This is a genomic window from Porphyromonas canoris (assembly GCF_000769115.1).
In the GTDB taxonomy this organism is placed as follows: domain Bacteria; phylum Bacteroidota; class Bacteroidia; order Bacteroidales; family Porphyromonadaceae; genus Porphyromonas_A; species Porphyromonas_A canoris.
The window spans coordinates 1-57,671 of sequence record NZ_JQZV01000008.1 but is presented as its reverse complement, the minus strand read 5'-3'; the positions used below and the strand labels follow the sequence as shown (position 1 = coordinate 57,671).

Annotated in this window: 56 protein-coding genes, 3 tRNA genes and 2 pseudogenes (1 of these 61 running past the window's edge); 50 read left to right on the top strand and 11 right to left on the bottom strand. The window is 46.1% G+C overall.

Annotated elements, in window-relative coordinates:
- Positions 1–2,019, bottom strand: the 5' portion of a protein-coding gene (locus HQ43_RS04005) for a gluzincin family metallopeptidase (protein ID WP_036790023.1). It extends 48 nt beyond the left edge of the window; only the first 2,019 of its 2,067 coding nucleotides appear in the window; its start codon is at positions 2,017–2,019; the stop codon falls past the left edge of the window.
- Between the two features lie 911 nt (positions 2,020–2,930).
- Here HQ43_RS04005 and HQ43_RS03995 point away from each other — a divergent pair.
- The 6 genes from HQ43_RS03995 (at position 2,931) to HQ43_RS03970 (ending at position 9,239) form a co-directional block, all read left to right on the top strand.
- Complete coding sequence (locus HQ43_RS03995; RefSeq protein ID WP_036790017.1) at positions 2,931–4,307, top strand: tryptophanase; 1,377 nt, start codon at positions 2,931–2,933, stop codon at positions 4,305–4,307.
- Between the two features lie 251 nt (positions 4,308–4,558).
- Positions 4,559–4,966 carry a methylmalonyl-CoA epimerase gene (gene mce / locus HQ43_RS03990; protein ID WP_036790014.1) on the top strand — a complete coding sequence of 136 codons (408 nt, stop codon included), beginning with the start codon at positions 4,559–4,561 and terminating at the stop codon, positions 4,964–4,966.
- A gap of 63 nt (positions 4,967–5,029) precedes the next feature.
- Entirely contained in the window at positions 5,030–6,583 is a 1,554-nt protein-coding gene (locus HQ43_RS03985; RefSeq protein ID WP_036790011.1) for an acyl-CoA carboxylase subunit beta, read from the top strand.
- Between the two features lie 33 nt (positions 6,584–6,616).
- On the top strand, positions 6,617–7,510 hold the full coding sequence (locus tag HQ43_RS03980) for an OadG family transporter subunit (protein WP_036790190.1): 894 nt from the start codon (positions 6,617–6,619) through the stop codon (positions 7,508–7,510).
- Between the two features lie 85 nt (positions 7,511–7,595).
- Positions 7,596–8,066, top strand: coding sequence for an acetyl-CoA carboxylase biotin carboxyl carrier protein subunit (locus HQ43_RS03975; protein ID WP_036790008.1), 471 nt, complete (start codon positions 7,596–7,598; stop codon positions 8,064–8,066).
- 9 nt (positions 8,067–8,075) lie between these two features.
- Entirely contained in the window at positions 8,076–9,239 is a 1,164-nt protein-coding gene (locus HQ43_RS03970; RefSeq protein WP_036790005.1) for a sodium ion-translocating decarboxylase subunit beta, read from the top strand.
- Between the two features lie 156 nt (positions 9,240–9,395).
- Here the strand turns inward: HQ43_RS03970 and HQ43_RS03965 are convergent, their stop codons facing one another.
- The gene (locus HQ43_RS03965) at positions 9,396–10,169 is read right to left on the bottom strand and encodes an ion transporter (protein ID WP_052089953.1); all 774 of its coding nucleotides are present in this window, start codon (positions 10,167–10,169) and stop codon (positions 9,396–9,398) included.
- 227 nt (positions 10,170–10,396) lie between these two features.
- Here HQ43_RS03965 and HQ43_RS03960 point away from each other — a divergent pair, with 227 nt between their 5' ends.
- The 10 genes from HQ43_RS03960 (at position 10,397) to HQ43_RS03910 (ending at position 24,170) form a co-directional block, all read left to right on the top strand.
- Positions 10,397–11,113 (top strand): hypothetical protein, encoded by a 717-nt coding sequence (locus tag HQ43_RS03960; RefSeq protein ID WP_036790001.1) that lies wholly within the window; start codon positions 10,397–10,399, stop codon positions 11,111–11,113.
- A gap of 13 nt (positions 11,114–11,126) precedes the next feature.
- Positions 11,127–11,723, top strand: coding sequence for a LuxR C-terminal-related transcriptional regulator (locus HQ43_RS03955; protein ID WP_036789998.1), 597 nt, complete (start codon positions 11,127–11,129; stop codon positions 11,721–11,723).
- A 51-nt stretch (positions 11,724–11,774) separates the two neighbouring features.
- Positions 11,775–12,395, top strand: coding sequence for an outer membrane beta-barrel protein (locus tag HQ43_RS03950; RefSeq protein WP_036789995.1), 621 nt, complete (start codon positions 11,775–11,777; stop codon positions 12,393–12,395).
- Positions 12,396–12,903: 508 nt separating this feature from the next.
- Complete coding sequence (locus tag HQ43_RS03945) at positions 12,904–15,558, top strand: dipeptidyl-peptidase 3 family protein (protein ID WP_052103062.1); 2,655 nt, start codon at positions 12,904–12,906, stop codon at positions 15,556–15,558.
- Between the two features lie 39 nt (positions 15,559–15,597).
- The gene (locus HQ43_RS03940; RefSeq protein ID WP_036789992.1) at positions 15,598–16,881 is read left to right on the top strand and encodes an adenylosuccinate synthase; all 1,284 of its coding nucleotides are present in this window, start codon (positions 15,598–15,600) and stop codon (positions 16,879–16,881) included.
- A 110-nt stretch (positions 16,882–16,991) separates the two neighbouring features.
- Positions 16,992–17,693: an energy transducer TonB gene (locus HQ43_RS03935; protein ID WP_036789989.1), complete on the top strand. Its 702-nt coding sequence runs from the start codon at positions 16,992–16,994 to the stop codon at positions 17,691–17,693.
- Positions 17,694–17,964: 271 nt separating this feature from the next.
- Positions 17,965–18,387, top strand: coding sequence for a large-conductance mechanosensitive channel protein MscL (gene mscL / locus HQ43_RS03930; RefSeq protein ID WP_036789986.1), 423 nt, complete (start codon positions 17,965–17,967; stop codon positions 18,385–18,387).
- 648 nt (positions 18,388–19,035) lie between these two features.
- Positions 19,036–22,047 (top strand): protein translocase subunit SecDF, encoded by a 3,012-nt coding sequence (secDF, locus tag HQ43_RS03920; protein WP_036789981.1) that lies wholly within the window; start codon positions 19,036–19,038, stop codon positions 22,045–22,047.
- Between the two features lie 272 nt (positions 22,048–22,319).
- Positions 22,320–23,729: a signal peptidase I gene (lepB, locus tag HQ43_RS03915; protein WP_394358417.1), complete on the top strand. Its 1,410-nt coding sequence runs from the start codon at positions 22,320–22,322 to the stop codon at positions 23,727–23,729.
- Between the two features lie 15 nt (positions 23,730–23,744).
- Entirely contained in the window at positions 23,745–24,170 is a 426-nt protein-coding gene (locus tag HQ43_RS03910) for a hypothetical protein (protein ID WP_036789974.1), read from the top strand.
- A 67-nt stretch (positions 24,171–24,237) separates the two neighbouring features.
- On the opposite strand, the gene HQ43_RS03905 is transcribed toward HQ43_RS03910, so the two are convergent.
- Both HQ43_RS03905 and HQ43_RS03900 read right to left on the bottom strand, forming a co-directional pair.
- Positions 24,238–24,954, bottom strand: a complete 717-nt coding sequence (locus tag HQ43_RS03905; RefSeq protein ID WP_036789972.1) for a DUF3307 domain-containing protein — start codon at positions 24,952–24,954, stop codon at positions 24,238–24,240.
- A complete protein-coding gene (locus HQ43_RS03900) occupies positions 24,951–25,595 on the bottom strand; it encodes a hypothetical protein (protein WP_036789969.1) in 645 nt (214 codons plus the stop codon). The genes HQ43_RS03905 and HQ43_RS03900 overlap by 4 nt, the downstream gene beginning before the upstream one ends.
- A 930-nt stretch (positions 25,596–26,525) precedes the next feature.
- Between HQ43_RS03900 and HQ43_RS09440 the strand changes: the two genes are divergently transcribed.
- The 8 genes from HQ43_RS09440 to HQ43_RS03860 are packed head-to-tail and all read left to right on the top strand — an operon-like array spanning position 26,526 to position 35,629.
- On the top strand, positions 26,526–27,638 hold the full coding sequence (locus HQ43_RS09440; protein ID WP_052103061.1) for a DUF4837 family protein: 1,113 nt from the start codon (positions 26,526–26,528) through the stop codon (positions 27,636–27,638).
- Positions 27,639–27,669: 31 nt separating this feature from the next.
- Positions 27,670–28,791, top strand: a complete 1,122-nt coding sequence (gene pdxA / locus HQ43_RS03890; protein WP_036789962.1) for a 4-hydroxythreonine-4-phosphate dehydrogenase PdxA — start codon at positions 27,670–27,672, stop codon at positions 28,789–28,791.
- A gap of 52 nt (positions 28,792–28,843) precedes the next feature.
- On the top strand, positions 28,844–29,302 hold the full coding sequence (locus HQ43_RS03885; RefSeq protein ID WP_036789959.1) for an adenylyltransferase/cytidyltransferase family protein: 459 nt from the start codon (positions 28,844–28,846) through the stop codon (positions 29,300–29,302).
- A 12-nt stretch (positions 29,303–29,314) separates the two neighbouring features.
- The gene (locus HQ43_RS03880; protein WP_036789956.1) at positions 29,315–30,046 is read left to right on the top strand and encodes an SDR family NAD(P)-dependent oxidoreductase; all 732 of its coding nucleotides are present in this window, start codon (positions 29,315–29,317) and stop codon (positions 30,044–30,046) included.
- 15 nt (positions 30,047–30,061) lie between these two features.
- On the top strand, positions 30,062–31,021 hold the full coding sequence (locus HQ43_RS03875) for a CDP-alcohol phosphatidyltransferase family protein (RefSeq protein ID WP_052103060.1): 960 nt from the start codon (positions 30,062–30,064) through the stop codon (positions 31,019–31,021).
- Complete coding sequence (locus HQ43_RS03870) at positions 31,008–31,856, top strand: 1-acyl-sn-glycerol-3-phosphate acyltransferase (protein ID WP_036789954.1); 849 nt, start codon at positions 31,008–31,010, stop codon at positions 31,854–31,856. Before HQ43_RS03875 ends, HQ43_RS03870 begins: the two co-directional genes overlap by 14 nt.
- 20 nt (positions 31,857–31,876) lie before the next feature.
- A complete protein-coding gene (locus HQ43_RS03865) occupies positions 31,877–34,096 on the top strand; it encodes a cation:proton antiporter (protein ID WP_052103059.1) in 2,220 nt (739 codons plus the stop codon).
- Between the two features lie 6 nt (positions 34,097–34,102).
- Entirely contained in the window at positions 34,103–35,629 is a 1,527-nt protein-coding gene (locus tag HQ43_RS03860) for an NAD(P)H-hydrate dehydratase (protein ID WP_036789951.1), read from the top strand.
- 552 nt (positions 35,630–36,181) lie between these two features.
- Here the strand turns inward: HQ43_RS03860 and HQ43_RS03855 are convergent.
- Both HQ43_RS03855 and HQ43_RS03850 read right to left on the bottom strand, forming a co-directional pair.
- A complete protein-coding gene (locus tag HQ43_RS03855; protein ID WP_036789949.1) occupies positions 36,182–36,841 on the bottom strand; it encodes a GNAT family N-acetyltransferase in 660 nt (219 codons plus the stop codon).
- Positions 36,834–37,739 carry a DUF2156 domain-containing protein gene (locus tag HQ43_RS03850; RefSeq protein ID WP_036789947.1) on the bottom strand — a complete coding sequence of 302 codons (906 nt, stop codon included), beginning with the start codon at positions 37,737–37,739 and terminating at the stop codon, positions 36,834–36,836. Before HQ43_RS03850 ends, HQ43_RS03855 begins: the two co-directional genes overlap by 8 nt.
- 244 nt (positions 37,740–37,983) lie before the next feature.
- Between HQ43_RS03850 and rpmB the strand changes: the two genes are divergently transcribed.
- The 13 genes from rpmB to HQ43_RS03790 all read left to right on the top strand — a co-directional run bounded on the left by rpmB (position 37,984) and on the right by HQ43_RS03790 (position 43,402).
- Entirely contained in the window at positions 37,984–38,235 is a 252-nt protein-coding gene (gene rpmB / locus HQ43_RS03845; protein ID WP_036789944.1) for a 50S ribosomal protein L28, read from the top strand.
- A gap of 38 nt (positions 38,236–38,273) precedes the next feature.
- Positions 38,274–38,462 carry a 50S ribosomal protein L33 gene (gene rpmG / locus HQ43_RS03840; protein WP_036789941.1) on the top strand — a complete coding sequence of 63 codons (189 nt, stop codon included), beginning with the start codon at positions 38,274–38,276 and terminating at the stop codon, positions 38,460–38,462.
- Positions 38,463–38,479: 17 nt separating this feature from the next.
- Positions 38,480–38,635, top strand: coding sequence for a DUF4295 domain-containing protein (locus HQ43_RS09650; protein ID WP_081964535.1), 156 nt, complete (start codon positions 38,480–38,482; stop codon positions 38,633–38,635).
- 173 nt (positions 38,636–38,808) lie between these two features.
- Positions 38,809–39,078, top strand: coding sequence for a 30S ribosomal protein S15 (gene rpsO / locus HQ43_RS03835; RefSeq protein WP_036790177.1), 270 nt, complete (start codon positions 38,809–38,811; stop codon positions 39,076–39,078).
- Positions 39,079–39,224: 146 nt separating this feature from the next.
- Positions 39,225–39,770 carry a DUF2721 domain-containing protein gene (locus HQ43_RS03830; RefSeq protein WP_052103058.1) on the top strand — a complete coding sequence of 182 codons (546 nt, stop codon included), beginning with the start codon at positions 39,225–39,227 and terminating at the stop codon, positions 39,768–39,770.
- A 74-nt stretch (positions 39,771–39,844) separates the two neighbouring features.
- Positions 39,845–39,916 (top strand) — tRNA-Glu (locus HQ43_RS03825).
- Between the two features lie 44 nt (positions 39,917–39,960).
- Positions 39,961–40,212 carry a 30S ribosomal protein S20 gene (gene rpsT / locus HQ43_RS03820; RefSeq protein WP_036789939.1) on the top strand — a complete coding sequence of 84 codons (252 nt, stop codon included), beginning with the start codon at positions 39,961–39,963 and terminating at the stop codon, positions 40,210–40,212.
- A 28-nt stretch (positions 40,213–40,240) separates the two neighbouring features.
- Positions 40,241–40,312 (top strand) — tRNA-Glu (locus HQ43_RS03815).
- Between the two features lie 112 nt (positions 40,313–40,424).
- Positions 40,425–40,982: a chromate transporter gene (locus HQ43_RS03810; RefSeq protein WP_036790172.1), complete on the top strand. Its 558-nt coding sequence runs from the start codon at positions 40,425–40,427 to the stop codon at positions 40,980–40,982.
- Positions 40,983–40,987: 5 nt separating this feature from the next.
- Positions 40,988–41,518, top strand: coding sequence for a chromate transporter (locus HQ43_RS03805; RefSeq protein WP_036789936.1), 531 nt, complete (start codon positions 40,988–40,990; stop codon positions 41,516–41,518).
- Positions 41,519–41,673: 155 nt separating this feature from the next.
- Positions 41,674–41,934 (top strand): hypothetical protein, encoded by a 261-nt coding sequence (locus HQ43_RS03800; RefSeq protein ID WP_036789934.1) that lies wholly within the window; start codon positions 41,674–41,676, stop codon positions 41,932–41,934.
- 100 nt (positions 41,935–42,034) lie between these two features.
- Complete coding sequence (locus HQ43_RS03795; RefSeq protein WP_036789931.1) at positions 42,035–42,748, top strand: hypothetical protein; 714 nt, start codon at positions 42,035–42,037, stop codon at positions 42,746–42,748.
- Positions 42,749–42,760: 12 nt separating this feature from the next.
- Positions 42,761–43,402 carry a hypothetical protein gene (locus HQ43_RS03790; protein WP_036789928.1) on the top strand — a complete coding sequence of 214 codons (642 nt, stop codon included), beginning with the start codon at positions 42,761–42,763 and terminating at the stop codon, positions 43,400–43,402.
- 311 nt (positions 43,403–43,713) lie between these two features.
- Here HQ43_RS03790 and groL read toward each other — a convergent pair whose 3' ends face one another.
- From groL to HQ43_RS03770, 4 genes are all read right to left on the bottom strand, one after another.
- Positions 43,714–45,342, bottom strand: a complete 1,629-nt coding sequence (groL, locus tag HQ43_RS03785; protein ID WP_036789926.1) for a chaperonin GroEL — start codon at positions 45,340–45,342, stop codon at positions 43,714–43,716.
- 33 nt (positions 45,343–45,375) lie between these two features.
- Entirely contained in the window at positions 45,376–45,651 is a 276-nt protein-coding gene (locus tag HQ43_RS03780; RefSeq protein WP_036789922.1) for a co-chaperone GroES, read from the bottom strand.
- A gap of 81 nt (positions 45,652–45,732) precedes the next feature.
- Positions 45,733–46,758, bottom strand: a complete 1,026-nt coding sequence (locus HQ43_RS03775) for a type I phosphomannose isomerase catalytic subunit (RefSeq protein WP_036789918.1) — start codon at positions 46,756–46,758, stop codon at positions 45,733–45,735.
- Positions 46,748–47,524 carry an acyl-[acyl-carrier-protein] thioesterase gene (locus HQ43_RS03770; RefSeq protein WP_052103057.1) on the bottom strand — a complete coding sequence of 259 codons (777 nt, stop codon included), beginning with the start codon at positions 47,522–47,524 and terminating at the stop codon, positions 46,748–46,750. Before HQ43_RS03770 ends, HQ43_RS03775 begins: the two co-directional genes overlap by 11 nt.
- A gap of 552 nt (positions 47,525–48,076) precedes the next feature.
- Here HQ43_RS03770 and pncB point away from each other — a divergent pair.
- The 7 genes and pseudogenes from pncB (at position 48,077) to HQ43_RS09640 (ending at position 55,108) form a co-directional block, all read left to right on the top strand.
- On the top strand, positions 48,077–49,264 hold the full coding sequence (pncB, locus tag HQ43_RS03765; RefSeq protein ID WP_036789915.1) for a nicotinate phosphoribosyltransferase: 1,188 nt from the start codon (positions 48,077–48,079) through the stop codon (positions 49,262–49,264).
- A 75-nt stretch (positions 49,265–49,339) separates the two neighbouring features.
- Entirely contained in the window at positions 49,340–51,358 is a 2,019-nt protein-coding gene (locus HQ43_RS03760; RefSeq protein ID WP_036789912.1) for an OPT family oligopeptide transporter, read from the top strand.
- Positions 51,359–51,412: 54 nt separating this feature from the next.
- Positions 51,413–51,913, top strand: a complete 501-nt coding sequence (locus HQ43_RS03755; RefSeq protein ID WP_036789908.1) for a hypothetical protein — start codon at positions 51,413–51,415, stop codon at positions 51,911–51,913.
- A gap of 122 nt (positions 51,914–52,035) precedes the next feature.
- Positions 52,036–52,123: transfer RNA gene (locus HQ43_RS03750), tRNA-Ser, on the top strand.
- Between the two features lie 508 nt (positions 52,124–52,631).
- Positions 52,632–53,934 (top strand): annotated as a pseudogene (locus HQ43_RS09645) (site-specific integrase); the annotation flags it as partial.
- Between the two features lie 157 nt (positions 53,935–54,091).
- Entirely contained in the window at positions 54,092–54,562 is a 471-nt protein-coding gene (locus HQ43_RS03735; protein WP_036789903.1) for a DUF1896 family protein, read from the top strand.
- A gap of 168 nt (positions 54,563–54,730) precedes the next feature.
- Positions 54,731–55,108, top strand: coding sequence for a hypothetical protein (locus HQ43_RS09640; protein ID WP_235305940.1), 378 nt, complete (start codon positions 54,731–54,733; stop codon positions 55,106–55,108).
- Here the strand turns inward: HQ43_RS09640 and HQ43_RS03725 are convergent.
- On the bottom strand, positions 55,091–55,315 hold the full coding sequence (locus tag HQ43_RS03725; RefSeq protein WP_036789898.1) for a hypothetical protein: 225 nt from the start codon (positions 55,313–55,315) through the stop codon (positions 55,091–55,093). The two genes, HQ43_RS09640 and HQ43_RS03725, sit on opposite strands and share 18 nt — an antisense overlap.
- Positions 55,316–55,454: 139 nt before the next feature.
- Between HQ43_RS03725 and HQ43_RS03720 the strand changes: the two genes are divergently transcribed.
- The 6 genes and pseudogenes from HQ43_RS03720 to HQ43_RS03700 form a co-directional block, all read left to right on the top strand.
- Positions 55,455–55,886, top strand: a complete 432-nt coding sequence (locus HQ43_RS03720) for a hypothetical protein (protein WP_036789896.1) — start codon at positions 55,455–55,457, stop codon at positions 55,884–55,886.
- 7 nt (positions 55,887–55,893) lie between these two features.
- Positions 55,894–56,184: a hypothetical protein gene (locus HQ43_RS03715; protein ID WP_036789894.1), complete on the top strand. Its 291-nt coding sequence runs from the start codon at positions 55,894–55,896 to the stop codon at positions 56,182–56,184.
- A 7-nt stretch (positions 56,185–56,191) separates the two neighbouring features.
- Positions 56,192–56,491 carry a hypothetical protein gene (locus HQ43_RS03710; protein ID WP_036789893.1) on the top strand — a complete coding sequence of 100 codons (300 nt, stop codon included), beginning with the start codon at positions 56,192–56,194 and terminating at the stop codon, positions 56,489–56,491.
- A 21-nt stretch (positions 56,492–56,512) separates the two neighbouring features.
- The gene (locus HQ43_RS10020; protein ID WP_162531386.1) at positions 56,513–56,650 is read left to right on the top strand and encodes a Cas9 inhibitor AcrIIA9 family protein; all 138 of its coding nucleotides are present in this window, start codon (positions 56,513–56,515) and stop codon (positions 56,648–56,650) included.
- The gene (locus tag HQ43_RS03705) at positions 56,613–57,035 is read left to right on the top strand and encodes a PcfK-like family protein (RefSeq protein ID WP_036789890.1); all 423 of its coding nucleotides are present in this window, start codon (positions 56,613–56,615) and stop codon (positions 57,033–57,035) included. Before HQ43_RS10020 ends, HQ43_RS03705 begins: the two co-directional genes overlap by 38 nt.
- A 4-nt stretch (positions 57,036–57,039) precedes the next feature.
- Positions 57,040–57,671: pseudogene (locus tag HQ43_RS03700) on the top strand (PcfJ domain-containing protein); the annotation flags it as partial.

Sequence of the window (57,671 nt, the reverse complement as noted above, 5' to 3'; positions counted from 1 at the left end):
TTCGGTAGATATGGGAGCACCCACGGCATGCTTCATCCAATGGTTCGGAAGTATTCGTCCCACAGAGAACATCCGCTGTACCTCTTTTGCCAAGTTCTTATCTCCCATGTATTTCTCTATCTGGAAGTTGATAAGATGCCCTACGGAATAGTTCGGCAAATAGAGCGGATAGACCAACATGTGAGAATAAATTCCCAGCAGGGTCTCGTCTTTTCCTCCGAGTATGTCGGCATAGTAGCTGTTCCAAACCTCTTTGGAGATCCTCAAGAAAGCCTCTTTGAGTTCTGCCGGAGAGGCTTCGGGGTTGGCATACATCCACTCCCACACGGCGATGTCCACGAGCGACACACCCATGATCTCGTAACAGCTCCAAAACTTATCGAGAGCCATATAGTACATATCCTCTTCCGAAATGGTCTGCAATCCGAGCAGCTGAAGATCTTTCAGCTGAAACAAGAAAGCAAGAGCCTCTGTAAAGCCGGTATTGGGAACGCCGTTGAGCATATAATAGTCGACATCGTTCATCGAAATGGTCTGTTCGACGTTGTGTCCGAACTCGTGTACGGCAATATTGTACCCTTTGTAGTCCATCCCTTTCTCCCCTATTCTTGTACGCAGTCGGGCTACATCGCCTCTCATCATAGAGCCCATGGCGTGTCCGGCACCTCTCGAAGGATCCACCACAATCAGTGACGTGATGCGTTCAGCCTCTTCCGGTGTCCAGCCGAGCTTTACAAGGATATGAGGCAGATCTGCTTTGAGAGCATCCGGATTGGGATAGAGCTTGGAAGTGATCTTTGTAAGCTCATCTTCGGACATGGTTCCGCGAGGTTTGAATCCGTCGTACCAAATATCGAAAGGCTCCAACGGACGACCGAGTCGCTCTGCAATGAAGGATGCCACCTCTCTCACCTGGGGCGATGTAAGCAGACTGATGAAGAGCGATTTGACCTCAGCCAGCGGAATCTCCATATCCCGATCTATGGCTCTGTCTATCTGGGTGGGATAGTGAGGGAAGTAAGGGTCCAGAGCTTTTGAGGAAAGAAAATTGTTGAGCAGTGCCACATAACGCCTGTCTTCCGAACTTTTCGCCGCCACATCGGCTCCGGAAGCATCCACGATCTTATTGCTGTAAGGCTCCCAAAGCAGCTCTTCATTGCCCACAACGTTTTCAGGCAGGGTCTGATCTATTATTCGCTTCATCACTTGGTAGATCATCCGCTGTTTGGTGAGACCTTGCTCTTTGTTCGCGTAGTTGGATTTAAGCTCGTCTCTCAACCCCCAATGGGATATGAGCTTCATATCTTCGGGGAAGAGTCTCTGCCCGTTTTCGTCCACAAGGTTGCCCATTACGATATTGTATTCGGCTATATAGGTGTCGTTCTCGGTAAGAACCTTGGACTGCCCTTGCTTTATGGATGCCGGCACGCGAGAGATAAAGCGGTCTCCCATCCGTGCATAAGCCCACTCTCTCCTGCTCCAGCTCTCTCCCAGACGGCTCTTCTCTTCGAGCGTATAGAATGGGAAGTTGAGTGCCGTAACGAATGCCACCTTCCCGGAGAACATATCGTCATCCAGGTGTGAGTACACATCGTAGTAGCCAAAGAGCATATCCACCTCCGTTGTGGCAGGTCCCGATACGTGCAAAGGGCGTTTCAGGTGAGAGTCTATCTTATGAAAGTGTCCGATCATAACTTCAAAGTTGCGCTCCAGAGTATCGTACAGCTTGGAGAGTTCTGCCTCATTCGCCACAAACATTTTGCGGCAAAAAGCCTCGAACTCTTCGGCTGTGCCATCTTCGGCACGCCACAAAGCTGCCACTTGAGAGACTCCACGCTCTATTCTGAACAAGGAGGACTTCCCATGCAACATCTTTAGGGTGTCTGTCGTTTTCTGTATCTGTTCCATAGTGATAGAGGTTGCCGCCTCCGACTTATCCGTGCCACACTTATTCTGTCCGGCACAAGCAGAAAGCAGTAAAGCGAAAGTCGCAAGCAAGATTGCATTTAATCGTCTCATAGGTCCTTAACTAAATTGGTTCTACTATTTCTTTGGAGATCTCTTTCGCTAAAAAGAGATTAAAATATCCATGTAAATATAAAACGTTTTAGGGGAACGAACAAAGCGAATACTATTAAGAAGAAAAAAGGGCATAAGGGAAAGATGCTCCGGCAAAGTGCACTTTTATATAAAAACAGGGAGATGAAGCCATTTTTTCCGACCGGGGCATCTTCTCCTCAAATTGCGCCCACGCCTTAAGAAAAGAGATAAAAACCTATAAACCAACAGATTCACGAATTTATTGAATTTGAGAACTTTTCTCCCTTTGGTCGCTTTCAGGTGCCATTTTCGCGTTAACAAACTTCAAAATATGAAGGATTGAGTGTGAATGGATCTTAATGCAAAAATCACCCCAAAAACCGACATTAAAGGGCAAAAACCATTAAAACACTAATTATCAACAGAGTAAGCAAAAATTCTAAACACGTTAATCGAATCCGGTAAACGTGTTTAATGAAATCACTAAACATGTTCATTGAAAAATTAAACACGTTAAGCCGACAAAATATGCTCGTTTAGCGTTTTGGCTTAGCAGGTATCGGAATTTGTGTTAATAAAATGAGGTGATTTTAACTATTCCCCTACCCTCTAAAAATGAGGTGTCGGATCAAAATAGAGAGAGGGAAAAAGAGAAGCGTTTTCGGTATAGAATATATAAAAATGAAAGGGTCGGCGAATTTTGATTTTTCAACAAAATTTCAGAGTTTGCATGACAAAAAAATAATCCCTAAATTTATCCCGATTTTTGGAAACGGATCTCTCCGATTTGGTAAAAACCACAACCCAAACCGGAGAAAACAGAGAGCTTCCCGAAATGGAATCGAATACTGAATTATGTACCATATTTAACGATATAACACAAGAAAGTTATGGAAATACCATTTGCAGAATCTTACCGCATCAAAATGGTTGAGCCGATCCACAGATCGACTCGTGAAGAGCGTGAACAATGGATCAAGGAGGCGAAGTATAACCTCTTCAAGCTAAGCAGCAAACACGTTTTTATCGACCTCCTGACAGACTCCGGCACCGGAGCAATGAGCAACCGCCAATGGTCTGCCATGATGATGGGAGACGAAAGCTATGCCGGAGCAGAAAGCTATTTCGAGCTGAAAGAAGCTATCGAAAAGATCCTCGGATTCCCTTACTTCTTACCTACTCACCAGGGACGCGCAGCAGAGAACGTGCTTTTCTCTACAATCGTAAAAGAGGGCGACTATCTTCCGGGCAACTCTCACTTTGACACCACAAAAGGTCATATAGAATACCGCAAGGCTCATGCCGTAGACTGTACCATCTCAGCGGCTGCACAGACAGAGCTTGAGCTTCCGTTCAAGGGAGAAGTAGACTTGGAAAAGCTGGAAAAGGTGTTGGCAAACAACCCTAAAGAGAAGATCCCTTGCGTGGTACTTACGGTAACCAACAACACGGCAGGCGGTCAGCCCGTATCTATGAAGAATATACGCGACGTACACAACCTCTGCCGCAAGTATGATATTCCATTGCTGTTGGACTCTGCACGCTTTGCAGAAAATGCTTACTTCATCAAGACAAGAGAAGAGGGCTATGCGGACAAGAGCATCAAAGAGATCGTGCGCGAAATGTTCTCTTATGCAGACATGATGACCATGTCCAGCAAAAAAGACGCTATCGTAAACATGGGCGGTTTCGTGGCTTTCAAGAACGAAGAGCTATGGAAAAGATGCCAGATGTTCTGTATTATGAACGAAGGATATATCACCTACGGTGGTATGAGTGGACGAGATATGGCTGCCTTGGCAGTAGGCTTGGACGAAGGCACTCAATTCGATACATTGGACACCAGAATACGTCAGGTGCAATATCTTGCGGCAAAACTCGATGAGTATGGCATACCTTATCAACGTCCGGCAGGCGGACACGCCATCTTCCTCGATGCCAAAAAGATCCTTCCTCAACTGCCTCGCGAAGAGTTCGTAGCCCAAACATTGGGAGTGGAACTCTATCTGGAAGCCGGAATACGCGGTGTGGAGATCGGTGCCATCCTTGCAGACCGGGATCCTGAAACCAAAGAGAACAGATACCCGGAGCTTGAACTGCTTCGTCTTGCAATACCTCGCCGTACATATACAAACAACCACATGGATGTGATTGCCGCAGCAGTGAAAAATGTATATGACCGCAGAGAAAGCATCACAAAAGGATATGCGATAACTTTTGAACAACCCGTGATGCGTCACTTCACAGTAGAACTTAAAAAGCTATAACGTGAAGCTGCTCATCAAACACTTATAAGCGGAAAGAAATATTCGGCGAGTCTCACCTGATAAACTGTGTGAGGCTCGCCGAATGACTTTTATTCCCCCGAACGGAGAGCAGCGAAGAAGACTTGAAAGTGATACATTTGCCAATAAAATCGGACTCTCTTAAAAAATTGTCCTAATAAAGATAATGTTCTATATTTGCATAATAGAATAATGTAAGCAAGATTTATACACAAACACTTATACATTTCATTATGAATATTTCTCACATTGAGCACTTGGGTATTGCCGTTAAGAGCATCGAAGATTCTCTTCCATACTACGAGGGAGTCTTGGGTCTAAAGTGCTACAACATCGAAGTAGTAGAAGACCAAAAAGTAAAAACCGCTTTCTTCAAGGTAGGACAAACCAAGATAGAGCTTCTTGAACCAACCTCAGAAGACAGTACTATTGCGAAGTTCATAGAGAAAAAAGGAGAAGGTATCCACCACATTGCATTCTCTGTAGCCGATGTGAATGCAGAGCTGCCACTTTTGGAAGAAAAAGGTGTTCAGCTTATCGACAAGAAAGCCCGTAAAGGAGCAGAAGGTCTAAACATCGCATTCCTTCACCCGAAAAGTACAAGAGGCGTACTTACGGAGCTTTGCTGCTCTTGCGAATAACACTCCGCGAAGAGCCAAGACTTTTAGATCAGAAAGACAAACAAAATAAACACGAAATTTAGAATGAGTACTCAGTTAGACAAGATAAGAGAGCTTATCGAGAAAAGAAATACAGCTCGCCTGGGCGGCGGTGAAAAACGTATCGAAAGCCAGCATGCTCGTGGAAAATATACTGCTCGCGAACGTATAGCACTCCTTTTGGATGAAGGAAGCTTCGAGGAGTTCGATATGTTCGTACAGCACAGATGCTCGAACTTTGGTATAGATAAAACAAAGTTTCTCGGTGATGGTGTAGTGGTAGGCTCCGGTACAATAGACGGCAGACTGGTTTACATCTTTGCTCAAGACTTTACCGTATTTGGCGGTGCACTCTCTGAAATGCTTGCCGCTAAGATCTGTAAGGTGATGGATATGGCTATGAAGATGGGTGCTCCCGTTATCGGTCTTAACGACTCAGGCGGTGCACGTATCCAAGAAGGCGTAAACGCTCTTGCAGGATATGCAGAGATATTCCAACGCAATATCCTTGCTTCCGGTGTGGTACCTCAAATATCTGCCATCTTCGGTCCTTGTGCCGGTGGTGCGGTTTACTCTCCGGCTCTTACCGACTTCAATATCATGTGCCGTGGAACAAGCTATATGTTCCTTACCGGTCCTAAAGTGGTTAAGACCGTAACGTATGAAGATGTAACACAAGAAGAGCTTGGTGGAGCAGATGTTCACACAACCAAGTCGGGCGTGGCACACTTCGCAGTGGATACAGAAGAGGAAGGACTAAATCTTATCCGCCATCTTCTCAGCTTCATGCCGCAAAACAACATGGAGGATGCTCCGGCCATCGAATGCACCGACCCTGTAAACAGAATGGAAGATGCGTTGAATCACATCATTCCAGACTCTCCTAACCGTGCATACGATATGTATGACGTGATCGGTGCTATCGTGGATAATGGTGAGTTTCTTGAAGTACACAGAGACTACGCACAGAATATCATCGTTGGTTTTGCTCGCTTCGGCGGTCAGAGTGTAGGTATCATTGCCAACCAACCAAAGGTGATGGCGGGTAGTTTGGACTGTAACGCGTCTCGCAAGGGTGCTCGTTTCGTTCGCTTCTGCGATGCTTTCAATATTCCTCTTGTTACGCTTGTGGACGTTCCTGGATTCCTTCCGGGTACCGGTCAAGAGTACAACGGCGTCATCACTCACGGGGCAAAGATTCTTTATGCTTACGGAGAAGCTACCGTGCCTAAGATTACAATCATTCTTCGCAAAGCGTATGGTGGTGCTTATATCGTAATGAGTTCTAAACACTTGCGCGGTGACATCAACTACGCTTGGCCTTCTGCAGAAATTGCCGTAATGGGTCCATCGGGAGCTGTTGAAGTGATCTTTGCGAAAGAAGTTGCTGCTGCAAGCGATCCGGCATTGGCTGCACAAGAAAAAGAAGCAGAGTATCGCAATGCATTTGCAAACCCATACAATGCTGCATCTTACGGTTACATCGACGATGTTATCGAGCCTGCAAATACTCGCTTCCGCATCGTAAGAGCATTGAAGCAGCTTCAAACAAAGAAAGTGTACAACCCGGCGAAGAAACACGACAACATTCCGCTATAATGTACTCTATCTTCAGACATGAATTCTTGCAAGATGAATAAACTTTTCATCAGGAGTACGCTCCTTCTCCTATGTTTTATCTTTCCTTTGACTATATCGGCTCAGAGCGTGAAAGCTCTGCGTCTGAATGAAGTGCTGGTAGTTAATGAAACAAACTTTATTGACGGTTACGGCAACAGGAGTGCTTGGATAGAAATATACAACAACTCCGCAGGAACGGTAAACATAGGAGGTTGCTTTCTGACTGATGATCAAAGCAATCCTAAGAAATATCCTATTCCGAGAGGAGACGTAAAAACAAAGATCGCTCCATTTCAGCACACTCTTTTCTGGGCTGATAACTCTCCGGAAAAAGGGACATTTCATGTTAATTTTACGTTAAAAACAGATCAACCGAACTATCTTGCCCTCTATGACGCCGATGGCAAAACTCTTATAGACGAAATAATGATACCTGCCGGACAAAAAGCGGATATCAGTTACGGAAGAACGGTAGACGGCAAGCCCGGATGGTCTGAACTTAAAAAAACAACTCCGGACACCAATAACGTCACTTTGGACACCAATACTAAAGTGGAAAACTTAAAGGTCAATGACCCTTACGGTGTCGCAATAATAGTAATATCTATGTTAGTAGTATTTTTAGCACTTATAGTCTTCTTCCTTGTGTTTAAGCCTGTGGGGAAATCTTTTACTCGCAATCAGGAAGGAAGAAGAAATGTCAAAGACATGTCGGATGCGGGCATCAAGCCAACGCCTTGTAAGGGAAAAGCGGACGACGCTGTCTATGCAGCTATTGCGATGGCTATGTATGAACACTTCGAGTCAGGCTATGAAAAAGACGGTCGGATCACTATCTCTCCGGCTAAGAAAGCCTATTCTCCGTGGAGTTCTAAAATACAAACCATGAGACAGTACCCAAGATAATAGAACGCTTGGAAGAGTCCGTCTATCTGCCCGTACAGATAGAGGAAAGACCTATAATAAATTTACACTCAAAGAATACAGAACAATGCAAACTTACAAATACACTATCAATGGTAAGGAATACGAAGTAACCATTGGAGAGACTAAAGGTAACGAAGTAGCCGTTAGTGTAAATGGCACACCATATACCGTAACTAAGGAAGGCAAGCAAGCAGCAGCGCCTGTACCTCAACCGGCTTCCGCTCCGGCTCCAACACCTAAAGCAGCTCCGGCTCCCGTTGCAGCACCTGCACCTCAACCGGCTCCTGCTCCTGCGGCTCCTGCTCCTGCAGCGTCAGGCTCAGGTCATGCCGTTAAATCTCCTCTTCCGGGAGTAATATTGGATATTACCTGCAATGTGGGAGATGCTGTGAAAAAAGGGCAAAAGCTTCTTGTCTTGGAAGCAATGAAGATGGAGAACGACATCAAAGCGGACAGAGACGGTGTTGTCGCATCTATCAATGTGGCTAAAGGCGAAAGCATCCAAGAAGGTCATACCCTCGTTACTATTTCATAATAAGCTCTCATGTTTGAAGCATTCTTAGATGTGCTTAGCAGCAGCCTCGATATGTTTATAAGCAATACGGGGTTTGCGAATGCCACATGGCAGCATTTTGTAATGTTGTCATTCGGATTGCTTTTCATCTTTTTAGGCATCAAATATGAGTGGGAGCCTCTTCTGCTCATCCCGATAGGTTTTGGGATGCTCATTGGCAATATTCCATTCAATGAAGAAGCCGGTTTACAGATAGGTATCTACGAAGAGGGTTCGGTACTGAATATCCTCTATCAAGGGGTTAGACAGGGGTGGTATCCTCCTCTTATATTCTTGGGCATCGGGGCAATGACGGACTTCTCTGCTCTCATATCCAATCCCAAGCTTATTTTGATTGGAGCGGCGGCTCAGTTCGGTATTTTCGGAGCATATGCCTTGGCTTTAGCTTTCGGTTTTGAACCGCATCAAGCCGGAGCCATCGGTATCATCGGAGGAGCAGATGGTCCTACTGCGATCTTTCTTGCTTCAAAGTTAGCTCCGAATCTGCTTGGAGCCATTGCTGTGTCTGCCTACTCTTACATGGCGTTGGTACCGCTTATCCAGCCTCCATTCATGCGTATGCTCACGACATCGAAAGAGCGCCTTATACGCATGAAGCCTCCACGTCAGGTCTCTCATACGGAGAAAGTCCTCTTCCCTATCATTGGTTTGTTGCTCACTACCTTTATTGTTCCTTCCGGACTACCTTTGTTAGGAATGCTGTTTTTCGGCAATCTCCTCAAAGAAAGCGGTGTTACAAGAAGACTGGCAGAGACTGCAAGAGGACCGCTTATTGACGTTGTAACGATTTTGCTTGGTGTTACCGTGGGTGCTTCAACGCAAGCATCTCAATTTCTATCCACACAGTCTGTTCTTATCTTTGGGCTTGGAGCATTCTCCTTTATGCTTGCAACTTGTGCAGGGATATTGTTTGTCAAGTTCTTCAACCTTTTCCTAAAAGGAGACAACAAGATAAACCCTCTCATCGGCAATGCCGGAGTATCTGCCGTTCCGGACTCTGCTCGCATATCGAACCATGTCGGATTGGAGTATGACGACACCAACTATCTGCTCATGCACGCTATGGGACCCAATGTTGCCGGAGTCATCGGCTCTGCCGTAGCCGCCGGTATTCTGCTCGGCTTCCTCAGCTAAAAAGGATAAAGACATTTATAATATAAAAGGAGAAGATTTCGCTTGAGATCTTCTCCTTTTTATTTTATAGCAAATGAGCAAAACACCCGGGAGATACTTGTCTACGAAAAGCGACAATCCTCTTTCTGCCCCAAAGTATCGGCAAAACAAAAAACGTCATTCCGAATCCCGCTCTTTTCTAAGCTCGTCCAAATAGCTCGCTGTTATCACACCAGACGGCAGCGCAATAATAGCCACACCAAACAGAGAAGACAACATACTGATGGCTCTTCCCATTTCCGTCACGGGACAGAGATCGCCGTATCCCACGGTGGTAAGGGTTACAGTAGCCCAGTAGAGAGCATCAAAGAAAGAGGAGAATGTCGGTTCGCCGGTTTTCGGATTGATATAAGGCTCGGTGTTGAACATCACCAGAGCGGTAAGGAAGATATAAAAAAGGGCTATCACCAGCACGGACAGCAACACTTTCTTCTCCTTTTTCAGCACATTCAGAAAGATGGCAAGCTTATCCGTATATCGGAAAAACTTAAACAGCCGGAATATCCGCACCAGACGGGAAAGCCTGAAAACCTTCAACGCAGGAGAGAATATAGCCAAAGCCGGCAGTATGGAGAGAAGATCCACAATAGCCATGATGGTAAAAGGATAGATAAGGAAAGACCATCCTCCCCTCTTTAGTTTAAGATCGGCAGTACTCCAACGCAGCACATAGTCCACGATAAAGATGCAGACGGTTACCAGCTCCATCTGCCGGAATATCGGATAATTCGTCATGAACATAAGGGGTACGATGCTCACCATTATGGCTATGACCATAAAAATATCGTAGGCATGGCTCCATCTGTTGCCACACTCTCCTTTTTCTATAAGGATAAAGAGTCGTTCTCTCAGCGACTGCGGCTGATACGGCTTAGCATTATTCGGGGACATTATCTCTATTAAAGTTTTTTATCTATTTCGGATGTAAAGTTACAAGTTTGGATAAAAAACAAGCCTTTCCTCCGATGAACTTGCAGCCTAAACCGGCAGAGGAAAGAGTAAAAACAGCCGTATCACTCATCTTGTGGGCATTAAAAGCCCCGTTTATAGCCTAATATTGCTTGTTTTTCCTATCTTTGGAATGGTATATAGTACCACTTTATGCCGGAAACAGACCGATGACTACCATACTCATACAAGAAAACAGTGTACTCAGCAACGTGGTAAGGCAGCACGTCATACTGCTTCCCATGCTTAACCGATTTGGGATACGTCTCGGATTGGGAGACAAGAGTATGAAGGCTGTATGCGAAGAAAAAGGAATAGATATAGAGTCCTTCCTTCACATTGCAAACAGCTACATAGACCCCTCATACCTGAAGAAGGTCAGACTCTCTCCGTTCTATCCTCAAATGATGGCGGACTACCTTGCAAGGACAAATGCTTTCTATATTGATGCACAGATACCCAATATAGAGGTACATATGTCTCCTCTATTGCGCGACAGTAACGACAATCCTTCGCTAAAGCTCTTGTCAAGATTTTTGGGAGAGTTCAAAGAGTTGCTCTTAAAACGGATAGCCCACGATACAGAAGTGCTTCTCCCCCACTTCAGGGCTCTTAACGAGAGACTCGGACAGGATATCAAACGTATCACTCTCGGCACTCCGTCCGAAGAGACGACAGATAAGAGCGAAGAGCTGATAAGCGATATTCAGGAAGTGATGATCAAGCACTTATCCGGCGAGTTCAACGACAACTTGAGCTATGCCGTGCTATTCAGCCTCGTCATGATCGAAAAAGATCTGGCGTGTAACAACAGACTCAGACGCCGACTCTTCTTTCCCATGCTGCGAGCCATGGAAACAGAGTTGGGTGTAGAGCATATAAAATAGGAGAGAACCTCGCATGGCATCATCCAAGACATACGTAGCGATAGTAATTTCCGAGACCCTCCGCAGGGCGGGACTTGAGTTTATCCTGCGCTCTGTCGGGGAAAGATGCCTCATAGACACGTTCGACAGCTTTCAGATCTTCTTCGCATCGGACATCGAAAGGTACGACATCGTCTATATGGAGGACACGCAGCTGGTTCTTAACGAGGAGGCTCTACGAGGTCGCAAGTTTCGCATCGTGCCGGTCTACACCAACAGAGTTCCGCTTCCGGACTCTCCGGAAGATATACAAGGGATCTGTACTCAGTGGGATGCCGGAGAGATCAGGAGCGCATTGGCTCAGACCCTCAAGCGGAAGCTCTACTCTCCAAACATGGCAAAGGATCTCTCTCTCCGCGAAATGGAGGTCTTGAAAGAGGTTTCCCTCGGACGCACCAACAAAGAGATAGCAGATCTCTTGGACATCAGTATGAATACGGTGATGACTCACCGCAAAAACATCACCACAAAACTGGGAATAAAGACCGTGTCCGGTCTCACGTTTTATGCTCTCATGAACGGAATACTTTCTTCGGAAGAGGTAGAGAGCGTAGTGGGCGGAGACGTTTAGTATTAACTATAAAAACAGAAATTTCTAACCCTTAAAACAGTGTATTTTATCATGAAAAAAAGATTACTTACTCTCGTAGCACTTCTTGCTTTCGCCTTGCCTGTGGCGGCATCTGCTCAGATAGACATTTTTGTAAAGGCGGGAGCCAATTTCTCTCAGTTCCCAAACAAGCCATTGGATATTAAAGCACAAGATATACTTTCTGCTCATGCAGGTTTGGGTGTCGAGGTGGGAGTGCCATTCTTGCCATTGTATGCAGATGCGGCTCTTCTCTACTCCAGAAAAGGAGCAAACATCTTCGACAAGAGCAAAGATGCAACAGAAAAAATTCGCGAAGACCTCTTGATCATCCCTTTGAATGCAAAGGTCAAACTGGACTTCTTTGAGAATTTCGGAGTGATTTTGTTTGCCGGGCCCAACTTTGCTTACTCTATCAGCAACAACTTCGACCAGCTCAAAACACAGTCGTTCAACGAAGTTAAGTTCAACAAGGCAAGCTTCGGATTCCAAGCCGGTATGGGTATCGAGTTGTTCGAGAAGCTACAAATCACCGCTCAATACGAAGCTCCGTTCAAGAGCAACTATCAGTACACCGGCACAAGTGCACTCATAGAAAACTTCTACAACAACAAAAACAAGACAATAACCATATCTGCGGCATATCTATTCTGATCCTGCAGACATTCTTATATCGGGAGGCTGTGTCGGGATATTGTCTTGACACAGCCTCTTGAATGTGAGAACATATTGGACAGAATCATCTGACACAAAGATTTAAGAGCGGTAGCGCCTTATCAATCCGTCTCATTTTGTGAGGAGAGTAGGGGCAGGAGAAGAAACAATAGAAAAGGCTCTGCCATATTACCCCCTTTCAAAAAGATTTTGAACCCGTTTGAAAGTTCTTTTTAACTCGTAAACAAACTCTTCTGAACAGCAACAATTCTCAAAACCAAAGCATGATTTGCAGCATTCAAGGTTCGACTTACACCATTCAAAGCTTGAATAGTGCAAACCAAGATCCGGTTTTCACTTTTTATCCTGTTCAGGAGAGAAAATAAACAGGATCAAACCATCTTTTGAAAGGCTATATCGCAACTCTTTCATTCCATGAGAACAGAAGCGTACCGCTTATGGTCCGAAACCGATACCGGCTCCATCTTTCACCTAACACTTATCCCCAATGAGCAACTTTTTAGTAGATAAATTTGCAGACATCCTCATTCTCCGCTACGATGTCGATAGCTTCTCGAAGCTGTCCCGCAGGAGAAAACTCTATCTCTACTTCCTCTCCGAAGCTACCCTTAGAGGACGAGACATTCTGTTCGATCAACACCATCCGTACAACCTGTTCCTCCGAGAGGCTGTCTCCGAAATGGTCGCAGCTGCGAGCCTGGATACGGAAAAAGAAGAGTACGATGCTCTGCTCTGCTACTACAAGCAAATCCTTTTCACATCCGGTATTCATCACCATTACAGTGAGAGGAAACACGAACCGCTTTTCAGCTCTCGCTACCTCTCCTTACTATGGGAAAAGATCGATGAAAACAAGCGCAACGAATGGAGAGATAGTGGTTTCGATAAAGAGTTGCTGCTCGAATACATCTTCAATAAAGAGTTCGCTCCCATAAGAACAGCCGAAAACGTGGAAGAATCATCGGTAAACTTCTACGACAAAGGCATCACCACAGAAGAGGTCGAAGCGTTCTACTCCGCCCGCTCCAAAGATCCGGAACTCTCTCCGGGACTGCAAAGCAAGCTCAGGAAAGATGCCGACAACAACCTCTATGAAGAGACATACAGCACCTCCGGCAGATATGCTCCGGCTCTCAAACGGATAGTCTCCGCCCTTAGAGCCGCATACTTCTATGCCGAAACAGACCGGGAGAAAGCGATCATAGAAAAGCTCACGACCTACTATAAGAGTGGAGCGGATGAAGATTTCAGAGCATATTCTTTGGCTTGGCTCAATCACTCCCCCGACAAAACCGATGTCGACTTCATCAATGGCTTTATAGAGACTTATCAAGACCCCTTGGGAAGAAAAGCCACATGGGAAGGTCTGGTACAGCTTTACGACAGAGAGGCTTCTCGACGCACGAAGCTGCTATCCGATAATGCCCGTTGGTTCGAGGAGCATAGCCCGGTCAGCCCGGCACATCGTAAGCCCGAAGTGAAAGGCATTCAGGCTTCCGTCATAGAAGCATTGATGTTGGGAGGCGACTGCTATCCGGCATCTCCTCTCGGAATCAACCTGCCCAACAACAACACCATAAGAGAGAGATACGGCTCCAAGTCCGTTACCCTGTCGAACATATCCCATGCAGTGGATAGCACGCTCTACTCCGGAGAGTATCTCGAAAGCTTCTTCCTGAAAGAAGAGGTAAGAAGACGGATCATGACATTCGGCTCTCTGACCAATGATCTCCATACCGATCTTCACGAGTGTCTTGGTCACGGTTCCGGAAGACTCGAAGAAGGCGTCTCGGAAGATGCCCTTAAAGAGTGGAGCGCAACCATAGAAGAGGCACGGGCAGACCTGTATGCGTTGTACTATATTGCAGATCCGAAGCTGGTGGAGATGGGGCTTCTTCCGGAAGATGCTTATAAGGCACAGTACGACCTATATGTTACCGGCGGAGCCATTATTCAGCTTGCCCGTCTGAAACAAGGGGAAAAGATACAGGAGTCGCACATGAGAAACAGAGCGCTCATCGCCCGATACCTATTGGACAAATGCGGGGCGGACTGTTTGGAACTAAAGCAAAACGAAGCAGGAGATTTCTTTATAGAGATTCACTCATACACGAAGCTGAGAGAGAATATAGGGCATCTGCTCTATCGGATACAAGAGATCAAGAGCAAAGGGTTATACGAAGAGGCGGAGAAGATTATACGTACATACGCCACGGATGTCCCGTCCGAGATATACGTTTCTGCAAAAAAACGCTTCGAGGCACTGCATCTGTCTCCGTTCAAAGGGTTTATCAATCCGAGAATGGAAGCGCGATATTCGTCCGACGGAAGCGTGGAGGAGTTTACGCTGGATACGTCCGAGACCTATCTGGAACAGATGAACAGATACAACAAAGTATACAGAACACTTCCTCTGTGTAACGACAGTCCGAACAGTGCAAAGAGTCGGACTCTGGAGCTTGGCAGGTATCACGACACCTTCAAACAGCTCAGAAGAAGACTACATAATGCTATGGATGGCGTTGTGGCAGAGAGCATGAGAAAAGGTGGTATCGAACATAGAACGAACTTCGGTGTTACCCTGTTTCGTCTGAAAGAGATAGCCAAGACGATGGAGCCGGATCCGGAGCTGATAGAACTGCTAAGGTATCAGAAAGAGGTGCGCGAGTTTCCCCTGCTATCCATCTTCATGCTGCAAGGCCAAGAGCTTGACTATCTCCAAGCAGTGGAAAGATGCGGAGATGTAGAGACATTGGAAGAGGCGGAACAACTCGTTCACGAACTGCTTGTTCACCAATCTTACGTCTACACTCTCGTTGATGATCTGCTGTATACGCCTCATCACGATGGCATTGTAGCTTCCATTCCTCATCTGCTGCTGGCTCAGTCGAGCATGCAGAAGCGCATCATGCCTCCTGCTTCCACCCTTGAAAAATGGCTCGAAAGGGTAAAACACGCCATCTATTCGGGGGTGGTTTCGGAGACGGAACAGGTACTCATTTTACGCTGTTTGGAGAAACTTTCAGACCTAAATCCCTCTTTTGCAAAAGAGTGCCGTACACATCTCGAAAGCTATCTCCATGCAGACAATCTTTTTGCCTCGGAGATAGATTCCATTCTTCGTTTCTTTGCGGAAGAATAGTTATATTTGTATCATAATACGAACAACCTCAAATACATTATGCAGCAAATAGATGTTCTTTTAGGTCTCCAATGGGGAGATGAGGGAAAAGGCAAAATAGTGGACGTTCTTACGCCCAAATATGATTTGGTAGCACGCTTTCAAGGAGGTCCTAATGCCGGACACACTTTGGAGTTTGAAGGTAAGAAATATGTCCTGCGCTCTATTCCTTCCGGCATATTTCAAGGTAACAAGATCAACATCATAGGCAATGGCGTGGTGTTGGATCCCATATTGTTCAAGCAAGAAGCAGAAGCATTGATGGAGTCGGGGCACGATATCCGGAAGAGTCTATATATTTCGCGCAAAGCTCATCTCATACTCCCGACGCATCGTTTACTGGATCAAGCCAGAGAAGCAGCGAAAGGAGCCGGAAAGATCGGCACTACCGGCAAAGGCATAGGCCCCACTTATACGGATAAGATAAGTCGTAACGGATTGCGAGTAGGTGATATAGAGTTTGACATTAAAGCAAAATACGATAAGATTAAGAGCGATCACTTCAAGATCTTGGCGGCTCTGCACTATGTGCAAGATACTGCTGCGATGGACAAAGAATGGTTCGATTCAATAGAGTTTCTAAAGAGTTTTCGCTTCATAGACAGCGAGTTTTTCATCAACGATGCCTTACGGAACGACAAAGCGATACTTGCAGAAGGAGCTCAAGGCACGTTGCTGGATATAGATTTCGGTTCATATCCGTTCGTTACATCCTCCAACACCGTGACGGCAGGCGCTTGTACCGGACTGGGAGTCTCTCCAAAAAGAATCGGGAAAGTATTCGGTATCTTCAAGGCATACTGTACACGGGTTGGAAGCGGCCCGTTCCCAACGGAGCTTCATGACGCTACCGGAGAGGAGATGTGCCGTAAAGGAAATGAGTTTGGCTCGGTAACGGGAAGAAAGAGACGCTGTGGCTGGCTCGACCTTGTGGCTCTACGCTACTCCGTGATGCTTAATGGCGTGACAGACTTAATCATGATGAAGAGCGATGTACTTGATATGTTTGAGGAGATTAACGTCTGCACATCCTACATCATAGACGGTAAGGAGACAGACCAGTTCCCATTCTCCGCTGAAATGGATATTACTCCTGTCTACAAAATCTTCGATGGCTGGCAGGAAGATATGACGAAAGTGGAAAAAGAAGAGGAGTTTCCGGCTGCATTCAAGACCTATCTGAACTTCATAGAAAAGTATCTGGGAGTCTCTATCTCTGTGGTTTCCGTGGGACCTGATCGCAAGCAGACGATCCTGAGAAAAGGTTTCATGTCCGAAAAGTAACTCTTACACGGAAAACCCTTGCATATATCCTCAACTATATCTAACTTTGGCGAAGCACGCAGAAGGTGCTTTCAGTAGGAAATACAAATAACAATTTAGATACAAGTACTATGGAACAAAAGAAAACGCCTCGTGCGAATCTTGAGAGTCGCAAGTCGACATTCTTCCTAATGGGGCTTGTGGTAGCACTCTCGGCTGTATTCACAGCATTTGAATGGGGTAAAAGAGACCTCGTTTTTAACGAGATTGCTACGGTCAGTACCTTTATAGAAGAAGAAGAGATCGAGATTACGCCTCCTGAAGAAACGCCTCCACCCGAACTGCCACCGCCTGATACAAAAGTGGTTGCAGATATTATCAACGTAGTGGAAGACGAAGTAAAGGTAGAAAACCAAGAGCTTCTCAGCGTGGATGATGCCTTGAACAAAGTTCAGGAAGTAACATTTACTCCTCCTCCTGCATCTGTTCGTAAAGTAGAGCAAGCGAGTGAAGAGATCCACGACTTTGTGGAAGAAGATCCTGAATTCCCCGGTGGTAACAACAAGATTCGCCCTTGGTTGGCAAGCAAGTTGGTTTATCCTCAAATCGCAGCAGACAATGGAATCCAAGGACGTGTTCGTGTAGGATTCGTTGTAAACAAGGACGGTTCTATCGTGGATGTTCATATCGTTACAGGCATCGAGCCTTCTCTGGACAAAGAAGCGATGCGCGTAGTGAAGCAAATGCCTAAATGGAAACCGGGCAAGCAAGCAGGTCTTCCGGTGCGTTGCCGTTACGAAGTAACAGTAATATTCCAGCTACAGAACGCTTAAGAATATAAAGACAGACATAAAAGAGACACAGCTAAACGACAAAATCTGATGGCTGTGTCTCTTTTCTTATATGAAACAATAGATAAAAGAGAAGCAAAAACTTTTGTTTTTTATTATCTTTGCCGACAGAGGGGGTCTTTGTAAAGCCAAAACTAAAAAATCGTACAACTTTACCTCCAAAGATTCTCAAAGAGTTTAGATATCTGCTTCTGAAGAATGATAACAACCGGAGAGGCAGCAAGTATTAACATCAAAAAACAGAAAGATTAGAATGGGTTTAATTAAAGAATTCAAAGAATTTGCCGTTAAAGGTAACGTAGTAGACATGGCAGTCGGTATCATCATCGGTGGAGCTTTTGGAAAAATTGTTTCATCGCTTGTAAACGATGTTATCATGCCTCCGATAGGTAAGCTGCTCGGTGGAGTCAACTTTACAGACCTAAAGGTTGTCATCTCTCAAGCAGTCATGGAAGGAGAACAAGTGATCGCAGAAGAAGTGGCTATCAGATACGGAGCTTTCATCCAAACCGTAGTGGACTTCCTCATCATCGCTATCGCCATCTTCTTGATGATTAAAGCCATGAACTCTCTTCGCAAGAAAGAGGAAGCTGCACCGGCCGAACCGGCAGCGCCACCGGCAGATATTCAGCTTCTCACAGAGATCAGAGATCTTCTTCGCAAGGAAAACCGCTAAGGCAAAAAGCCGTGCTACCTCTGCGTATCACCTCAAAAAAAATACAGAGACAACCACTTGGGGCTCAAAGCTCCCGAGTGGTTGTCTCTCCTTTTTGACGATAAAGAGAAGATCTATCCTGCCGGCAAAAGAGATTGAACCTATTCAAAAAATCCTCTATACAGGGATAAATGTTGCTCTAATCGTTTACAGAGATTGAAATCACGATTCGGGTTGCAGAAATCAAGGCTTGCTTTCCACAAATCGCATCTTGATTTTCGACGACCAAAGCATGATTTTTAGTTTTATACCTGTCAAAAGCAACTTATATCCCTATTCAAACAACTTTTTGAACAGGTCAAAACAATATTTTCAGAGAAGAAAAGGAGAGAAGAAACAGCTAAAAATCGTCCGCAAAAAGGAGACCATCAAGAGCCGAACCCGACCAAACAAGAGAGCAGAGAGCAGAAAGAGACAAACCAAAAGCAAATCTCATGGAAATCAGACCGTACAAACAGCTCATTTTTATGAAGAAAGTAGCCTTGATGTATGAATTTTAATAGTAAAAAATTGTATCTTTGCCAATCAAAGTGCCCGTGCGTCAAACCACGGCATACGTCTGAAAAGATTGAGCAAACGAATAAAATTTAATAACATAATCACAAACAGATGCAAAACAAAGGTTTAGTCAAGATTGTAGCTCTCCTTATGGTGGTCCTCAGTGCGTGGTATCTCTCGTTTACTTTCGTATCGAGCAGATATACTTCTGCGGCAAAGGAGTATGCTCAAGGCGATCCAATGAAAGAGATCAGATACTTGGATTCGCTCTCTAACAAGACAGTGTGGTTCGGACACACACTAAAAGAAGTACGTGCCCAAGAGATCGGATTGGGTCTTGACCTCAAAGGGGGTATGAACGTAGTGCTTGAGCTCAATCAGGCAGACGTGCTACGCTCACTCTCCGGTAACAGCCAAGATCCCAACTTCCTAAAGGCTATCGAAGAAGCAAACAAGAAAAAGACTCAAAGCCAAAAGGACTTTGTAACGCTCTTTATCGAAGAGTTTCACAAAGCGGATCCGGGTGCGAGACTTGCTGCTATCTTTAGCACGCTCGAACTAAAGGACAGAATCCCAACCACTGCATCCGATTCAGACGTAGAAAAAGTACTTAGAAGAGAAGTGAACGATGCGATAGACAGCTCTTTCAAGGTGCTTCGTAACCGTATCGACCGCTTCGGGGTTGTGGCTCCAAACATCCAAAGATTGGAGAACAACAGCCGTATCCTTATAGAGCTTCCGGGTATCAAAGAGCCGGAACGTGTACGTAAACTTCTTCAAGGTGCTGCGAACCTTGAGTTTTGGGAAACAGCGGATATGTCTGAAGTGTTCCGCCCTCTTCTCAATGCAAACGATGCTCTTGCTGCTCTCAACAAGCGTGGAAGCAGGCAAGAAGTAGAGACACCGGCAGAAGTGGCTGCTCCAGAAGCAGAAGCGGAAACCGCTCCGGCAGAAACGGAAGCAGCTCCGGCAGAAGCAGACAGCACAGATCTTAGCCAACAGGTTCAAGCTCAATCCGGAACAGAGTCGCAACTATCTGCAGAAGATCAAAAGAGAGACAATCCTCTCCTTTCTGTTCTTTCTCTAAACGCCAACGTAAATGGTCAAGCCGCTCCCGGTGCTATCGTCGGATATGCTCAGGCAGCAGATATGGCGATGATAGACTCTCTTCTTTCCATACCGGAAGTGAAGGCTCAACTCCCTCGCAATATCTATCTGAGATGGTCTGCAAAACCTTATTCCGAAGAAGGCAAAGTGTATGCACTATATGCACTTAAAAGCTCTAAAAGGGATGGTTCGGCAGCTCTATCGGGTGAGGTTGTAACAGAAGCTCGTGCAGAAGTAAACAACCACGTGGGTAGAAGCGATGTGGGAGTATCTATGCACATGAACAATGAAGGTGCTAAGCAGTGGGCTCGTCTTACTCGCGACAATGTAGGAAAGCAGGTTGCCATCGTTCTTGATGGTCTTGTATATTCTGCTCCGGTAGTAAATGGTGAAATTCCTAACGGTGTTTCCAGCATCACAGGTAACTTTACACCGGACGAAGCAAACGACCTTGCCAACACACTCAAGAGTGGTAAGATGGCTGCTTCTGTAGATATAGTACAAGAAGATATTATCGGTCCTTCTCTTGGTAAAGAGGCTATCAAGGCAGGTATTATCTCGTTTGTCATAGCTCTTATCATCCTTATGCTTTATATGTGTTTGGTTTACGGCTTGCTTCCGGGTATGGTTGTGAATCTTGCACTGGTATTGAACTTCTTCTTTACTCTCGGTATCTTGGCTTCTCTTCATGCCGTACTCACACTTGCAGGTATTGCCGGTCTTGTGCTTACGCTTGCTATGGCGGTGGATGCCAACGTACTTATCTTCGAGCGTATCAAGGAAGAGCTTGCCGCCGGAAAGAATATGCAACGCTCCATCAAGGATGGTTACGGCAATGCGTTCTCCGCTATTATCGACTCCAACGTTACCACTATCATCACAGGTATCATACTGTTTATGTTCGGTACCGGTCCTATTCGCGGTTTCGCCACAACACTTGTTGTGGGTCTTATCTGTTCGTTCATTACGGCAGTGTTCATCACTCGTCTTATATTTGAAGCTCTTGCTAAAAGAGGCAAGATGGACAAAACAACCTTCACGACAGCGATTTCAAAGAACTTCCTCAAGAATCCTTCTGTCAACTTCCTTGCTAAAAGAAAGATTTCTGCCACTGTATTCGGACTTCTTATTGCTGCCGGTATCGCGGCGTTGGCGACTATCGGACTTAATGCGGGTATCGACTTTACAGGTGGTCGTAACTATATCGTGAAGTTTGATAAGAATGTTTCGACAGCGGAAGTAGCATCTATGTTGAACGACGAACTTGCCGGCAATGTACGTGTAATCAATATCGGTACTCCGGATCAAGTGCGTATCTCTACCAACTATCGTATCACAGATACTAACCCGAATACGGATGAAGAGATCGAGAAGCTGGTATTTGAAGGCGTGAAAAGCCTTCTTCCGGAAGGAACATCCTTCGATACTTTTGTAGACAAGTATGTACAAAGCTCACAAAAGGTAGGAGCAACCATGGCGGATGACATTCAAAGAGATGCTCTTATTGCCGTGGCAATATCTCTTATCTTCATGGCTCTCTATATCCTTATACGTTTCCGCGACATTGCATTCTCCGCAGGAGCATTCGTCTCAGTAACGGTAAATACATTCTCTATCATAGCTCTGTATGCTATTCTTTGGAAGATCATGCCATTCTCTATGGAGGTCGACACAACGTTCATAGCAGCGTTGTTGGCTATCATTGGTTACTCTATCAATGACACTGTGGTAGTCTTCGACCGTATCCGTGAGGTATCGGGCATCTATCCGAACAAGAATAAGAGAGAAGTATTCAACAATGCGTTGAACTCTACACTTGCTCGTACAATCAACACATCTCTTACAACACTTATCACCATCATTGTTATCTTCATCCTTGGAGGTCCTACAATCCGAAGCTTTACATTTGCAATGATCCTCGGAGTGGTGATCGGTACTATCAGTACACTCTTTGTTGCTTCGCCGATAGCATACCTGATCGCAAGCAGAAAAGAGAGAAACAAAGAAGAGAAGTAAGCACAACCGATAACCCGACTCTCCTTATAAAGGAGATCGAATACATAGAGAGGCTTCCTAAGACAGACTTAGGAAGCCTCTTTGCTTCTACTCTTATCACAATCAGGAGCATCCAAAACAAATTGCAAATATTTATGTACCTTTGGTAGAGCTTATATGAGCCTTTCACACAATGGTTTTGTGTATAGACTCTCTCCTTTGAAGATTTTCGGCAAAGGAGGAAGGGCTTTGTATTATAAAGAATCAGCAACAGAACAATGAATAAAGATATACTGAAAAATAAACCTCTAAAAACGTGGATTAAGTTCTCCATCGTCCTCATTCTATACATTCTATTCTGCATTTGGGTAGGTTCCCCGTGGCTTTGGCCGGGTGTACTCCTCATCATAGACGGCTATATCACCAAGAAGATTAACTGGCGTTGGTGGAAGTCGTCCAAGAATCCCAAAGTGGTGAGTGCGATGAAACTGTTGGAAGATATCGTTGTGGTGGTCTTCTCGGTGCATGTCTTCTTCCTGTTTTTCTTTCAAAACTATCAGATTCCTACCTCTTCGCTGGAGAAAAGTTACCTTGTGGGCGACTATCTGTTAGTATCCAAGTTGAGCTACGGACCTCGTATGCCGCAGACTCTTATCTCGTTCCCCATCATACACAACACCTTCCTTTGGGGAGGAAAGAGCTATTTGGACAAACCGCAAGCAGAGTATCGCCGTTTGAAGGGATTCGGTTCAGTCAAACGCAATGATATCGTTGTCTTCAACTTTCCGGCGGGAGATACCATAGCCCTTAAAGAGCAAAATCCGGACTACTATACACTGGTAAACACATATGGCAGACAGTATCTCCGAGAGAACAAAGAGAGATTCGGGGAGATCATTTACAGGCCTGTGGATAAGCGCGAACACTATGTCAAAAGGTGCATAGGCTTACCCGGCGACTCTCTTGAAGTGAGAAACAATGACGTCTATATCAATGGAGAGAGAATCAAAGACCCGAAAAACCTGCAACACACCTACTATATTCAAACCAACGGAAGAGCCATACCGGAACAGCTGCTCGACGATCTCAAGATCTCTATGGACGATCGCAAGGTGTTGTTGGACGGTTCGGCGCCGCAAAACTTCGGCTTCTTCCAATATCTGAAGCTGGATACCTTATCGAATGGAAGCTACGGACTGATCCATCAGCTGCCGTTGACTCAAGAGATGGTAAAGCAGATCAAAGCAGTCTCCTCCGTTAAGAATGTAGTTATAGAGCCTTCTCCCTCCGCAGAAGACGATCCGACCTATCCTGTGGACATGAAAAAATCGTGGACAAGAGACAACTACGGTCCTATCTGGATACCTAAAAAGGGAGCGACTATCAATCTCACTTTGGAAAATCTCCCCCTATACATCCGTTGCATACACAACTTCGAGGGGCATGTTGTCGCTGTAAAAGAGGGTCGCATATTCATTGACGGAGTGGTCTCGGACACTTATACCTTCGAGATGGACTACTACTTCATGATGGGTGATAATAGACATCGCAGTGCCGACTCCCGTGCATGGGGATTTGTACCTGAGGATCACATCGTGGGTTCACCCGTTTGGGTTTGGCTCTCACTCGATAAGGACAAAGGCTTATTCAGTGGAAAGATTCGCTGGAACAGATTCCTCCTTCCGGCATCCAAGATAGAATAAACGGAATAACGATATATGGCTCGGAGCGGAAAGCAGAAAGATAGATCTACCAAACGTAGAACGGTCAAGATCTCTATCGGGGTTCTTACCTTGCTCCCTGCGCTTCTGCTCATAAGAGTATTTGTTTGGGAGCCGGTCCGTGTGCATAGAAGCGGTGGCAACAATGCTTCGGAGAGTGTGTGGATACTTATACAGAAAAGATTTTATGAACCTCTGAAGAGAGGCGATGCCGTGATCTTCACTCCCGTCGAGTCTCCTTCAAGAGAAAAGCTCTATGGCTATATCGTGGAGGTCAAGAGAGATCCGGAACATCCCGAAATCCTTTATTACGGTATCTCCAACGAGTCGGATCCCAGGAGCAAAGCGATTTCCATCCATCGGTTGTGGTGGTGTCCACCTTCGCACATCGTGGGTAAAGCGGTTGCCTTTATACCCTTTTGACAGCAAAAATAAAAGTCTGCCTCCCGAAAGGAGCAGACTTTTTCATTTTGACAAATCGCTATTCCACTTATCTTATCAGTGCCAAAGAAACAAACCCGATCACTATGGCAATGGTAAAACTGGCTAATGTTCCGATGAGGACATACTCTGTCGTCTTGATCTCTTTAGCCTTGCTCAGATCCCCAAAGCGGAAGACGGACTTTGCCGCAAGCAGGAATCCCACACCTTCGATATGGTTGGTCAAGATAAACGTGAGGATGAGTATCCGCTCCAGATAGCCTATGAATTCGCCGGCATTGGGAAGACTTGCCTCCTCTGCCTCTTTGCTCCATCTGTGGAAAAACATACTCAACACGATGGAAGTAGGTTTAAGTACCAGCAGATAAGCTATGGCAACGATCCAGAAGCCGGAAGAGATCTCATACTCTTCCAACCATTCGCACAAAGTATCCGCTCCGCCAAACAGGAAGCCCCATATCAAAAGCAGCACAGCCAGGTGTAGCAGCTGGTCTATAAAGAACGACCACGCATTTTCCCGCATAAAGGCAGACTTCAGATAGTCTATACCCAAATGAGAGACAAAGATAATGGAGGGAACGATCCACCCTCCCCACTCCTGCAAGAGCAGATAGACCACCGCCGCATGGATGAACGAGTGCACCAACAGATAGCTCCACTTCCCTGCTCCAGGCATTCTCTTTCCGGTGCAGATCTTCTTTGGCTGGAAAGCAAAATCGGCAAGAAAATGCGCCAAAAGCAGTTTCAACAGAATATCCCAACTCATAGCATCTTCTCTTTTATGATCTTTTTCGACCGGTTAATATAGAGAGCCATAAGGTTTTCCTTACCTGCTCTCAACAGTTTTCCCACATTTTGCGAGCTCATTCCCATACTCATCGCCATCTCTTTTTGGGTCAAGCCATAGAGCAGAGAGGCATAGAGAGCCTTTGCCTGCGATATAGTCCATCGGGAGATGATGTCATCCGCAAAAGCCGTACTCACTTCCAGCTCTTCGTTCAGCTCTTCCCAGCGGGTCTTTACCGTAAGTCTCCGCTTCCCTATATCGTCCAGCTCCCTGCCGGAAAAGTGAAAAGCCTCTCCGTCGGAAAGCACCACTTTGTCCGACAGATAGGATACCTCTCCTATTCCGATAGCCAAACGCACATCCCAAGCCCGCTTTAGCCTTTCGGGTGTCTGCCCTTTGATGCCGGCACGGAGAAGCACTGCCATCTTCACTGCTTCCTCCGGATGCTCCACAACAATCTGAAAACTGTCCCCTCTGAAAAACTCCATCTTGGCGGGCGAGAGGGTATCTCTCAACTCCTCTACTATTCCATTGAGCATCTCCAACAGAATATCCCGATACTCTCCGCGTATTGCCGAAGAAGTAACAATATCTCCCGTTATGACTCCCCTTATATCCATACAATCTGCTTTTAGGTAAATAGTAAAACAAAGATAGGTTTTAGCCGTCAGAAAAACAACCATTTTCGGTTGTATTCTTAAAAACAACCGTTTTTGGTTGTAATCGTAAAAACAACCATTTTCGGTTGTAAAATCATCCGTTTAAGCGGTTCATAAAAGCGGATTTTCCTGATATTTCAACCGCTCTCAAGGGAGCTTTTATATAAAAATGAAGCCCTCAAAAAGCCCTTCAAAACCTCTTGTCTCAAGAGCTTTTTCCGATGACCATCTTCTCTGAAAGATCTTAGAACATTGGCAATCAATATTCTACAAATTTTTCAATCCTGAGATTTTTTTTCCTCCCGATCGGTTTCATGCCCTGTTTTCGAGTTAATAGAAGCAAATTTTAACACCCTATTATGTAAACAAACTCTAATGCACTTTTGGGGCAAAAAACGGCAAAAAAGAGGGCAAAAAGTACAAAACACTATCTATCAACACTATAAGCAAAAATTCCAAACACGTTAATCGAATCCGGTAAACGTGTTTAATGAAATCGGTAAACGTGTTCGTTGAAAAATTAAACACGTTAAGCCGAAAGAATATGCTCGTTTACTGTTTTCGCTTAACAGGTATCGGAAATTGTGTTAATAAAATGGGGCGAATTTAACAATTCGCTCGTGCTCTGAAAACGACCCCTCTGATCAAAATAGAGAGACCAAAAAAAGAAGGCATTTTTCGGGATGGAATATATAAAAATGGAGCCGGCAAGAGAGGAAAAAAGGAGAAGAAAAAAGAGAGCTCCGAAAAAATTTTTCTTCTCATTCCGCAAAGAGAAAACGGACAAAACAAACACTTACACTCCTCAACAAAAAATAGTATCTTTGTAAAGAAGCCCAAGGGCGCAGACAGAAACATATTGCACAACCATAGAAACCTCAAAATTCGGACATGAAAAGGTACATAGATTCACTTCTCTCTTTCGCAGTATCACTTCTTGTGGTATCAGGCTTATCCTCTTGTACGGACATGAAACAGTCTCCATTCGATTCCACCGGAAAGTCTCGCGAAATGATCGTTGTGCTACCCGTTAATGAAACCGAAGCAGACACCCTCAAGGAGTTTAGCAAAGAGGTTTTCAATGAGCCGGTGCCCCTGCTTCCTCAGCCGGAAGCATCCGTTGATCTCTCTTTCACATTACAGAACAACTTCACCACAATCTTCAAAGCGTATCGCAACATCCTTATCTACGATATAGATCCGAACAGATACACCCAAGGCGTTTTGCGGTTGTCGAGAAACGTTTGGGCTAAAGGGCAGAATGTCTACACGGCACAAAGTCCGGACCTCGTTACCGCCAAAGCTCTCATCAGACTGCAAGCACCCAAAATCATGGAAGAGGTGTACCGCTCGGACGTCCTCAGACATATTACGGATTTGGAGCGGACATACAGTAGCAAGTTTGCCAAAGAGGTGGAGAAGTATATCGGTGAGGTTACGATAAATGCACCGGTAGAGATGAAGTGGACAAGGGTCAATAACGGATTTGTCTGGGCTACCGATCAGGGCGTAGGCAATCGCGGACGGATGGATATGGTGGTCTACACTTTCCCCTATACGGATGTCAATACTTTCGAGACCTCTTATCTGATCCACAAACGAGACTCCATCATGCGCCAGTGGATGCCGGGAGAGTACAAAGACTCTTATATGCAGACAGAGCATCGCGCAGATCCCATGGCGGTAAAAGGCGAAGTGAACGGTACAGCACGTGTAATCCTGCGCGGTCTCTGGAATATGCACGGAGATATGATGGGAGGACCTTTCGTGATGCACGCGATGGTGCACCCGAACGGCAAGGAGGTCTTGGTGGCAGAAGCGTTTGTGTATGCACCGGAAGTAAGAAAAAAGAGATTGATGCTCCTGAACGAGTCGGCACTCTACACGCTAAGGCTCGCAGGCGATAAGATAGAATACGGCAAACTGTTTCCCAAAGCACCCGTCATAGCTCCTTATAAGATAGAGGGCGAGAAAGCTCAAGAGGGTGAGACTTCGGAGAAGTAGTTTGTAAATATCATGGTTCAAAGACAACACAATGAGCAACAACAAAATAAAAATAGGAATCACCCCCGGAGATCCCAACGGTGTGGGCTACGAAGTGGTGATAAAAACACTTTTAGACAACTCTATTCTGGATCTGCATACACCCATTCTGTATGCCAATCCCAAAATATTTTCATTCTACAAGAAGAGCTTAGACCCGGACAATACGATACAGTACCATCTCATCCAATCGGCAGAAGAGGCAGAGCCTAATATCGTAAACATCGTGCCGACATCGGGAGAAGGAGATGACAACTTCAGGGTCAATCCCGGCTCTGCGGATATTGCCGCCGGCTCTTTTGCGGTAGCATCCCTCCTCGCAGCCAAGCGAGACCTCGATGCCGGACATATCAAGTGTATCGTTACAGGCCCTATCGACAAATATACTGCTCACCATGAAGCGTTTCCTTTCAAAGGGCATACGGAGTTTCTTACCTCCCATTTTGCCACGATCGAAAACAAATCTCTGATGCTCATGGTAGCCGGAGAGAATATCGTTGCCCCGGTAACCAATCACATTCCTCTACGCTATGTGCCGGAAGCACTATCGGTAAATCTGATCGTCGAAAAGTGTATCCTGCTGGACATGGCACTGAGAAGAGACTTCGGAATAGTGAAACCGCAGATCGCCATACTGGCTCTCAATCCTCATGCAGGCGAGAACGGACTTCTCGGTAGAGAGGAGATAGAGATCATCGGACCGGCTATCGAGACGCTGTTCAACGAGCATCAGATACACGCTTTCGGGCCTTTCTCTCCGGACGGATACTGGGGAAACAGTATGGATGAAAAGTTTGATGCAACGCTCTGTATGTATCACGATCAGGCTTTGATACCGTTTAAGATCAAACATATGCAGGTTGGAGTCAATTTCACATCAGGTCTCAACATCGTGCGTACCTCGCCCGACCATGGCACTGCTTACGATATAGCCGGCAGCGGAACAGCGGATGAGACCTCTTTCCGAAACGCTCTCTATCTTGCCATAGACGTCTATCACAACAGAGAAAGGTTTGACGAAGCTGTGCGAAATCCGCTCAGAAAAACATTCTACGATAAAGGAAAAGATATTGGTCTGGAAGACTTGCAGACAAAAATGGAGGATGAGGAGTAAAACATCCCCAATGAAGCAAGAGACATCAGTTAACCTCTAAAGTATAAGAACTATGTTTAAGAACAAGAACATCGTGTACACCTCCGGAACATTCGATATGTTCCACTACAATCATCTGCGTATGATAAACTACGCGAGAGCTCTTGCCGATATCCTTATAGTGGGTGTCAGCACAGATGAGTTGGTGAAGAGTTATAAGGCACCTCCTGTAATCCCTTTCAACGAACGGATGCAGATCATCGAAGCTCTAAAGACACCGGACATTGTTATCCCGCAACACTCTTTGGACCATACGGAGCTGGTAAAGAAGCTGAATATAGATGCTTTTGTGGTGGGAGACGATTGGACAGGCAAGTATGACTATCTGCGAGATCTCGGAGTACAGGTGTTCTACTTCCCATACGGTACCGGTGTCTCTTCGACAAGTATCAAGCAGTCTATCCAACAATCTTATGAGGCGAGCTTGAACACTGCCAGACAACACAAACCGGAGAAGATCAACAAAGGATAAAAGCACCGGAGTATGAAGACCATACTGATTACAGGAGGGACAAAGGGTATCGGCTTGGCTGTGGCTCGTGCCCTGCTTCCTTCTGCAGACCGAATGATCCTGACCTACGGAACGGATAAAGAGAGAGCGGAAGCGGTAAAGGCAGAGCTTGAAGCCGAACATCCTCATCTGAAACAGCTTCTGGTGCTCCCGAGCGATATAGAAGCTCCGGGATCTGCAAAGGTATTGGCGGATAAGCTAAAGGAAATGAACGTCATTCCGGACGCCGTCGTCCTCAACGCCGGAGTAACCAACAGAACCTCTTTTTGGGATATAGAGGAGGAGGATTGGATGAAAGTCTTGCAGGGCAATCTGCTCTACAACATCATGCTGATCCGTCATTTCGGCAAGCTCATGCCGAAAGGTTCTTGCTTCGTAGCCACCGGATCTCTCATGGGACTGCACCCTCACTCCGTCTCTATCCCCTATGGAGTATCCAAGAGCAGCCTTCATGCATTGGTCAAAAACATGGTAAAGGAGCTTTCTCCCTTAGGTATCAGGATCAATGGCGTGATCCCCGGATTCATAGACACGGAGTGGCAAAAGAACAAACCTCTTGAGGTGAGAAGAAGTATAGAGAGCAAGATTGCACTGCAAAGGTTTGCGACACCCGATGAGATAGCCAAAATCTACAAAATGATGGTGGAAACGGACTATCTCAACGGAGAACTCATAGTGGTAGATGGCGGATACAGCTACCGATAATCAAAATGACCCTTTATGTTAGATATCGAAAAAGAGGATATTCCTTCAGGTACATCCAAAGAGGATTACCTTGCATCTCTAAAGTCCATAGAGACTGAGAACAAAATTGATAGAGTATTCTATCGCAAGGTAGGATATAAAATAGCCGTGGCTCTTGTACCTACGGGTGTTTCTCCAAATACTGTAACCATTATCAGTATCCTTATAGGGGTGCTTTGCGGTCCTATGATATACTTCTCCTCAGAGAATTATATTTGGGGGCTGTTCGGTATTGCATTCCTTGTCATAGCCAATATTCTCGACTGCGTGGACGGTCAGCTCTCTCGCCTTACGGGTAAGAAAAGCAATATCGGCCGTATTCTGGACGGGATTGCAGGCGATTTGTGGTTCTTCTCTATCTATGTGGGGATCTCCATGAGGCTTGTAGCCGAGCATAATACATCTATATTCTACATCTTTGCAGCCCTTTCTTTGGTGTCGCATCTATCGCAAGCGGCATTGACGGATTACTATAAGACACTGCATCTTCTCTTTATCAGTCCGGAAAAAGGAGCGGAGTTTGACGATATTGAGAGCATCAACAAAAAGTACAATGATATGGAACCGGGACTGAACAAGCTGTTCTTCTGGTTCTACAAGTACTATACCACTGCTCAAATGGCAGCAACACCCAAGCTGCAAAAGATGGTCGAAACAGTACGGAGAAAGTTCAAAGGCTTCAGACTGCCCGAAGAAGAGAGTCTGCGATTCCGTAAAGGGAGTATGATAGTCATGAAGCTGATAGATCTGCTCACGTTCAACGGACGTTCCATAGTGCTTTTCATCGCCATCTTACTCCAACAGCTCTGGATCTATCTCGCTTATGAGATCGTGGTTTTGAATATTGTACTCTTCACCAGTCGCCTCCAGCACGAAACTTTATGCGAGTTCTATACCGAGTATATAGAAAATAAGTACGAGAATGAAAGAGATTGATCCCATAGTTTTACACCAGGAGGACATAGAAGAGATGCTGAAAGAGGTGATATCCAATCACTCTGCCAAGTGGCTCACTCCTCGATTGATGTCTATACTCAAGATTAACAATATCAACAATGTTCACGCCCGCAACTGCCATTTTAGAGGTCCGGCGTTTGCTCATGCCATTCTCAAAGATGAAGATATCAATGTCAGTTACAAGCTGCATGGCGCAGAACATCTGGACAATATCCCTGATGGGGCTTTCTTTTCAGTCTCTAATCATCCTTTCGGAGGGCTGGATGGCATAATGCTTCTTGATATTCTGGGGCAGAGAAGAGCAGATTACAAGATGCTTGTAAATAGCTTCCTGAGCAAGATTGGAGCGATGAACGACAGCTTCATTCCCACGCATCCTCTTATGAGACATAGGGAAGACAAGTATGACCCATCGAAGAATATCAGTGGCGTGATGCAGGTTAAGACGAGGATTTCAGAGGGGCATCCGATCGGGCTGTTCCCTGCCGGAGGAATCTCCAGATGGTCTTGGAAAAGATTTCAAATCGTCGAACAACTTTGGAAACCGAGTGCCATCCGTCTGATACGTGCCGCCAACGTTCCCGTTCTTCCGGTCTATTTTGAAGGACGAAACTCTCTGTTGTATAACATCTTCGGGATGATCAACCTGAAGATGCAGGTTGTCAGGATTCCTTGCGAGATTTTCAACAAAAAAGGAAAGACAATATCCATACACATCCGTCCGGTCATAGAACCGTCCGAGTGGCAACACATTGAAAGCGATACGGAGTTGGCAAAATTTTTTCACGATAAAACCGTACACTCTTCCACATAAAATACTTCACCAAAAACAGCATGACAAAACAATCGAACAAACTTAAAGCGTACCGTAAAGAGGGTATATTCTATATTGCACTTATTCTTGCCACTGCTTTACTCTTTGGTTGGATAAGCAGATATACGGATGCCGGACTGTCTCAAGCCGTCGAGAGCCAAGACAACGAGAGTGCGTTTTCTGTTTTTACAGGTTTTGTCAAGCATCATGCCGCGTCCGACTTCGGACTCATGCTGCTTCAGATCATTGTCATTCTGGTTGTGGCAAGAGGATTTGCATGGCTCTTTACAAAAGTAGGACAGCCTGCCGTCATCGGAGAGATCATTGCAGGTATTGCATTGGGTCCTTCTATCTTAGGGCTTATAGCCCCCGGCTTGTTCACCAAACTCTTTCCGGTAGAAAGCATAGACAGCATTGCGCTGTTGAGTCAGTTCGGTCTCATCCTCTTCATGTTCGTTATAGGGATGGAGCTTGATCTGTCCGAAATAAAAAAGAGATTCAGACAGACCGTCGTCATATCCCATGCCGGCATCATCATACCTTTTATACTTGGAGCGGTGGCGGCGGTAGGGCTGTACGGACGATACGCTTCGGAAGAGACTCCTCTGCTTCCGTTTGTGCTTTTCATCGGTATTTCGATGAGCATTACCGCTTTTCCCGTCCTTGCACGTATCCTTCAAGAGCGAGGGAAAATGAAGAGTAACCTCGGCATCATCACACTTGCAAGTGCCGCCAATGGTGATATTACCGCATGGTGTCTCCTTGCAATGATCTTAGCCATCTCCCAAGCAGGATCGGCTGCCAGCATTGTCTTCACCTTATTATTTGCTGCACTCTATCTTTTAGCCATGTTCCTGCTCATCAAACCACTCTTTAAGGTTATCGGGAATGCCTATACCAATACGGAGATTGTAGGCAAAGGCGTGGTCTCTCTACTCTTTCTCACCATGCTGGTCTCCGCTTATGTTACCGAGCTTCTTGGGCTTCATGCTCTTTTCGGAGCATTTATAGCCGGAGTGATTATGCCCGAAGATCACAAGTTCCGTCGCATTATTACCGAAAAGGTGGAAGACGTAGCGCACTCTATCTTCTTGCCTCTGTTCTTTGTTGTATCCGGATTAAGGACGGAGATCGGTCTTCTCAACAGCTGGGAGCTATGGTTTGTAACGCTGCTTCTCATTCTTGTGGCGGTAGTAGGTAAACTTGGTGGTTCTTACATCGCAGCCAGGGTTGTGGGAGAGAATGTCAAGGATAGCCTCTATCTCGGAATACTGATGAACACCAGAGGTCTTATGGAACTTGTAGTGCTCACTATGGGATTAGAGTTGGGTATCATCCCTCCTGTTGTTTTTGCCATGCTTGTTCTCATGACTTTGGTAACCACTTTCATGACCACCCCTACAGTATCTCTCATAGACGCCATCTACAAACGAATAGAAAAAGTAAAGCAGAGACGGATTGCCGGAGTACTGCATGTCTTCTTCTCTTTCGGACGGACAGAGACCGGTATGGCTATGATCTACACTCTGCACAGCCTTCTCAAAAAGAGGGTGCATAGCGCCGACATCATGGCTCTGCACATGACTGTCGGAAGTGATATAAACCCCATTCAGGCAAGCGCATTCAAGGAAGCGAGCTTCAAAGAGCTGAACAGCTACAAAAAAGAAAACGATATTAAGGTGGAAGAGCTGTATGAAGTCACGGACAATCCCGTTAAGACCATACTGAAACGATCCGAAGAGAGCGAAGCACAACTGCTTCTCGTCGGTGTCGGACACAATCTCTCTGCCCACCCGGACGATAAACAGGTAAGATACCTGGAGGATAAATACAAAGCAAAATTCAAGCTGGGCTCTCCCATCCTTACCGCTCTGTTCAATACCCAACTCCTGCGAGAGAAGACCTCTATCTTTATCAAGGAGCACAAGGGTAATGTCGGTGTGTTGATGGACAAGGGCTTCAAATCCGTCTCCGACAGAGTTCTCATTATCAAGGAAAGCCCTGAAGCATCGGAGCAGACCCGTGAAAGATACCAAAAGCTCATATCCGCCCTTGCAGATGCAAGCTTTGTCCGCTCTGCGGTAGAGTTTTCATCATTGGAAGCAAAAGAGGATGAGCTGAAAAAGTATGACCTTGTAGTTCTGTCGCAAACCACTTGGGAGAAACACTTTGAAGCCTCTCCCGCTCTCATACAACAGCTACCTACCACTCTTATTCTATATCCTAAATCCGACATATAGTAAGCCATGTTAAAGATCTTCGACAGAGAACACATACGCAATATAGAGGAAAATGCCAGAACCGGTTCCAAGATCATCTCTACCAGTACGCTGTATGAGACGATGGGGAATGCGTTTTGTAACCAGTTCAACAGAATGTTCAACGACCAGCGCAAAGTGATTGTCTTTGCCGGTCCATCCCAAAATGGTGCCATCGCACTTGCCATCGCTCGCATACTGTTCAGCATGAACAGAAGTGTGGATGCCTTTCTCCTCAATCCGGGACTCTCTTTAAGCGAAGAGGTTACAATCAATAAGACCAAGCTCCAACAGTGCGGATGTTACTTCATGGAGTTCAACTCCTCCTTCCGTCCACCCCGTCTTTCCGAAAACGACATCGTGATAGACGGACTCTTCGGATCCGAATTGGAAGTCCCCATAGAGGGGGATATGGAGCACGTGGTACACTATCTCAACAGCAAGGCACACACCATCGTCTCGGTGGATATGCCCTCCGGTCTGTTCCCTCAAGACAATTCGCACAACAACCCGGACAATATCATCCGTGCTCATCACACCTTTACATTCCATGGAGCGAAGCTCTCACTCCTCCTGTCGGACAACGAAAAGTATGTGGGCAAATGGCGTGTGATCAACTGCGGATTGGAAGAAGATCATCCGCAGAAGAATATCAAGAACTTCATATTTACCACTTCGGACTTAGACAACAACCTTGACTCCAGAGGCACGTTCTGCGACAAAAGAGACTTCGGACACGTTGCTCTCATAGCCGGATCGCAAGGAATGATGGGAGCGGCTATACTTGGAGCCAAAGCGTGTATGCGTACAGGCAGCGGACTCATCACGGTACACGTGCCACAAGGAAAAGATAATCTCATCCATACCACTATCCCTGAAGCGATCGTGGAAACAGATAAAAGCCCCACTCACTTCACGGAGATACGAAACGTGAATAAGTATTCCGCCATAGCGATAGGACCCGGACTGGGAACACAGTTCGAGAGTGCCGCCGCTATGGAAAGCCTGCTGAACCAGTACAAGAAGCCCATCATCATAGATGCCGATGCCATCAACATTCTGGCAAGTAACCCTACACTGCTCAACCTGCTCACGCCCGACTCTATCCTTACACCGCATAAAAGGGAGCTGGACAGGCTGGTCGGAGAGTCCGGTTCAGACTATGAGCGTCTCCGGAAAGCCTCGGCATTTGCACAGAAACACAGGGTCTACGTAGTGGTCAAAGGTGCATACACCGCTACGTGTCTGCCTCAAGGCGTGATCATCTTTAACCAAACCGGTAATCCCGGAATGGCTACGGCAGGATCGGGCGATGTGCTTACGGGAATGATGTTAAGCTTTTTGGGACAAGGGTTCGACTCCCTTACCTCTGCCGTCTTTGCGGTATTCATACACGGATATGCAGGGGACAGATATGCCGAATCCAACTGTCAGGAGAGCCTCTTAGCCTCGGACATCATAGATTATATTCCTGTGGTGTTCAAGCACTTCAAGAAGTTGCAAAACTATTACTGATCCATTCAGCCCCATAACGAAGAGGGTGTAGCCGAACAGTAGATCGGCTACACCCTCTTCTCTTTTTATATCCTTCCGAACAGAGACGGCACACATTTTTTCCGGCATGACACTACCTTAAAATCTCGTGAAAATTCTCTCCTTTTTCTCCACCTGAAACAAACTTTTCGGTGGGAGCTTTTATATAAAAACGGAGGGTGGTCTCCGCGGCTTCTCACATGAGATTTTGGGATGAATTTTCCATTTTTGAAGAAGTCATTTTAAGGCAACTTCTTTGTTTACAACCTGATACAACAAAATCGCGAATTTGGAAAAAATCGAATCCGGTAAACGTGTTTAATGAAATCACTAAACGTGTTCGTTGAAAAATTAAACACGTTAAGCCGAAAGAATATGCTCGTTTAGCGTTTTGGGTAAACAGGTATCGGAATTTATGTTAATAAAACAGACTGATTTAACAAATCCGGATCCCCTCTAAAAACAGGGTGGTCGATCAAAATAGAGAGCCGAAAAAAGTGAGCATTTTTCGGTATGAAATATATAAAAATCCTCTCACAACAGAGGGTTCTGAAGGAGAGGAATACGAGCTAAATCCGTATGGCTGTCCGGTAAAAACATCGGGAAAGGGAAAGGTGCGTGCTGTTCCGGAAGATCATCCGGCAGGGGCTGCCGCTCCTCCCACTCTTGATACTGTCGTACCAAAGGATGAGGAAGAAGTGCATCGGGATCAAAAAAAGAGGTATCCGCCTTCTCCTGCCACATGGTATCAAGAAGACGAAAACCTCTCTTATTATAATAAGGTATAAGATCTTCGTTTGCCGGTATAAGTATCGCTTCGCATCTGCCCCACTCTTCCCGCCGGCTCTTTAGCGCAAAGGTCAAAAGGCTGCTCATCAGCCCCTCTCCTCTTCGGGAGGAGTCTGTAACAAGAGCATAGAGATAGGCAACGGGAGGAGCATCGGCTGGCTCCACATAGAGGTACGGTACGGCTTGCAGTGCTGTCACAACGCGGTCTTTTGCCTCATCCACTGCAACAAAAGAGGTCTGCAAAGGGATGGCAACACACTCTACAAAGTGAGAAAAAAGGGAGTGATAAGGCCCGAAAGCCTCCGTCATAAGCTCTATCATCTCCCGACAGTGCGGATGACTCATCCACGATGTATCGGCAGGAATGCGGTAAAAAGAGATTGAGGAGGCGGAGCTATCAGGCATCGGTGTGGATTATGACAATGTTCTTCTCCAAAAGTATATCCGGCTTGTAGGAGAGTTTGGCCTTTCTCAACCCCTCTATTCCCAAGTCTTCTTCCCTGTTGATATAGGTGTATTGTTCCGGGATATGCCGGGCAAACTCACGGTTGATCATTGCAAACGCTTCCGGGATGGCAGGGTCTGCCTTTTCGATGCTGACGTCAAATGTGTTGCAGTTAATAGGCATCCCCATACTAAAAGCCACGATAGAGCCATTCACTCTTATGGCTCCACCGGTAAGTCCGATGGCTTCTTTCTCTCTCAAAGAGCGGCAGATGATCTCTCTCTCGGCATTGATTTCGTCCGTTTTACCGCTAAGGGCAAACCACTTGTTCTCCAACTCCATGCACTCCATTGCGTTGGAGGCGGTGATGGGTTCATAGATATAGTCCGGATAACTCCTTTCAAACTTATTGATGTGATTACGTTTGGACTGCAACTTTTTCCCGGAAAGAGAGCACAATTTTTCTCTTTCGTATATATAGTCGTAGTAGTCTCTGTTCGGGAGCAGGCGGTATCTGTTGGGCAGGATCTCGTCCAACAGCTTCAAAGAAGGCTCCGTGATGCTCATCAGAAGGAGATGCTCGCCATTGGTACAGCAGTCGCACATCATGTCTGCAAATACATCTTTCAGGCTCTCGACCTCTCCGATGGGCATGAGGTACGCAGGTCTTGTACCGCCATCCGTCATGAAACGGACGACCATGGCTCCTTTATGAAAGGCAATCTGTGTTTTATAATGGCTGCTCCAATTGTATAGGTTGGCAAAACTGAGGTCGCAATTCTGGTACGGAGACCCCGATACGACCTCCTGTATACGCTCTTTATCTTGTAGTGTTATGGGATGGAAGGCTATCTTCATTCGTTATCTTTTATAGAATAACTTTCAAAATCAGGCACAAAGATAGTGGTTATTATTGCCTTATCCAACAATATTTTGTACCTTTGTCTCCGTTACGCTAAAAACAAATATTCCACATCCAAACACTCCGAAGGAGGTGAGTGTTAGGCCGTAAAGTTTGCAAGAGTCAGAAAAAAGTGCTTACTTTGCGCTCCCTAATACACGCAATTGATTTATTTTAGTAACAACAATAACGATAGCAACGATGTCAAAAATTTGTCAAATAACCGGGAAAAGAGCGATGGTGGGGAACAACGTTTCTCACTCTAAGAGACGCACCAAACGAGTATTCGATGCAAACCTCTTCGACAGAAAGTTCTACTGGGTAGAAGAAGACTGCTGGATCCGCATCAAGGTATCTGCAGCAGGTTTGAGACTGATCAATAAGATCGGTTTGGATGCTGCTTTAAGAAGAGCAGCTGAAAATGGTACTCTTAGAAAGTACACTCTACTCTAATTTGTCTAATCTATTCACTTTAATCCCGAAAATTACTTATGGCTAAGAAAGCAAAGGGTAATAGAATCCAAGTGATCCTTGAGTGTACTGAGCACAAAGAGAGTGGAATGCCAGGAACTTCAAGATATATTACCACGAAAAACAGAAAGAACACCACTCAAAGATTGGAGCTTAAGAAATACAATCCTATTCTTAAGCGTATGACCCTACACAAAGAAATTAAATAACAACACACGTATAAGCTATGGCAAAGAAAGCAGTGGCGTCCTTCAAAACCGGTGACGGGCGTACATACTCCAAAGTGATTCGTATGGTGAAGTCTCCAAAAACAGGTGCTTACGTATTTGAAGAAGAGATGGTACCTAACGAAAACGTAAAAGAAGCTCTTGCGAAGAAGTAATCTTTTCCGTTCCGAAAACAATACGGATATAGAAAAGAGGAAAGCAATCCGGCTTCAACCCTCCGCTTAAGAAGAATGTAGTGGTAAAGCTTCCGAAAGCTGACCGAGGCTTTACATTTGAATTAAGCAAACTATATACATCAAGAAACAACAAAACAAAACATCAGAAAGATATGTATTTAGATTCAGCTAAAAAAACCGAGCTTTTCGAGAAATACGGCAAAGGTACAACAGATACAGGCTCACCTGAAAGCCAAATAGCTCTGTTCACATTCAGAATCTCACACTTGACAGAGCACCTTAAACGCAACCGCAAAGACTACAACACAGAGCGCTCTCTAAAGAGACTTGTGGGTAAGCGTCGCCGTCTTCTCAATTATCTCATCAAGATTGACATTGAAAGATATCGTGCTATAATCAAGGAACTCGGAATCCGCAGATAATAAGAGGAAAAAGATTTCCTTGACACCTATAAAGCAGTAACAATCTGTTACAACATAAAGAGAGGGTGAGTCAAAATCAAAATATTTGACTTACCCTCTCACTTTACAAGACACAACAGGCAATCAACAGAAACAACACAAACGATATGGAGATACTCTCTCTTACTATTCCTGCCTTGATTTTTACCGGCATCTATTCTCTGATACTCTTGTTCTTTGCCAACAGATGTTTTTCCTGCGCATTCGCAGTGGAAAGTCTTCAAGAGCATGCAGAGAAACATCCCGAACGAAATTACATGCACCGGATACAGAGCCTCCACAAGCAGTTGAGACTGATAAAAGCGATGCAAGGCCTCGGAGCTATAAGCTTTCTGATGTGTGTGATCTCAACAATTGCCACACTCGTGAATATAAGTATGCTGGCAATCTATACATTCTTACTGGCTTTGGTGTTGCTGGCAGCCTCTTTTATTGTCTGCCTATTGGAGATTTGGACTTCCACAAAAGCAACTCAAGCCAATCTGGACCGTCTGTTTATCTCCGAGAAAAGAAAGAGACAGAGAACTGCCGAAAGTAAAACAGAAAGCATCCCAACGAAGAAGCGTCGCAGGCCTGCAAAAAACAGGACAAAACAAGAAACGATAGAACCAGCCGGTAGGAGCAAAGAAAATATTATTCAAAAAAGCACATAGGGTTTGCAGGATTAAAAAAAAGTCTCTATCTTTGCATTCGCTAAACCTCCCAAGGAGAGTGCTATAAAGCATTTGGCCCATTCGTCTATCGGTTAGGACGCAAGATTTTCATTCTTGAAAGAGGGGTTCGATTCCCCTATGGGCTACTAAAAGAAAATAAACTAAAGATCATTAGATAGAAAATTTAGACATGGCAAATCATAAGTCTGCACTTAAAAGAATAAGACAATCGAGAGCACGTCGCTTGCGCAACCGCTACTACGCTCGTACTATGCGTTCTTCTGTTCGCAAGTTCAGAGCTCTTACAGATAAAGCTATTGCACAAGAGAGACTTCCGGAAGTGGTTTCAATGCTTGACAGAATGGCCAGCAAAAGACGTATTCACAAGAATAAAGCTGCCAATCTCAAGTCTAAGCTGACTCGCTTCGCAAATAGCCTATAACAGCATCAAGTAAGAAAACTTTCTTCTTGGCCCATTCGTCTATCGGTTAGGACGCAAGATTTTCATTCTTGAAAGAGGGGTTCGATTCCCCTATGGGCTACTTACAATAAGACAAATACTGGCTTGTTCTCTCGTTGGGAGGACGAGCCTTTTTGTTTGTAAAGGCATTCTACCCTAAAGAAGTAACAACGATCACTCAAGAGAAAACTCTTATGGTATCTCTTTGGAAACTTTTCCGAACATTCTTTGTAATAGGTGGCTTCACCTTTGGGGGAGGTCATGCCATGCTTCCTCTCATACAAGAAGAGATCGTCAGCAAGAAAAAATGGCTGACAGATAAGGAGTTTATAGATCTCTTTGCTGTAGCACAGTCTCTTCCTGGAGTCTTTGCCGTGAATATGTCGATATTTATAGGCTACAAGCTAAGAGGCCCGATAGGAGCAGTGGCTTGTGCTCTTGGGGCAACACTACCATCTTTTCTGATCATTCTTATACTGGCTCTTTTCTTCTCTCAAATCAGAGAGAATGAGTATGTGGAGCGAGTGTTCAAAGGCTTACGTCCGATAGTTGTGGCAATGATAGCTGCTCCAGTATTCCAAACATGGAAAAGACTGCATCTTCCACACACGACAATCTGGATTCCGATAGCTGTTGCCATTGCAGTCTGGTACTTCGGAGTATCTCCCGTGATAGTCATTATTGTAGCCGGAGCTTTGGGCTACATCTATACGGAACATATCCGGAGAAGACTTCATCCCAATAAAGAATAACCGACATGATCTATTTGGAGCTGTTTTACGTCTATCTCAAACTCGGATTCTTTGGCTTTGGCGGAGGGTATGCCATGCTTTCCCTTATACAGGATGAAGTAGTGGTAAAACACCAATGGCTGACCGCTCAAGAGTTTACAGACATTGTCGCCATCTCTCAAATGACTCCCGGACCGATAGGGATCAATAGTGCCACCTACATAGGATACGTTGTTACCGGATCTGTTTGGGGCAGTGTCCTTGCCACGTTGTCGGTAATGCTGCCTTCGTTCCTGCTGGTATTCATCATCTCCTACTCCTTCTCTCGGTTTGCCAACAACAGGCATGTGGAAGCTGTATTCAAAGGGATAAGACCTGCCGCCATCGGGCTTATTGCTGCAGCGGCACTGCTTCTGTGCAACAGCGAAAACTTTATAGACTACAAAAGCATCCTCTTTTTTGCTGTTGCTCTCATCATTACCATTAAGAAACTTTTGCATCCGATTCTTACCATTATTATAGGCGGAATCATAAGTTTTATTGTTTATAGCATATAACGAATTGCTTCATGTTTACAGCACATTATAGTAATGGCAAGGAATTTATACGATTTGATAAAAATAAATTACCAAACTCTTGGTGCAATGAATATAATGAAGTAATTTTGCACCCATAGAAGTATTGTTCAATATATAACTCTCAAAAAAAAGTTATGAAAGCGAAATTTATCAAAGTTGCTTTGGCTGCTATTTTCACAGTAGCTTTGGCTTCTTGTACAGGTAACAAGTCTGCAGAAACTACAACTGAAGAAACAGTTGCTCCTGTAGAAGTAGTAGAAGTAGTAGAAACTCCGACAGATAGCCTTGCTACTTGCGAAGGTAAGGAAAACTGCGAGCACAAAGAAAACTGCGAAGGTAAAGAAAACTGCGAGCACAAAGAAGGCGAAGCAGACTGCTGCAAGGACAAGAAGTAAGACTTAAAACAAGATCTCTAAGATCTGTTTTGGAATAAGAGAAGCGGAATGCGATAATATCGTAGTTCCGCTTTTCTTTTACCCTAAAAAGTCCTCTGTTATGGAGAGACAGCTCTTGGGGAAAGAAGACGAAGATAAAGACCTTATCTTCGGAAGTGATACAAGAAACAGACAACAGCAAATGAAAAAATTCATCTTAATACTCTCCCTCTGCCTGATCTCCTTTGTGGTTCACGCGCAATCCGATCCGAAGACAGACAAGCAGATAGCTTCGATCCGAGCGGCATATAATAAAGCAACGCAAATGGCGATGCACTCCGCAGCGAAGAAAGATAAAGAGAACTGCATGACGCTGACCATGTCTCGCAATATGCCGGGCAGCGGACTGTCGCGACTCACTACGGAGTTTTTCTTCATTCCCGGTACGGATGAGGAACATCCCTTCAATGAGCTTTATCTCGTCCGCACGTCTTGGAACTACGGAACGGAAAAGTTTTACCGCGAATTTCTATTCGACCCCAAGAGCGGCGATCTGTTGTTTTCCTATTACAAGGGCAACGAGACAGAAAGCAATGCCTCCTCCGAAAGTCTGCCGGCAAGTGTCGAGAGGCGGATCTACTACGCCGGGACAAAAGCCATCCGGTACACCACTATCACGACACCTTTGGATCCTCAGACCCGAAAGCCTCTTCCGAACGGGGCAAAGCAGAAGCAAGAAGGAGCAAAGCCGCTGCCAAAGCTTCTTTGGGATGATGCGGAAATCTCCCGATCGTTCTATGACACCTTCAACAATGTCTCCAATGTCGAATTCTAAACGCCTTATCTCATGAAGCAAACCGCTCTTTTTCTCCTTCTTTTCGCGCTTTCTTTTGCCGTTCATGCTCAGCCCTCTGCCGTCAAGACGCACATTCAAAAGGTTGAAAAGATCCGCAAAGCTCTTGCTGAAACCATTCGACAGTCGAAAGACGAGCCTCATGTCATCAACGTCATGGAGATAAATCTCCGGAGCAGATCTCCCGAAGGAGAGATCATTCAGGAGAAAGTAAAATGTTTTTTCGGGCTTGAATGGGAAAGCACACTCAAGGAAAGAGGGATCGAAACGGCAGGAATTCCGGGATGTAAGTTCATCTACTTTCCTTATCTGATTCGCAGGGAGTGGAGTGTCGAGAATGAAAAATTCACCTATGAATACCTGTTCGACAACTCGGACACGCCTCATCTCATCCACGCTCACTATGCCGTAACCGATCTTGCCACCGGCGCTCCTCATCAGGAAGTGCACAACTATTACAATCACGATGGACTTCTGTGGGGAGAGAGCCGCGAGTTTGATCCGGAGACACATCAGGTAGTGCTGACCACCGAGTCCGTATCCATCGACAGCGACCTCACCGGAGCAGCCTTCGAGCTACGTTTCGCCACCCTCTTTGCCAAGACTCTTCAGAAGTTCGCTTGCAATATTCGCTGACGTTTCCGGCTGAAGAAACGGACAAATACTGAAGTAAAAAGAGCAGTTTTTCGCTTGACAAAAGTGGGGAACTGCTTTTATAATATGCTCCCAACAGCTTTCCGAGTCCGAAGTTTGAAATATAGAATTGTTCATTATCAATCCAACTTTTCATCAAGCACTTTTCAGGTATTAGTCCGTTGCCTCCAAAATTTTCATTGCTCCCTTTCGGAGCAGTTCTGCGTGCCTGCCAGGCAGAAATAGAAAAAGGGCTGCCTCCCTTCTGATTCGGGAAGCAGCCCTTCGTGTTGAAGATATTTTCTTACGGTCTGTTACATCATTCCGCCCATACCTTGCGGCATGGCAGGCATGGCAGGCTCTTCGGACTTGATGTCGGTAATGACGCACTCGGTTGTGAGGAACATACTGGCGATGGATGCGGCATTTTCAAGAGCAACGCGGGTAACCTTTGTGGGGTCGATGACGCCGGCTTCGTACAGATTGACGAACTGCTCTGTGCGAGCGTTGTAGCCGTAATCGGCTTCGTGTTCTTTCACTTTCTGAACGATGACTGCTCCTTCTTTTCCTGCATTTGCCACGATCTGACGAAGAGGTTCTTCGATGGCACGTCTGATGATCTCTATTCCAGTGTTTTCGTCATCGTTCTCACCCTTGAGACCTTCGAGAGCTTTCGCGGCACGGATGTAAGCGATACCGCCTCCGGGCACTGTTCCCTCTTCCACAGCGGCACGGGTTGCGCTCAGAGCATCCTCTACCCGGTCTTTCTTCTCCTTCATTTCCACTTCGGAAGGTGCGCCGACGTAAAGGACAGCCACACCGCCGGAAAGTTTGGCAAGACGTTCTTGTAGCTTTTCACGATCGTAGTCGGACGTAGTAGAGTCCATTTGAGCACGTATCTGAGCCACTCTTGTTGCGATGTCTTCTTTGGATCCTGCACCGTTTACGATAGTGGTGTTATCCTTGTCGATCGTAACTTTTTCTGTCGTGCCAAGCATCTCCATGGTTGCGGAGTCGAGCTTGAGACCCTTCTCTTCAGAGATAACGGTACCGCCGGTAAGGATGGCGATGTCTTCCAACATAGCCTTGCGTCTGTCTCCATAACCCGGAGCTTTCACGGCACATATCTTGAGAGAACCGCGGAGACGGTTCACCACAAGGGTTGCCAACGCTTCACTCTCGATGTCTTCGGCAATGATAAGAAGAGGTTTGCCTGTCTGTACCACCTGCTCAAGGATAGGAAGAAACTCCTTGAGAGTGGAGATCTTCTTGTCTGTGATAAGAAGATATGGGCTGTCGAACTCTACGGTCATCTTCTCTGTATTGGTCACGAAGTAGGGAGAGATGTATCCTTTGTCAAACTGCATACCTTCCACCACCTCTACCGTGGTCTCTATTCCTTTCGCCTCTTCCACTGTGATGACGCCCTCTTTCTTTACCTTGCGCATCGCTTCCGCAATGAGAGCACCGATCTTCTCGTCTCCATTGGCAGAGATCTTTGCTACGTGTTCGATCTTAGCCAAGTCGTCGCCGATCTCTTTGGACTGTGAGCGAAGATGCTCCACAACCTTCTCCACCGCTTTATCTATACCGCGCTTGAGATCCATCGGATTGGCTCCGGCAGCAACGTTCTTCAATCCCACCCCGATGATGGCTTGTGCAAGCACGGTAGCTGTCGTTGTTCCGTCTCCGGCATCATCGTTGGTCTTGGAAGCCACCTCTTTCACAAGCTGTGCTCCCATGTTTTCAAACGGATCTTCCAGCTCGATCTCCTTCGCAACAGATACACCGTCCTTGGTGATGTGCGGTGCGCCGAACTTCTTATCCAATATCACGTTGCGTCCCTTGGGACCGAGTGTTACCTTCACTGCATTGGCAAGAGCGTCCACACCTCTCTTTAGCAGGTCTCTTGCTTCTATATCGAATTTAATGTCTTTTGCCATGTCTTTATCTGATTCTGTTTATCTGTTCTTTCATTACTTCTCTACCACTGCAAGTACATCGGACTGCTTCATGATAAGCAGCTTTTCGCCACCGAACTCGATCTCTGTTCCGGCATACTTTCCATACAGTACTTCATCACCCACAGCCAGTACCATCTCTTCATCCTTAGTGCCTTGGCCTACGGCTTTCACTACTCCTCTCAGAGGTTTTTCCTTTGCACTGTCCGGAATGATAATGCCTGAAACTGTCTTCTCTTCTTGAGCAGAAGGTAGGATCACTACTCTATCTGCAAGCGGTTTAATGTTCATAGATTTTGAATATTATGTTATTTAAGTTTTATGTCTATCGTCTTACTTCTCCAAATGTATGCCACCGGCTCAAAGCGGAAACTAACATGACGGTTCTGTCAGTCCCCGTGCCACTCCGGGAACAAAGCACTCCATCACTCTTGCTCCTGCCTTCGAGCGAAGTGTCAATGCATGGCAAGATGCCGGAACAAGTATCGTGCTTCCCATCTTGTATGAGCATTTCTGTCCGTCTGCTTCCAGCTCCACATCTCCCTCCACTACCATGCAGACCGTGAAAGAGTCTCTTTCGGCAAGGGAGATATGTATCTCTTCTCCCCGAAGCTGAACGATAGAGGTGATAAAGTATGGCGACTCCACAACCTGCCTATGCTCGGACAGAGCGGGAGACATATCGTATTGCGTGCGATAGTCTGACGATACCGAATAGTCTATGACATCCTTGGCAAGCTCCGTGTGCAACTCTCTCTCGTTCCCGTCCGCATCTTTCCTTTTGTAGTCGTATATCCTGTAAGTGATGTTGCTGTTCTGCTGTATCTCCGCCACCAGACAGCCGCTGCAGATGGCATGGACACGTCCGGCAGGAAGGAAGAAAAGGTCTCCCTTGTTTACCCGATAGCTTGCCAACGCATCGGCAATGGTACCATCTTCGGATCTTACCACAAACTCCGTTTCGGAGATCTTCTCTCTGAAGCCGGTCTTTAGCGTAGCATCCGGAGCAGCATCCACCACATACCACATCTCCGTTTTACCAAAAGAGTGGTGTCTCTGCTGGGCTATCTCATCGTTCGGATGCACCTGTATGCTCAGGTCGGCTGCTGCATCTATGTATTTAATAAGGAGGGGGAAGTTGTCTCCATACCTTTCGTACACCTGCCTGCCCAGCAGTTCCGATCCGTATTCCGAGATCAGATCCGAAAGCAATCGTCCTTTAAGAGATCCTTCGGCTACTACCGAGATACTTCCCGGAATGAGTGAAATCTCCCAGCTCTCCCCTATCTTCTTCTCCGAAGAGGGCAGTCCCTTGAATGGTTCGAGCCTGTGTCCACCCCAGATAATCTCTTTCAGGATGGGAACGAACGTCAGCGGATAAAGTTTATTATTGTTCATGACTCTCTTTTAGCTTTAGTTTGATACAAAAATGGGGTGCTTCTCCCTCTGCGGAAGAGATCATTACGGCATATCCCTGCCCCGATGGAGCATAGTGCGTGATAAGCTCTGCACCGTGGGCTGCCTCTGCTATGAAGTGAATATCCACTTCTTGAACCTCTCGGCGGAGTACTTCGTCCACCGGTAGAGTGTTCATTGCCATCGTTACCCAAATGGCACTGTTCACATGGTTGTTGATGTCCAGATCGGAGTATCTCACCTTATGATCAAGCCCCACAACCTTACTCTCCTCTTCTTCTATTCCCCATACGCTCCGGACCGGCACAGGCATCTCCACCCCTTCCGGTGCAGATACCACCACTTCTTTGGTCAGAATATGGGTGAGCGGGATAGCTCTTCTGGACTGCATATCCATAGCCACCCAGTAGCTCGTTGCGGTACAGATGAGCTTCTCTCCCTGATGCACCATGAAGTTACGAGTAGTCTTCACTGCCCCTACATCTGTCACGAATGTGGTTATTTTGAATGAGGCATCATGGTTTAACGGCTGCTCGAAATGTATGGAAAGGCGATGCAATGCCCAAGTATAACCTTGCTCCTGCAACTTCATCACGCCAAATCCGTAGCGATTGGCATGAAGTCCGGCCGTGTGAATAAGTCTGCTCACCAGCTTGCTCAAGGGAAAGCGACCTGCGGCATCCAGATGAAACGTCCAAAGCTGAAACTCCTCTTGTATGACGTAAGGAGCAATTTCGGTAGAAATCATAAGCGATACTGTTTTTTTGATTCTGCTCCGACAAATTTACATAGAAAAGATGTTTCTTCAACGAGCATATTCTTTCGGCTTAACGTGTTTAATTTTTCAATGAACACGTTTACCGATTTCATTAAACACGTTTACCGGATTCGATTAACGTGTTTAGAATTTTTAGCTATAGTACTGACAGATAACTGTTTATGCTTTTCTGCCTCTTTTTTGCTCTTTTTTGCCCTAAAAGTGCATTAGAATTTATTTACAAATAATGGTGTTAAAATTCACCTATATTAACTCGAAAACAGCCCTTGAATCCGACCAAGGAGAGCGTTGATCCGAAATTCGCGATTTCTCATACCGCATTGGCTTCAAGCAGATTAAGGCACATTTCTCCCATTTACCTCTAAAAATCCGCAATGAGATACTCTGCTTCGGAGGGCGAAACCGGGAGACCGTTTTTATATAAAAGCTCCCTGAAAAACCTCTCCCGAAAGAGTGCAGCCGGACAATATCTATTAGACAATAAATAACTATCTTTAGCGATATTATTTCAGATCAACAGAGATGAGCGGTATCATTAAAAGCATTCTGGACACAGACTTGTACAAGTTTACCACAGGGTATGCGTACTCCAAGCTGTTCCCACGCGCAAAAGGAGAGTTTCGTTTTGTGGATAGAGACGAAGTGGTCTATCCCAAAGGATTTGATACACTGGTGAGAGAAGAGATACAGAAGATGTCTCTCCTCTGCCTCACTCCCGAAGAGGAGACTTTCCTCTACAAAATGCTCCCCTATCTGCCTCCGACCTATATAGACTTCCTGAAAGGGTACAGATACAATCCGGAAGAGATAGAGGTCTGGATGGATGAGAAGAATCACCTGCATATCGTAGCCAGCGGACTTCTCTACCGCATCACCATGTGGGAAACGCCCATACTGGCTCTTGTCTCCGAACTCTATTTCAGAGTAACGGGAGCCACTCCGGACTGGGTTCATATTCGGAACGAGACCCGAAGGAAGGCAGAAGAGATAGCCAAACACGAGATACAGACTTCGATATTCGGCATGAGACGCCGGTTCAGCTCCGAAGTGGAAGACAAGGTAACAAGCATCCTGAAAGAGCATGCCGGCAACTATCTCTTCGGTACATCCAATGTCTACTACGCCATGAAGCACAACCTGCGAGTATCGGGTACGCATCCTCACGAGTGGATACAGTTTCACGGAGCGATATTCGGCTACAAGATGGCAAACTACATGGCTATGGAGCACTGGATAGATGTTTATGATGGAGATTTGGGCACAGTCCTCACAGATACCTATACCACCGATGTCTTCATGCGAAACTTCTCGAAAAAACATGCCATGCTCTTCACCTCCATAAGGCACGACAGTGGCGACCCGTTCGGATTCGTGGAAAAAGCGATCTCCAGATACAAAGAGCTTCGTGTGGATCCGCAGATCAAGTATATCGTATTCTCGGACAGCCTCAACATAGAAAAGGCAAAGAAGATCAAAGCATACTGCTCCGGCAGGATAGGTGCCACGTTCGGTATAGGGACGAACCTGACAAATGATGTCGGGAACGGCATCAAACCGCTCAACATAGTGATGAAGCTGTTCCGCTGCCAGATTACCTCCTCTCAACCATGGTATAACTGTGTCAAGCTTTCTGATGTCGATGGAAAGCATACCGGCGACAAGGGCGAGATAGAGCTGGCACAACGCACGCTGCTGATAGGCATGCCTTGAGACCCGTACGGCTAAAACGAAACAGCCGATGCAGGCGACCTCTCTTTTGTATTACCTAATCAAAAACAGATACTTATGAGTAAAACTTCCTCTTCCGACGATCCGATAAAAGGATTACCGGAAAATGCTTTCAGAGAACTCAAGCCGGGAGAAGAGTACGTCCCGGTAGTGCCGGAACACAAGTCTATTCCGGATGTAACGGTTTGGTCTGTACTCTGGGGTGTGCTTATGGCTGTGATATTCAGTGCAGCCGCTGCCTATCTGGGACTAAAGGTAGGACAGGTGTTTGAAGCCGCAATCCCCATTGCCATCATTGCCGCCGGACTGTCGTCTGCAACCAAGAGAAAAAATTCTCTGCACGAGAATGTCATTATTCAATCTATCGGTTCAGCCTCCGGAGTGGTAGTGGCAGGAGCCATCTTTACGCTGCCTGCCATCTACATCTTGCAAGAGAAGTATCCGGAAATGACCGTGAACTTCTTGCAGATCTTTATCTCTTCCCTGCTTGGAGGAGTATTGGGTATCCTGCTTCTGATACCTTTCCGCAAATATTTTGTCAAGGAGATGCACGGGAAATATCCGTTCCCCGAAGCCACTGCTACCTCTCAAGTGTTGATCTCGGCAGAGAAAGGCGGTGCACAAGCCAAGCCTCTTCTTTTGGCAGGTATTATCGGTGGGCTCTACGACTTCCTTGTCTCCACTCTTGGGCTGTGGCACGAAGAGATATCTTCCCGTATGGTGAGCATGGGTAACGCCATAGCGGACAAAGCCAAGCTGATATTCAATATCAATACAGGGGCTGCGGTGCTCGGTCTTGGGTTTATAATAGGTCTGAAGTACTCCTTTATTATATGTGCCGGCTCGTTCCTGATATGGTACATCATCGTTCCGGCTATGTCTCTGATCTATCCGGACACACTCCTTACGTTTGGAGACCCGAACATAACTGTACCTGTTGGAAGCATGTCGCCCGAAGAGATCTTTAAGATCTATGCCCGGAACATTGGTATAGGGGGTATCGCCACTGCCGGAATCATAGGTATCATAAAGAGTAGAAAGATTATCGTATCTGCCCTTGGACTTGCAGCGAAAGAGATGAAGAGTAAGCCGGAAGCATCCGCCGGTGCTGCAGCGACAGCAGAGAAGAGGATAGATAAGGATATACCGATGAAGATTATTGCATGGGGTACTATTCTGGCTCTTGGTGTTACGGGGATATTCTTCTATCTCGGTGTTGTTCAAAATCTGATGCATGCCGTAGTGGCTCTGCTTTTGGTGGCAGTTATCGCATTCCTGTTCACTACCGTTGCGGCAAATGCAACAGCCATCGTAGGTTCCAATCCGGTATCGGGCATGACCCTTATGACCCTTATCCTGGCTTCTCTTATCTTAGGAGTGGTCGGACTTAAAGGTCCTCACGGCATGGTCTCCGCTCTTATCATCGGAGGTGTAGTGTGTACGGCACTCTCTATGGCGGGCGGATTCATCACCGATCTCAAGGTTGGGTATTGGCTTGGAGTATCTCCGAAGTCGCAAGAGAGTTGGAAGTTTTTGGGCACTCTCGTCTCTGCCGCTACGGTAGGAGGGGTTATCATGGTGTTGAACAAGACCTACGGTTTCACCTCCGGTGCTCTTGCGGCTCCTCAAGCCAATGCAATGGCTGCGCTGATAGAACCGATGATGCAAGGAGCTTCGGCAAAGTGGGCGTTATACGGCATCGGAGCCGCTATTGCTCTCGTTCTCAACTTTGCAAAAGTGCCGACACTTCCTTTTGCTTTGGGTATGTTTATTCCGCTCCAACTCAATACTCCTCTGCTTGTAGGCGGTCTTGTGAGCTGGTTTGTAGGTAGCAGAAGCAAAAATAGCGACCTCAACAAGGAGCGTGTAGAGAAAGGAACTCTCATAGCTTCCGGATTCATCGCCGGAGGTGCTCTCATGGGTGTGGTAAGCGCAATACTCAGATACTACGAGGTGAATATCTTCCAAACAGAATGGAACGCCAATCCTTGGTCTCAAGCATTGACCGTACTGATGTACTTTGCCATCATATTCTTCTTCGTGAAGATCTCTCTTAGGGTGAAAAGTAAACACTGATCGATAAATAAGGGCGGATAGAAAAATCTATCCGCCCTTTCTATATAATTATATATGTACATAACCGAAGCAAAACCGGAGCATATCCCCGAAATATTGCGAGTACTGAATGCGGCTCGTATCTTTATGTGTCGGAATGGGAATCCTACTCAATGGGCAGAGGGCTACCCGTCTAAAGCGATGATAGAGGAGGATATCCGTCTGGGAGTAGGGTATGTCATCTTAGAGACAGAGCAGTCGGGGCAGCCCTCCGGGTACTTTGTCCTGATGGATGGACCGGATCCGACCTACTCCGAGATATACGATGGGGCTTGGTCTTACGATAAACCTTATGGCGTTATTCACCGTCTGGCTTCGGATGGTTCGCTTAGAGGGATTGCCTCTGCCGTTTTTGACTTTGCTGCCTTCCGCTATCTCTATCTCCGCATAGATACACACCGGGACAACGCCGTACTGCAACAGATCTTGAAACAACACCTTTTCGCCTATTGCGGTATCATATATCTGGCAAATGGTTCTCCCCGATTGGCATTCGACAAACTGCTCTCCCCCTAAAAACTACATTCTTCTCATCCGACAAGAGATCTTCTCACACAATAAGACAAAAATATCCCTCTATCTATTGCTTGAATAAAAAATATCCCTTACCTTTGCATCGCAAAAATGGGATAACCATTGGAGAGATGGCAGAGTGGTCGATTGCGGCGGTCTTGAAAACCGTTGAGGTGAGAGCCTCCGGGGGTTCGAATCCCTCTCTCTCCGCCAGAAGGTTTCAAAAGGGTTTCACAACCCCATTCAAAATAGCCTTCAAAATATAGATAATCGTTGTAAAATCAAGGTTTTACAACGATTTTTCTTTGTATATATCCCTATCTGCTGACGGCTAACCCCTATACTTTGNAGCCTTCAAAATATAGATAATCGTTGTAAAATCAAGGTTTTACAACGATTTTTCTTTGTATATATCCCTATCTGCTGACGGCTAACCCCTATACTTTGATAGTCACATTTCGGTCAAGTACTGCTACATTTACTGCTACACAAATTATTTGTCTTCAAAAAATGTAGCAGTGACCGATAAATGAATACCAATCTGACGGCATCAATGTTTTCTATATCAGATAATTATGTAGAACTTTGTAGCAAGATTGCTACACAAAACAATGATGCGTATGAAGCAGAATTTTAAGGTATCCTTTTACCTACGCTCGAATTACGAAAACAAAGAGGGAAAATCGCCCGTGATGCTNTGCTACACAAAACAATGATGCGTATGAAGCAGAATTTTAAGGTATCCTTTTACCTACGCTCGAATTACGAAAACAAAGAGGGAAAATCGCCCGTGATGCTACGTGTGTTCCTGGGTGGAGAAATGGCAAACTTTGGCTCTACAAAGATTTTTGTAGACAAGGCGCTATGGAACAATACCACCAGCCGACTCAAAGGTCGTACGGCTGACGTACTAACCGCCAATGCTGCACTCGACGGCATTTCTCACACCCTCAATAGTATTTATCGCAAGTTGGAAGACGATGAGTCACTCTCTATGGATAAAATCCGCTCCTTCTATTGCGGAAAGACCAAGGAGTACAAAGAGTTCCTCCCTGTCTTCGACTCATTTATCGATGATGTAAAACAGCGTGTCGGGAAAACCATCAGCAAAGACAGCCTCCAAAAGTACAGCGTGCTTCGCAGACACTTCTTTGAGTTTCTCAAACACAAGTATGCTCGCAAGGATATTGGGCTGACCGAACTGACTCCTGCCGTAATGCAAGACTTCGAATTGTATCTTAGCACCGTCGCAGGTTGCTCTTACAACACAACCGTCAAGAAGATGAAGACGCTCAAGACGATTACCATCTATGCCCAAAAGCGTGGCATCTTGATACACGACCCCTTCCTCAATCATCGCTTCCACTTGGAGCCAGTCAATCGTGGCTTCTTGACCGATGAGGAAATCCTCAGCATCGCCAACAAAGACTTTGGGCTGAAACGCTTGGAGTTGGTGCGTGACATCTTCATCTTCTCTTGCTTCACAGGACTGGCTTATATCGATGTGGCCAACCTCACGCCCGACCACATCGTCACGATGGGCGACAAGCAGTGGATTATGACGCAACGTCAAAAGACCAGCGTATCCACCAACGTTCTCCTCCTCGACATTCCCAAGAGTATCATCGAGAAGTATGGCGAGCAGACTTATCGTGATGGCAAGCTTNCGTCAAAAGACCAGCGTATCCACCAACGTTCTCCTCCTCGACATTCCCAAGAGTATCATCGAGAAGTATGGCGAGCAGACTTATCGTGATGGCAAGCTTTTCCCGATTTTGTCGAACCAAAAGACCAACTCCTATCTCAAAGAGATTGCCGACCTCTGTGGCATCAAGAAGAACTTGACCTTTCACCTCGCCCGCCACACCTTTGCGACCATGTCGCTCTCCAAAGGTGTGCCTATCGAAAGCGTGTCGAAGATGTTAGGGCATACCAACATCAAGACTACGCAAATCTATGCCCGTATTACGAACAAGAAGATTGAACACGATATGGAGCAGCTCGCAGGCAAGCTCGATAAGTTCAACTCNACCAACATCAAGACTACGCAAATCTATGCCCGTATTACGAACAAGAAGATTGAACACGATATGGAGCAGCTCGCAGGCAAGCTCGATAAGTTCAACTCGGCGATGGGCATCGCTAAGTAACACTTGTATTACCTAAAATCAAAAAGACATTATGAATCCAACAAAGAAAGAGCTTTCTTACTTCCGCCTGAAGTTAGAAGCCTACCTCAGTGACTATCACCCCGAGTTAATGGCCGACACCGCTTTTATTGCCGCTCGTGCCGATGCTGCACTTACGGTTTACGCTGATGCCGTGGCACAGGGCTTCTCCCACCTCGAAGCCGAGGCGATATCCAGCGAAGTCCTTTATCAAGGGCTACACTTCTCTAAGCACAACACCCTCGTGTCTATCTTAGAGAATGAGTTCAGCGAGGAACTTCCCGAACCTCTACCCGAAGAGTTGGCTCCCATTCTGCTTGGTAACAAGTTTATCCAAGCCGTATTCGCTAAGTACGACCTCACGGACGATTTTGACAGCAGCACCGAGTACGACCTCCTCTACACCGAACTCACAGGTACGATTGTCGAGCTTATCGAAAACAGCAACTTGCCTACAGTGAAGAAGGTGGATACATCGAAGTAACACGTAACCTTAATCCTATCGGGAGCATTGGAGCATCAAGAGCCAAGATATACACTCCGCCCCACACGCCAAGGGGCAAGCCCTCGTCTTTGGTGGTCGGACTATCTTGGGCTCGCTCTTGAAACTCTAAAATGCTCCCAGATATGAATACTCAAGTTATGAATCACGATGTCCACAGCCCCATCTTCATTCGGGCGAAGTCTACTAACGATAAGCCACAGACAGCCAAGCCTGCCNCACGATGTCCACAGCCCCATCTTCATTCGGGCGAAGTCTACTAACGATAAGCCACAGACAGCCAAGCCTGCCCGTAGCATCGACTGGCGACGCATCATTGAGCTGACACTTCTGCTCTCGCTCGTGGTCGCAGCCGTCTACTTCATCGCCAAGCTTGTTACACCCCAAGTCGTAACCGTCATTGGCATCTTCGTGGGCTTCTTGGTGCTGCGGTTCGTGGTAAAGACCATTCTGCAAATCACATTCACCATCCTCGGCTATCTCTTTTGGTTAGCCATCTTGGCGGCGATACTAGTTTGCATCTTCTAATCTGAGATAATCATCTTGACGGGTGGCGGGCTCTTCGGAGCTTGCCACCTTTTTTATTTTCGCTCTTTGGCTTTGCACTTCTGCTTCTTCATCCTCCGTTCCACTTATTGCGTAGCAGATGGATGCTGTTTCTTTTTCATCGCAAAGGTAGTGTGGGGCTTGGGCTACCCCAAGGTCAAGCCTACGGTTGGGCTGGAAAATCTCCACACTTGCGTTTCGCTCTGCTTCGCTCCAGGTAGTATTTTCCGCCCAAACCTTGTGTCGCTCCTCGCCCCCTACCTCTGTTTCGCTCGAAAAAAGGAATCAGCATACTCCGATCTTTGGACGCATAAAAAAAAATGTCACTATGGATAAGCAGAAAGTAAAAACAACATCTCCGATGAACAGAAAAGGATATAGCTCCTCCTCTCATTACCGCATAAGTTCGGGGGCTGGGGCGAGTGAGAGAGCCGTGGCGACTAAGTTCGTGCAGTGGGAAGTACAACCCTTGGAAAACCTGAGTAGCTGTAAAGCCTACCTCCTGAGAGAACAACTCAATCGTGGCGAAGCGATGAGCCGTGAGGACAAGGATTGGCTATGCGAAGCCGTGAACAGCAACACCTATTTCCGCACCGCCGTACCCGTGATGGGCTACCGATTTGACTTTTTCGATGTGCTGAAAAAGTACTTGGTCAATCAATACGGACATTGGGCAGAGTACTATGCCCCCAACCGCACCAGCCTACGCAAGTACCTCTACGGACGCATCAATCAAATCGTAGAAATTCCTAAATACTAAGACGACTATGGCATATTACGCATTCTATCAAGACCGCAAGGTTACCTGCTGGGAACGCACACACTTTGATGTGCAAGCAGACACTTACGAAGAAGCCCTCGCTATGATTAAATCGTGGGGTGGCGAAGATGTAGCTCTGTGGGAGGACGATGAAAAGGTTATTATCACAGAGGGGGAAACTCTCTATGAAACGAGTGAAGCCCTATCTCCCGAGGACAACCACGGACGAGCCACGATAGAAGTCTTTGACCCAAGTGGCGAGACCATAGCAGACAACGCAAACCTAACAAAACGATAACACCACTATGGCAAATATATGCACCAACCTATTCTACGCATCAAGCGACAGAGCGGAAACGATAGACGCAATCCGAGCATTCATTGAGGAGAACTTCCCCAATGATTGGTACGAGCAAGACGATGACTTTCAAATAGAAGCTGAGCTATACAGTCGTTGGGACTTCCCTCAGAGCCTATTTGAGGACTTGAGTAATAGCCTAAGCGAAGATAACACCCTCTATATGCGTTACCTATCGCACGAGTTATGTAATGAGTATGCTTGCCTATCCGTGTACCGAGATGGCGAGTGGGCAGTAGGAATATAATCCGCCAAAAACAGCACGACAATGAAAGGAACAGAACAATTCACACGCACCATAGCTGAGTATCTTAATGGCAGAGCAGCGACAGACCCTCTGTTTGCTCCTAACTNAAAACAGCACGACAATGAAAGGAACAGAACAATTCACACGCACCATAGCTGAGTATCTTAATGGCAGAGCAGCGACAGACCCTCTGTTTGCTCCTAACTTGGCAAAGCCCCACAAGAACATCGAGGACTGCATCACTTACATCTTACAGCAGGTACAGCAGAGCGGTTGCAACGGCTTTGAAGATGATGAAATCTATTCAATGGCGGTGCATTACTACGATGAAGACGATTTAGAAGTCAGTAGCCGTATCAACTGCAATGTGGTGGTCAATCACACCATAATCCTTACCGAAGAAGAGAAAGCCGAAGCACGCAAGCAGGCGATACAGCAGTACCAAACCGAGGAGCTACGCAAGTTGCAAGAGCCGAAGCGAGTGAAAGCCAAGACAAGCACCGACAGCGACCCCATACCTCAACCCTCTCTATTTGATATGTAAGCCTATGAAACCGAGAAATAAGTTTGAGCAAGCCGTCATCGCTCAGAGTAAACACCTTCGCCTCATTACGAAGGCACAAATGCAGTGGGCATTCCGTGAGTGTATTGACCACTATGCCTACCGACTACCCAAGGGCAAAACCACTTGTATGGATTGTGGGCATTCGTGGCAGATGGATATACCGAGCAGGCATTGTACCTGTCCCCAATGTGGGGCAGGCTTGCAGGTGGCAACCACAAGGGCGAGGAAGTTACAGCAGCGACAATACTTCACAGTGCTGACCACTTAGGGTGGGTATCAAGTCTTGCGTATGTACCTCCTTATCGTGGGTATGGAGAAAGGCTACCGAGCCATGTCCTCTGTGATGGAGATTGGGCAGTATTGGTGGAGCGAGAGCGGACGACAGACCATTGTGGCGATACATCGGACTTTGGGGCGGTATATAGATAGCTTTGCCTACTATTCGCCTATGGCTATCCGCAGAGATAACGAAGCCTATCAATGTGTTGCCCATTGTCCCCTATACCCCAAGACTAAGACAATAGACACCCTCCGCAGGAACGGCTTTGCAGGCGAGTGCCACGACATCGCCCCTAATATACTTATCCCTGCCCTCCTCACAGACAGCCGTGCCGA

Excerpts from the sequence above, each read along its gene's own strand:
- rpsO (WP_036790177.1), top strand. The coding sequence starts at position 38,809 with ATGTATTTAGATTCAGCTAAAAAAACCGAGCTTTTCGAGAAATACGGC.
- HQ43_RS03950 (WP_036789995.1), top strand. The coding sequence starts at position 11,775 with ATGAAAAAAAGATTACTTACTCTCGTAGCACTTCTTGCTTTCGCCTTG.
- HQ43_RS03790 (WP_036789928.1), top strand. The coding sequence starts at position 42,761 with ATGAAGCAAACCGCTCTTTTTCTCCTTCTTTTCGCGCTTTCTTTTGCC.
- HQ43_RS03800 (WP_036789934.1), top strand. The coding sequence starts at position 41,674 with ATGAAAGCGAAATTTATCAAAGTTGCTTTGGCTGCTATTTTCACAGTA.
- HQ43_RS03805 (WP_036789936.1), top strand. The coding sequence starts at position 40,988 with ATGATCTATTTGGAGCTGTTTTACGTCTATCTCAAACTCGGATTCTTT.
- HQ43_RS03775 (WP_036789918.1), bottom strand. The coding sequence starts at position 46,758 with ATGAACAATAATAAACTTTATCCGCTGACGTTCGTTCCCATCCTGAAA.
- HQ43_RS03975 (WP_036790008.1), top strand. The coding sequence starts at position 7,596 with ATGCAAACTTACAAATACACTATCAATGGTAAGGAATACGAAGTAACC.
- HQ43_RS03705 (WP_036789890.1), top strand. The coding sequence starts at position 56,613 with ATGAAAGGAACAGAACAATTCACACGCACCATAGCTGAGTATCTTAAT.
- HQ43_RS09440 (WP_052103061.1), top strand. The coding sequence starts at position 26,526 with ATGAAAAGGTACATAGATTCACTTCTCTCTTTCGCAGTATCACTTCTT.
- HQ43_RS03905 (WP_036789972.1), bottom strand. The coding sequence starts at position 24,954 with ATGAGTTGGGATATTCTGTTGAAACTGCTTTTGGCGCATTTTCTTGCC.
- rpsT (WP_036789939.1), top strand. The coding sequence starts at position 39,961 with ATGGCAAATCATAAGTCTGCACTTAAAAGAATAAGACAATCGAGAGCA.
- HQ43_RS03780 (WP_036789922.1), bottom strand. The coding sequence starts at position 45,651 with ATGAACATTAAACCGCTTGCAGATAGAGTAGTGATCCTACCTTCTGCT.
- groL (WP_036789926.1), bottom strand. The coding sequence starts at position 45,342 with ATGGCAAAAGACATTAAATTCGATATAGAAGCAAGAGACCTGCTAAAG.
- HQ43_RS03880 (WP_036789956.1), top strand. The coding sequence starts at position 29,315 with ATGAAGACCATACTGATTACAGGAGGGACAAAGGGTATCGGCTTGGCT.
- mscL (WP_036789986.1), top strand. The coding sequence starts at position 17,965 with ATGGGTTTAATTAAAGAATTCAAAGAATTTGCCGTTAAAGGTAACGTA.
- secDF (WP_036789981.1), top strand. The coding sequence starts at position 19,036 with ATGCAAAACAAAGGTTTAGTCAAGATTGTAGCTCTCCTTATGGTGGTC.
- HQ43_RS03710 (WP_036789893.1), top strand. The coding sequence starts at position 56,192 with ATGGCAAATATATGCACCAACCTATTCTACGCATCAAGCGACAGAGCG.
- HQ43_RS03965 (WP_052089953.1), bottom strand. The coding sequence starts at position 10,169 with ATGTCCCCGAATAATGCTAAGCCGTATCAGCCGCAGTCGCTGAGAGAA.
- HQ43_RS03760 (WP_036789912.1), top strand. The coding sequence starts at position 49,340 with ATGAGTAAAACTTCCTCTTCCGACGATCCGATAAAAGGATTACCGGAA.
- pdxA (WP_036789962.1), top strand. The coding sequence starts at position 27,670 with ATGAGCAACAACAAAATAAAAATAGGAATCACCCCCGGAGATCCCAAC.
- HQ43_RS03900 (WP_036789969.1), bottom strand. The coding sequence starts at position 25,595 with ATGGATATAAGGGGAGTCATAACGGGAGATATTGTTACTTCTTCGGCA.
- HQ43_RS03985 (WP_036790011.1), top strand. The coding sequence starts at position 5,030 with ATGAGTACTCAGTTAGACAAGATAAGAGAGCTTATCGAGAAAAGAAAT.
- HQ43_RS03945 (WP_052103062.1), top strand. The coding sequence starts at position 12,904 with ATGAGCAACTTTTTAGTAGATAAATTTGCAGACATCCTCATTCTCCGC.
- HQ43_RS03885 (WP_036789959.1), top strand. The coding sequence starts at position 28,844 with ATGTTTAAGAACAAGAACATCGTGTACACCTCCGGAACATTCGATATG.
- pncB (WP_036789915.1), top strand. The coding sequence starts at position 48,077 with ATGAGCGGTATCATTAAAAGCATTCTGGACACAGACTTGTACAAGTTT.
- HQ43_RS03970 (WP_036790005.1), top strand. The coding sequence starts at position 8,076 with ATGTTTGAAGCATTCTTAGATGTGCTTAGCAGCAGCCTCGATATGTTT.
- HQ43_RS03875 (WP_052103060.1), top strand. The coding sequence starts at position 30,062 with ATGTTAGATATCGAAAAAGAGGATATTCCTTCAGGTACATCCAAAGAG.
- HQ43_RS03715 (WP_036789894.1), top strand. The coding sequence starts at position 55,894 with ATGGCATATTACGCATTCTATCAAGACCGCAAGGTTACCTGCTGGGAA.
- HQ43_RS03855 (WP_036789949.1), bottom strand. The coding sequence starts at position 36,841 with ATGCCTGATAGCTCCGCCTCCTCAATCTCTTTTTACCGCATTCCTGCC.
- HQ43_RS03850 (WP_036789947.1), bottom strand. The coding sequence starts at position 37,739 with ATGAAGATAGCCTTCCATCCCATAACACTACAAGATAAAGAGCGTATA.
- HQ43_RS03910 (WP_036789974.1), top strand. The coding sequence starts at position 23,745 with ATGGCTCGGAGCGGAAAGCAGAAAGATAGATCTACCAAACGTAGAACG.
- HQ43_RS03735 (WP_036789903.1), top strand. The coding sequence starts at position 54,092 with ATGAATCCAACAAAGAAAGAGCTTTCTTACTTCCGCCTGAAGTTAGAA.
- HQ43_RS03935 (WP_036789989.1), top strand. The coding sequence starts at position 16,992 with ATGGAACAAAAGAAAACGCCTCGTGCGAATCTTGAGAGTCGCAAGTCG.
- HQ43_RS09650 (WP_081964535.1), top strand. The coding sequence starts at position 38,480 with ATGGCAAAGAAAGCAGTGGCGTCCTTCAAAACCGGTGACGGGCGTACA.
- rpmG (WP_036789941.1), top strand. The coding sequence starts at position 38,274 with ATGGCTAAGAAAGCAAAGGGTAATAGAATCCAAGTGATCCTTGAGTGT.
- HQ43_RS03955 (WP_036789998.1), top strand. The coding sequence starts at position 11,127 with ATGGCATCATCCAAGACATACGTAGCGATAGTAATTTCCGAGACCCTC.
- HQ43_RS03810 (WP_036790172.1), top strand. The coding sequence starts at position 40,425 with ATGGTATCTCTTTGGAAACTTTTCCGAACATTCTTTGTAATAGGTGGC.
- HQ43_RS03720 (WP_036789896.1), top strand. The coding sequence starts at position 55,455 with ATGGATAAGCAGAAAGTAAAAACAACATCTCCGATGAACAGAAAAGGA.
- HQ43_RS03795 (WP_036789931.1), top strand. The coding sequence starts at position 42,035 with ATGGAGAGACAGCTCTTGGGGAAAGAAGACGAAGATAAAGACCTTATC.
- HQ43_RS03980 (WP_036790190.1), top strand. The coding sequence starts at position 6,617 with ATGAATAAACTTTTCATCAGGAGTACGCTCCTTCTCCTATGTTTTATC.
- HQ43_RS03755 (WP_036789908.1), top strand. The coding sequence starts at position 51,413 with ATGTACATAACCGAAGCAAAACCGGAGCATATCCCCGAAATATTGCGA.
- HQ43_RS03995 (WP_036790017.1), top strand. The coding sequence starts at position 2,931 with ATGGAAATACCATTTGCAGAATCTTACCGCATCAAAATGGTTGAGCCG.
- mce (WP_036790014.1), top strand. The coding sequence starts at position 4,559 with ATGAATATTTCTCACATTGAGCACTTGGGTATTGCCGTTAAGAGCATC.
- HQ43_RS03940 (WP_036789992.1), top strand. The coding sequence starts at position 15,598 with ATGCAGCAAATAGATGTTCTTTTAGGTCTCCAATGGGGAGATGAGGGA.
- rpmB (WP_036789944.1), top strand. The coding sequence starts at position 37,984 with ATGTCAAAAATTTGTCAAATAACCGGGAAAAGAGCGATGGTGGGGAAC.
- HQ43_RS03870 (WP_036789954.1), top strand. The coding sequence starts at position 31,008 with ATGAAAGAGATTGATCCCATAGTTTTACACCAGGAGGACATAGAAGAG.
- HQ43_RS03960 (WP_036790001.1), top strand. The coding sequence starts at position 10,397 with ATGACTACCATACTCATACAAGAAAACAGTGTACTCAGCAACGTGGTA.
- HQ43_RS03830 (WP_052103058.1), top strand. The coding sequence starts at position 39,225 with ATGGAGATACTCTCTCTTACTATTCCTGCCTTGATTTTTACCGGCATC.
- HQ43_RS03860 (WP_036789951.1), top strand. The coding sequence starts at position 34,103 with ATGTTAAAGATCTTCGACAGAGAACACATACGCAATATAGAGGAAAAT.
- HQ43_RS03865 (WP_052103059.1), top strand. The coding sequence starts at position 31,877 with ATGACAAAACAATCGAACAAACTTAAAGCGTACCGTAAAGAGGGTATA.
- HQ43_RS03770 (WP_052103057.1), bottom strand. The coding sequence starts at position 47,524 with ATGATTTCTACCGAAATTGCTCCTTACGTCATACAAGAGGAGTTTCAG.